We start from the raw sequence: 57,671 nt of genomic DNA, 5'->3' as shown, positions 1-57,671 counted from the left end.
TATAATCTAAAGGGTAAAATTAGTCAAGAAAAAAAGACTGATATGACATGCATATCAGTCTAAAGTATGAAATAAAATTTAAGCTTTGTTAGAAGTACCAAATTCTTTAATTTTACCGATTACTGTTGCTTTAATTGCTTCACGTGCTGGTCCTAAATATTTACGTGGATCATATACGTTTGCATCATTATTTAATGTATCACGAACAGCTTTAGCTGAAGCGATTTGGTTTTCAGTGTTTACGTTAATTTTAGCAGTACCTAAAGAAATTGAACGCTCGATATCTTTCGTTGGGATACCAGTACCACCGTGTAAAACTAATGGTAAACCAGTTGCTTTACCAATTTCTTCCATTTCTTTGAAACCTAAGTTTGGCTCACCCTTGTAAGGACCGTGTACTGAACCTAATGCAGGTGCTAAGCAGTCAATACCCGTTTTCTCAACTAATTCCTGACATTCTTTAGCATCAGCATATACAACACCGTCAGAAACTACATCGTCTTCTTGTCCGCCAACGCGTCCTAATTCTGCTTCAACTGAAACGCCTTTAGCGTGGGCATATTCAACTACTTTACTTGTGATTTCAACGTTTTCTTCGAATGAATGATGAGAAGCATCAATCATAACAGAAGTAAATCCAGCATCAATCGCAGCTTTACAGTTTTCAAAACTTGAACCGTGGTCTAAATGGATTGCTACAGGTACTGTAATTTCCATATCTTTCATTAAACCTTCAACCATTTTTACTACTGTGTAGAAACCACCCATATATTTAGCTGCACCTTCAGAAACACCTAAAATAACCGGTGCATTTTCTTCTTGAGAAGCACCTAAGATTGCTTGAGTGAATTCAAGGTTGTTAAGGTTGTATTGACCAACAGCATAACCACCTTCTTTTGCTTTGATTAACATTTCTTTCATAGAAACTAATGGCATGGATAAAATCCTCCTTGTTTGTGCTTAAGCACTATTTTTATAAGGTAAGTATAGCACTTCGTTATCTGATTTGCATGCGTTAAGGGTCGTTTCATGAAAACTTTTCAGCGATTTTCACAACTTCGTCAATTGTAAACGGCTTCATTAAGACACCTGTTGCGCCAGTCTGCTTAATTGACCGGATTTCTTCGTCTGTCTGGAAAGCTGAAATGAGATAAACAGGAACATCCGAGAATGCTCTCAGCTGACTTAGCGTTTCCTCACCCGACATGACCGGCATTTTTCTATCTAAAAATACGAGATCATAATCATTTGATTTGATTAATTCTAAGCCTATTTTTCCATTTTCGGCAATTTCAGTATCATACCCTTTCATTTTAAATATTTCCTGAAAAAGCAGTCTTATATTAGGTTCATCGTCAATTACTAATATTTTCATTTCATGTTTTCTCCATTTCATTTATGATATGATAAGTGTTAAGAATTTCAGAAAGAAGGTTTACCATGCTTAAAATATTTAATACGCAACTTAATGGTATCTTTAAAAAAATAGATATGCAAGAAGCTGAGCTGGATATAGCCGGAAGACTACTTGCACAAGCCGTTGTCGGAGAAGGTAAAATATACATTAAAGGATTTGGCGACTTAAAGTTTTTCGAGGAATTTGCTGCAAATAGCAAAGAAAATTTATTCGATGCTGCAGTCTACATTTCTGATGCGTTAGTTGATGGAACAGATCGCATTCTCGTAATGAGCGATGCGTATGATGAAAGTACCGCTGAGTTTGTTGATAGTCTGGAAGCGCGAGATATCGACTACGTATTAGTATGTAATAAACACAAAGATATTCGATCGATGAATTTTATCGATTTGAGTACACCACGTGCGCTGGTACCTACTGAAGATTTCAGTCGTATTATCACGCCGCATATGATGGCGATGAATTACATCTACTATGCGATCTACAACGTGATGCATGAGATGCTGGTGGAGGAATAGGAATAGCGTGATGAAACAAGTCTGATATATTGCGAATATCGGACTTGTTTTCTTATTGTGTGCTGCGATTTCGACGTGCGTCTTGTCCGATATACCACTTATATCGGACTTGTTTTCTTGATATACGCGATTTCGATGTACGTCTTGTCTGATATATCGCTTATATCGGACTTCTTGCTCTCACACATTACTACTCAAACCAATAAACTCTACCTTTATTCTTTCCTTTAAACTTACAGCTATTTAAAAGAGCTCTTTGGACTGTCTTAATTTCACAGTTACTCCATTCAGCTATTTCTTTAATTTGAAATGGTTCATTTTTAAGGACTGAAACTTGTCTAGCTGCTTCTGTAATATAATCTAGTTTGCTTAGTCTTCTACCACAACGACAAGCCACATATTTCTTTCTACTTACTACCTCCACACACCCAAATCGTTTACACTTTGGACAACGATAACCTTTCTTCATCTGCGTATAATCGTAATAAGCAAATCGGTGATTATCGACCACGTTCGCTGCAATCAACGCTTTAGCCAAACGGTAATCTTCATCAGTCGGTGGTCCAAGTTTTTTAAGATAATCTATAATACCAGGTATTTGGCCGGCAAACTTTACATATTGATCACCATTGAAGTTCCTCAGAATAAAATTCTCATTCACAAAGATGATACGGCTCATATGTTCGTATCGAAATCCATTGCGCATTAAAAATTGGGGTAAAATAAGGTCTGCGCGTTTCAACTGTGATATTATCGTTTGATCGACTCTACCGCGATTACTCTTAAATATTCCATCTATATAAGTGTATTCTCCCGAATAATTTTTTGTATCAAAATGAAAAATTTTACCATCACCAATAATCAAAAAATCAAACTGAGCTTTACTAGATTCTTTCAACGTAATATCCCAAAGCTTCAATCCCCCTTCGACAGCTTGCAGTTGTTCATAAAAATAGTTTTCTCCGGTAAATCCGACTTGGTATGCAAATAAAGTAGTACTGTCATCTTTTGTCAGGCTACACCTTCCATCAACATTCATTAAATAACTCATCTTATTATCAGGTTCATGAAGTTTTAGAAACATATTACACCTCCATCCCTTAATTTACAACGATAATATTAATATTTCAATAGTTAACTTTTGTTAACTTTCAACATACAAAAAAAGGCCCCCTCAAAAGGATGACCTTTAAAAAATCTTATTTATTAATTGCTGCTTCTACAAATCCACGGAATAAACTTTGTGGTTTCATTGGACGTGATAAGAATTCCGGATGGAACTGACATGCCACAAACCATTTATGGTCTGGAATTTCAACGATTTCCACTAAGCGACCATCTGGTGAAAGTCCAGAGAATACTAATCCTTTTTCTTCTAAACGTTCACGATACTCGTTGTTAAATTCATAGCGATGACGGTGACGTTCCTCCACATGGTTCACCCCATATGCTTCAAATGCTTTCGTACCTTCCTGCACTTCACATGGATATAAACCTAAACGTAATGTTCCGCCTAAATCTACAACATCTTTCTGATCAGGTAATAAAGCGATAACTGGATAAGGTGTATTTGGATCTAACTCTGCTGAGTGCGCACCTTTCAATCCAACAACGTTACGTGCAAATTCAACTGTCGCTAACTGCATACCTAAACAAATACCGAAGAACGGAATATTGTTCTCACGCGCATATTGTGTCGCTAAAATCTTACCTTCGATGCCACGCTCACCGAAACCACCAGGCACTAATATACCGTCAGCATCTTTAAGACGTTCTTTATAGTTATTCACATCTAAATGTTCTGAATTGATCCAGTCGATTTCGATATCTTTTCCGAAAGCATAACCTGCATGTTTTAATGCTTCAGCAACTGAAAGATATGCATCCTGTAATGCAACATATTTACCAACTAGCGCAATTTTCACTTTTCCTTCTAAGTTACGGACAGTATCTAACAGTTGATTCCATTCAGTAAGATCCGCTTCACCACTTGCTTCTAAACCTAAACGTTCAATTACAAGATCATCCATATCTTGTGCTTGTAATGCAACCGGAATTTGGTAAAGTGTATCCGCATCACGACATTCGATTACTGATTTTTTATCGATATCACAGAATAACGCAATTTTATCGCGTAAGTCTTCTGTCATTTCATATTCAGTACGTACAACAATCATATCTGGTTGAATACCTAATCCACGTAATTCTTTTACAGAATGTTGTGTCGGTTTCGTTTTCATTTCACCCGCAGCTTTAATGTACGGTAATAATGTACAATGAATGTACATTACATTCTCACGACCGAGATCACTTTTAATTTGGCGAATTGATTCGATAAAAGGAAGTGATTCGATATCCCCTGTCGTACCACCAATTTCAGTAATAACCACATCAGCTTTCGTTGATTCGCCAGCTAGAAGTAAACGTGATTTGATTTCATTAGTAATATGGGGAATAACCTGAACTGTTCCACCTAAGTAATCACCGCGGCGTTCTTTCTTCAATACATGAGAATAAACACGACCTGCTGTAACATTAGAATATTGATTTAAATTAATATCGATAAAACGTTCATAGTGCCCTAAATCTAAGTCTGTTTCTGCGCCATCATCAGTTACGAATACTTCACCGTGCTGATATGGACTCATCGTACCTGGATCGACGTTTAAATATGGATCAAACTTTTGAATTGTTACATTTAGACCACGATTTTTTAATAATCTTCCTAAACTTGCTGCAGTAATCCCTTTACCTAAAGAAGATACTACCCCACCTGTTACAAATATAAATTTTGTCATGATTTACCTCCTAAAAAAATAAAAAAGCACTCCATTTGCAAAAGCAAAGGGAGCGCATAAGTTTATACGTTCGTCCTAATTAAAGGAGCCCAAGTAAAATGATAATCATTTTTGAGCAAAATGTCAACTAAGATTATAATTCTTCTTGGTCCTCTTCATCTTCATCTTCGAATTCATCGTCTTCGTCATCGAATTCATCCGCTTCAACTACTAAACCTGCTTCTTCCAATTCATCTTCGACTTCTTCGTCTTCAGCGTCAACGTTTTCTTCATCATCTTCACTAACAACTAAGTCTAACTCATCTTCGACTTCATCTTCACCAAGTAAAGCGATTTTAGGTGCATCTTCATCGTCTTCATCAAGTACGTCAAATTTTTGTACTGTCGGCGCGATTTTTTCTTCGATATCATCTACTGAATACCAGTCGCGAAGACCCCACATATATTCACCTGTTGATAAAAAACGACCATCCGTATTTAAATCTGTGTAGAACTGAACAACACGTGTTTCAATTTCTTCACTTGAATACTCACCTATAGATTGGAATTCATCGATTAAATCATAAAGGTTAACTTCTTTACCTTTTTCAGTTAAATAAATATAAGCTAAATCGATAAAAGAGCTTTCATCTATCATTTCTTTTGTATATTCAGAGATTTTCATTTTCTTCGTCCTTTCAAACTATGCTAGTTTAAGTTCACACTACATCATATCAAGAAAACGACCTCTAAAGCAAGATTAATAACGAATTAATTTCGTTAAATGATTAGGATGTTCAGCATCCATCGGTACAAAGTTATTGTTTAAGTATACATCTCTTAAGTTTTCCGGAACCTCTACTTCTATCTTGATGACCTCATTAAAATGTTTACGCACAAAAGTTGCAATCTGGCGTAACACATTTTCACGGATAACATCCACATCTTCAGTAATATCCATCGCTTTCAATGTAGCGATATTTCCTTCAACTTCTAATTCGACAGTTCCTACTGCTTTATCATCTTTCAGCAATTTAATATTGTCACCATCTTGAACCAATCTTAATTTAGAAACATAGTTTGCATCTAAGTCTAAATAATAAAGACGCTCCTTACCAATTGGACCATTCGGGTTTGTCGCTAAATGCATAAAGCCAGCACGCTCATATAAATTCCACGCACCTTGATTCTCAGCATCGACCACTAAGAAAAGATGATCAAAATTTGGAAATACACTTTGTGCAAACTCAGGGATATTCATCATAATCTCAGTACCGTAACCTTGTCCCTGTAACTTATTATTGATTGATAGACTGCGTACATATACTGCATTAACCGGTGTATCATATCCTTCATGCTGATAATGTTGATGAAGCACAAAGAACCCGACAACCTGCTCGTCATGATTAAGCACGACACACGGTCTACGGTTCGGATCAAATAAACCTTCATCTAAAACTTCTAAAGGTAATGATGAATATACCTTTTGTCTATCTGTTAATTCAAACGCTTCTAATTGAGGTCTATATTCCTCTTTATATTGAACAATCTTAATTTGCGATCCTATAAATTCCATAATGTTGCCTCCGTCTTGGATGAATTTAATAATTTACTCAATATATATATACCCATTTCATCTCAAAATTATCACAAAATTTAAACAAAACAATGAATCCCCACAAACTACGTTTCAATATAGTATAATGACAAAAACAGATGATAAATGAGGTATTGATATGAAAATTGGTATTGACGCTGGTGGCACTTTAATTAAAATTGCTATTTTAGAAAACGACAAATTCACCTTCAGAAAACAGCTGAGCACTGAAATCGATGAAGTAGCTGAATGGTTAAAGACCGTACCAGATGCACAAGTTGCTTTAACGGGTGGGAAAGCGACGTATCTGCAAAGTTTAATCCCACAAAATGCTTTTCAATCGATTGAATTTGATGCAACATTCCGCGGCATCCAATCATTCCTAATAGAAATGAATCTTGATATTTCTAAGTTTGTGTTTAGTAACGTCGGTACAGGAACATCTATCCATTTTGTAGACAACGGCAAACAAATCCGTGCAGGCGGAACAGGCGCAGGTGGTGGTATGATGATGGGACTTTCATACTTACTGACTGGAAAAGAAGATTTCGATGAGATTGTTACGATAGCTAAAGAAGGAAATCGTGACATCATCGATTTAAAAGTAAAACATATCTATAAAGGAGATAAAACGCCGATACCAGGCGAACTGACTGCAGCCAATTTCGGTAATGTCCTCCATAACAAAGATACAGAAAACTTTAGTGATGCTGATAAAATTGCTTCAGTATTAGGTATCGTCGGGGAAACCGTAACAACAGTATCCATTCATGCAGCCCGTGAGTTTGGTGCTGAATATGTCGTCTATATCGGCTCAAGTTTCTTAAACAATACGTTACTGCGCGATATCGTGATGAACTATACAGTATTGCGCAACTTTAAACCGTACTTCATCGAAAACGGTGAATATTCAGGTGCGGTTGGAACGTTGAGATTGATGGATGAGCAATAAAAAAACGCTGCGTTACTCGTGTGAGTAACGCAGCGTTTCGCTTTGCAGATGACCTTATTTCTTCCCAATTACTTTAACCAAACTAAACAAAAATGGAATTAAAGTCGCACTAATAATTGTCGTTGCTACTGCAATACCAGTTGCATTATTTTTCTTACTCAAATGAATCACCCCTTAAGTCGAGCTTCAAAAGCTTTTACTCGAGATTCGATTACATCTTCATCTCCATGCCAGATACAGATAAAGCGCGACGGGAATCCATCTTTCTCTTTATAGTCTCCATTATAATATGCAAGCGGGAATAAGTATCCTGCTTTCACTTCATCCAATATGATATCGAAGAATTTCGCGTTATCTCCATCGCTATAATATGCAAGAAACTTCTTATAATCTCCAGCTAACACACTATCTAATAACAACAGCGAACTTGAACCGTTCTGTCTGAAGTTAAGGTCGATTGCGTATATCTCACCTTTGCTATCAACAAGTAAATCAAAGCCGGCAATGCCAACATATCCAGCTTCTACACCATTTTGCATAATTTCTAATCCTGCATCGATGACATCCTGCGGGATATTATGATCTATAATATTCCCACGATATTTACCGTACTTTTCAGTGATCTGCTGACTTGAACCAATAAACTTAATACCCAGTTCTTCGCTAAATGCATACTGTACACAATAATTATGTACCGGTTCAATAAACTGTTCAATAATCATCTGTGCTGTACCTTCTGCTTCTCGCACGCGTTTAATACTACGCTCAACATCTTCCTGCGTATAGCACAGCATTACGCCATATCCACCGGCAGTCGGATGTTCATCTCCTGGTTTAATCACGAAAGGCAGTGACCACTTACGAATAGTATCTTCAAAGTCTTCAATCGCCACAACATCACGTTTCGGCAAGAATTTACCCTTCGTCCATTTATCCAGTATCGATTTATTGTTAAGCGCTAAAAATTTATCACGCGGTACAACATATTTATCGCCTGGTACTAATTCCTCTTCATGGGCATACTGAAAGAATATCTTTTCTCCATCCAGAACCGCATCGCGTAACACCTGTTCATATGATTCACGTGTATTATACACTCTGAAACCATTCGGCATATCAAATCCAACTGCATTAAACAATGCTTCAGTTTTATCTGTCACGGTCGCTTCGTGTACAACGACCGGCATCTCGGCGATTAACAGTTCACGTGCGCTCAGTAAATTTGACTGATGTTCTTCTGGCTGTAGCCATGGATTAAAAGTATAGGATGGACGTGATGAATACATCACTTTCTCTCCATATAAATCTTTCATAACTAATGGTAAGTTGATTGGTTTAGTCCCCATAAATGTTCTCCTTTAATGTTTCATGTAAATGCTTAATGCGTTGTAGTTCTTCAGGTTTCTCGATTAACTCGATTGCCATCGTTGCCATTATTTTAGCACCTTGTAATAAGGCATGATCCCCGTGTGCGCTCTTCGCTGCCTCACGAAATTCTACCGTGTGTCCAACAAGCGTTGATGGTCCCATCTTAATATGTGGGTGAATCGTCGGTATGATGTGACTCACATTCCCCGTATCCGTTGAACCGAAACCAAAATCATCATGCAGAATTGGCTCATTATGCATAATAGCATGTTTCTCAAATAAATCATCTAAAAATGTATTTCTGATGAATTCATTAACACCATTTTGAATGTGATTGAGCTGATATTCTGCCCCTGCTGTAATCGCCGCACCTTGCGCTACACGATCGACTTTACCGGTTAATACATCTAAATCTTTTCTGCTAATTGCTCTGGTATAAAATCTCGCTTTCGTATAATCCGGAATAATATTTGCTGACTTACCACCATCTAAAATAACACCATGCACTTTATCCGTCTTCTTAATATGCTGACGCAATTGGCCGATTCCATTAAAGAAACTGATCATCGCATCAAGCGCATTAATACCATTATGCGCATTCTCAGAAGCATGCGCAGTCTTGCCAAAAAACTCCACTTCAAACACGTCTACTGCAAGTGTTGGCACGGTTCTAAACGATTCATGTCCCGGATGAATCATCAATGCTACATCACTATCATTAAATAATCCTGCTTTAACGTATGATGCTTTCGCACTACCGTTTACACCGCCTTCTTCAGCTGGTGTCCCAAATACCTGAATAACACCGCCTAAATCATCAATCACTTCTTTTAAAGCAATTGCTGATAATACACTAGATGTGCCGATAATGTTATGACCACATGCATGTCCTAGACCTGGCAATGCATCGTATTCTGCTAAATAAGCGATAGTAGGTCCTGCTTTCTCGCTTTCATACGTTGCGATAAATCCAGTTTCATGTCCCGCAATATCACGTTCTATACTAAATCCTGCATCTTTTAATGTCTTGCTCAGCAAATTAGACGCAAAGTATTCTTCATTACCTAATTCAGGTCGTGCGTGAATTTCATGACTAATGCGTATAAATTTATCTCTGTGTTCATCTATATATTGCAATACTTTGTTATTCATATTATTATCTCCTCCGTAATTATAAAAAAAGACATTCCCAGATAGGAATGTCTACACGTTCTTATCTGCCAGCTTACGCTGTAGGAATTAGCACCTTACATGACTGCAGGTTGCTGGATGTCATCGGGCCCTTCCCTCGATCCGTCTTGATAAGTTATTGAATTTAATACTAACTATATAGTTATCTATAAATTCTGTCAAATATCAAAATTAATATGTCAGTAAAGTAATTAAGAACTTCGTACCGGCCACTGAACTAACAACGTCTATCGTGCCATCATGCAGTTCAACGATTTCTTTTGCTACAGATAATCCCAAACCACTGCCATTATGATGTTCATTCGTTCTATTACCACGATAGAACTGTTCAAAGATATGCGTCAGATCTTCCTGCAGTATACCTTGTCCGTTATCCGAAATTTCTATGATTGCGTTACTTCCACTCGTGTACGTACTTATCCATACTTCAACATTAACGTTATGCGTAAAACTATTCGACACAATATTCGTCAGTACACGATCCATGCGTGACGTATCAATATGAATCGTCGCATCTTCTTTATGGACGTAGCTCAACCCTTTATTGCCATATTGAGAGACAAATGCATCAATATACGTTCGTAAACACGTTTCTTCTGTATGGAACTGAATGCCATCACTTTTCAGCTGATAAACCATATTCAAATCTTTCAGCAGCTGATCGATATATAATGCTTTATCTTCAATAATGCTTATAAACTTCTTCTGTTCGTCCGGTTCAAGCGGCATTCCACTGTTAAGTATTTTTGCATAACCATAAATTGAACTCAGTGGTGTTTTTAAATCATGTGTAATACCACGTACCCAGTTTTCACGCTGAATATTCATGTTACTTTGGTAATTTTTATCATCTGATAACTTTCCTGTAAGCTTCGCGATCGCCCCGTCTATCGGACTATACATACGATATTTACGACGCAATCGGCCATTTTTATATATCTTTTCATTATTTAATACGGAATAGTCACCCTTAGCTAGTTGCTCTACCCATGTAGAAAAATGTCTTAATGGTTGCGCTAAACGATTACCTAAAAAGATTGATAACAGTAAAATAGCGGCTAATACAACAAGATTCATCCATGCATACCAAATTAAAAAGTTTTTCATAACATTCATAAAATCTTTATCATAAATATAGCTGTTTTCTGCAAATATTGCTTTCGTATCTGCAGGATGTGGATTTTTCTGAACAACATAATAATTTTTATTATCTTTAAAATATGAAACAAAGAAATATTTTTGATAATTGTCGTTATTCTTATGCTTGAACAGCGTATTATTCACGACATCTTCATCAAAAGCTCCAGAAATTTTAGTTATCCCTTTGCGCTCAACGACAAATAATGCGAGATTGTGTTCGTCCAGATAACTTTGTGCGTCTTTTTCATTTCTCTCTAGTTTACGTCTTGCTTCATTTAATATCGTATTCTGCAGATAGATAACCTGCTGTCCTTTTGGCATCTCCCAAGTCGTAAATTCTTCAGCACGATATGTATTTAACGGGCGTAACTTAAATCCTTTTTCTGATGCGTAAATCACTTCATCATCTTTATTCTTTACTACAAGCACTCCATCATGTCGCTTAACATAATTAACCATCTCTTTAACGGGTTTAACTTTGTCACCGTCAAACTTAATATATTCACTAATAGAATATGAATCCACGCTTTGCATATCTTCCTCAAAGAAGCTTTGCTCACTCGTAAACAGGAAATAGACAAAGAAAGCACAAATAATGAATGTCACCGAAAAATAAAAGATCAGAAAATAGCGGATAAAGCGAATCATAAATTTTTTGCTGATGCTCATCTATCCTCACCTGATTTTAAAATATAGCCGATACCACGTGACGTTAATAATAATTTCGGTTTACTCGGCTCAACTTCGAGCTTTTCTCTTAACTTTCTGATATGCACCATTACGGTATTATCGTCTACAAATTGATTTTCCCACACCGCTTCATAAATCTGCTCTTTCGTACAGATTTCATCCTGATGTTCATATAAGTATTGCATCAATAAATATTGTTTTCCTGAAAGGAGATATTTCTTATCTCTTACAGTTAATTCTGCATTACGTTCATCAAATGAATATAACGCCTTTTCTTTTTTACCGGACTTCATATAACGCTCGACATTGACTTTTACTCTCACTGCAAGTTCCATTGGATTAAATGGCTTTGTAATATAATCATCTGCTCCATTTTGAAAGCCTTTAATCTTATCTCTATCCTGCGTATTTGCCGATACATAAAGAATCGGCGCATCGGTCATTTCTCGTATTTCATTGCCAAGATCATAACCTGACCCATCTCCAAGATTTATATCCAGTAGATACGTATCATAATGCGCACTAATCATCGACTTCGCCTGTGCAAATGTAGAAGCAATATCAACTTTTTCGAATCCTTCACGCACGAGAATAAACTTTATAAGTTCAGCAATCTCAAGTTCATCTTCTACGATTAATATTGACGGCATATTTTCGACTCCTTTAAAAGATGCATTTATTTAGTAATAATAACAAAATTTCCACTATTTTTGTATTATTCTTTAAAATGATAAAAAAATAAGACTGAAGTAATTACTTCAATCTTAGACTTAAATTATTGAAACATCTTCATGAGATGTTCTATCACTATACCAGTCCACTGCTTTTACCGTCATCACAGTTACAAAGATCAGTTTAGACTGTTCATAGGTCTGCACATCAAATGGATACATTTTAGCGAGTTCTCTTTTCACACTATTATAGCGTTCCATCTCGCTCGGATAATATTTTAAATAACTGGTAAAAGCAGTCATTTCAATAATCTTTTCGTGACCTACAGGAAAAATATAGAGTTGATGCGTTCTGTCACCTGAAATGCGCTTCACATATTGCAGACTATCTTTAAATTCCGGTGTGATGCTTTCATAACCTAAATTGATTAAAGCCATATGCTGCGTTTCAAAGAGCTGCAAACTTTTAGTGACGATCATCATATCAATAATTGGTTTAGCCGACATACCAGGAACTGCTGTTGAACCGATATGTAATATATTATCGGCGTGCTCTTTAATACTATTTTTTAATTTTCTGCTTTCATCTAAAAACAAATGCTGCCAAATACTATCATATGGTAAAACAACAATCCTCTTCATATGCCACCAACTTCCAAATTTTGTAATATTACTATTATAACTTATTGTGACTAGATTCACAAACTATTTCGTTGTTTTCTACTTTGTACCATGTTATTATTAATTCCGAGTTAACCGATAAGATTACTTAAAGTATAGGAGCGGAAAATAATAATGAGCTTACCTTTTATGGATATATTTAAAGACTGGGCATCAGAATACGATAATTTCGTAACTGGTCAGGATCCTGAATATAAAGATGTTTTTGTGAACTATGACTTTATGATTGCCCAAGCAGTGAAACATGCTAAAGGTGATGTTGTAGAATTTGGACCGGGTACCGGTAACTTAACTAATTACCTTTTACAGCAAGGTTTAAACGTACGTGCGATTGAACCGAGTGAAGAAATGGCTGCCATCGGAGAAAAGAAGACAGGGATTTCTTTTGAACGTGGTGACTTTTTAAACTTTAAACAGCAACCAGCTGACACATTTATTTCTTCATTTGCATTCCATCACTTAACGGATACAGAAAAAGATATCGCTATCGGTAAGTATGCGGAATTATTAAATGAAGGTGGCCGCGTCATCATTTTAGATACAATCTTCAATTCTGAAGAAGAGAAACAGTCGATGATAGAGCATTATACGTCACTTGGCTTTAATAATTTAGTAGAAGATTTAAACCGTGAATACTATCCATTAAAAGAGACAATGGAAAGCATCGCGAGTCGCAACGGCTTCGATTATCACGATACGCAACTTAACCGCTTTGCACACCTGCAAATTTTAGAAAAAAAAACAATAAAAAAACCATTTGATTTAATCGGTCACACACCAATGGTAGAAATTACAGCATTCCCATTAAATAAGGGAAATCGTATATTCGCAAAACTAGAGAACCATAATTTAGGTGGTTCGGTAAAAGATCGTCTAGGTCTAAATATTATTACGAAAGCGTTAGATCGCGGCGATATTAAAAACGGTCAAGTCGTAGAAGCAACAGCCGGAAATACTGGTATCGGGTTAGCTCTCGTATGCCAGAAGTATGATTTAAAATTACGTGTATACGTTCCAGAGAAGTTCAGTGTTGAAAAACAAAGCATCATGCGTGCTTTAGGCGCAGAAATTATCAATACACCAACAGAAAAAGGGATGCTATTTGCACGCGAGGAAGCTTTGAAATATGCACAGGAAACTGGCGCATTCTTCACAAATCAATTCGAATCACCTGATAATCCTTCTAGTTATGAAGGACTTGCCAATGAAATTATCGCGGATGTTGGACGCGTTGATATGATCGTAGCCGGCGCTGGCTCAGGTGGTACTTTTACAGGGCTAGCACACTACTTTAAAGATGCACATAAAGTAATCGTGGAGCCGGAAGGTTCAATATTAAATGGTGGAGCATCAGGCAGTCACAGAACTGAAGGTATCGGTGTTGAAAAATGGCCAGACTTCTTACCAAAAGATTTAATCGATGCTGTTGAAACGATTTCTGATATCGATGCTTTTACAAAAGTGTCAGAACTTGCTAAGCTTGAAGGGTTAATGCAAGGTAGTTCATCTGGTGCTGCATTACAGGCGGCTTTAAATCAGCAACAACACTTTACGAATCAAAATATCGTAGTCATCTTCCCGGATGCAAGTGACAGATATTTATCACAAGCAATATTTAATATTAAAGGAGAATAACAATGAAGAAAAAAACAATGATGATTCATGGTGGACAAACGACTGATGCTTTTACAGGATCAGTCAATGCACCAATTTATCAGACAAGTACATATAAACAAGATGGTATTGGTAACTTACGTCAAGGTTATGAGTATTCTCGTACGAAAAACCCAACGCGTACTGCCTTAGAAACATTAATCGCAGACCTTGAACATGGACACGAAGGTTTCGCATTCGGTTCAGGTATGGCAGCAGTATCAACAGTAGTGATGCTGTTAAATGCTGGTGACCATATCGTAGTAGGTAGCGACGTATACGGCGGAACATACCGCGTATTTACTAAAGTATTTGACCGTATCGGTATTAAATCAACGTTTGTAGATACAACAGATGTTGAAGCGGTAAAAGCGGCAATTACACCTGAAACTAAGATGTTATATATCGAAACACCGACAAATCCATTACTCAATGTTACTGACATTCGTGCAATGGTAGAAATCGCACAAGCAAACAACTTAATTTCTGTAGTAGATAATACATTTATGACACCATATTTCCAGAATCCAATCGATCTAGGTGTTGACATCGTATTACATTCAGCAACAAAATATATCGGTGGTCATAGTGATGTTGTAGCCGGATTACTTGTTTCTCGTACGCCTGAATTATCAGAACAAATCCACTTTATCCAGAACTCTGTTGGTGGCATTCTTGGGCCACAAGATAGTTTCTTACTTGTACGTGGCATTAAAACACTAGCATTACGTATGGAACAAACTGAAAAAACAACGATGAAAATTATCGAATTCCTACAATCACAAGATAAAGTAACAAATATCTTCCATCCATCATTATTAGATGCAGAACGTAAAGCAATTCATGAATCACAAGCAACTGGATTTGGTGGTATGATTTCTTTTGATGTCGGTTCTAAAGAAAATGCTGAATTACTTGTAAAATCTTTAAAATACTTTACATTAGCTGAATCATTAGGTGCAGTTGAAAGTTTAATCTCTGTACCAAGTCAAATGACACATGCATCTATTCCACGTGAACGTCGTTTAGAATTAGGCATCACTGATGGATTAGTACGTATTTCAGTGGGTATTGAAGATAGTGAAGATTTATTAGAAGACTTAAAAGAAGGATTTGCATTACTTAAATAATTAGGAGGCACATCATGACACAAAAAATGAACGTTGAAAGCTTTAACTTAGACCACACAATCGTAGACGCACCATTCGTACGTTTAGCAGGTATTAAAGAAGGTATCAATGGCGATGTTATTAACAAATACGATATCCGTTTCAAACAACCAAACAAAGAACATATGGAAATGCCTGCACTTCATTCATTAGAACATTTAATGGCTGAGAACATCCGTAACCATACAGATAAAGTTGTAGATTTATCACCAATGGGATGTCAGACAGGATTCTACCTATCACTAATTAATCATGATGACTATGAAGACGTGTTAGTTATCCTTGAAAAAACATTAAATGACGTTCTTGCTGCTACAGAAGTACCAGCATGTAACGAAGTACAATGCGGATGGGCTGCAAGCCACTCATTAGAAGGTGCGCAATCTATCGCTAAAGAAATGTTAAGTAAAAAAGAAGGCTGGAGAAATATTTATCAAGAAGGTAAATCACCAGTAGAATAATTAAAAATCCACCTCGGCTGAGGTGGATTTTTTTCTCAATCACAACAAATCATTGATTAAAATCTAATTAAATTAGTGGCTGCATAAACATCATCATATTCGTTCAATACTTTTAACTGTTCATCAACAATATCTAAATGATACGGCCCAGTCATCTCACCAATTTCATACATCTTTGCACGATCAATGTCATCATGCTTCTTAAAGTTAAACGTTACGCTGTAATCTGACTTTTCTCCGGTACCATATACAAGTTCACCTAAAACTTTAGCTGTACCATTACCTTCAAAATAAGACTTCAATTCAAGTGGTAATGTAAACCTGAAGCGATAATGTGGTGTATTATGCATTAAATAATTGTATAACACACGATCAATTCTATAATCTAAGCGGAAAGCAACACCATTATCGTTTGGCGTTACTACTAAATTCTTCACCATAAAGTGTGGCATATGAAACTCTTTACCTACAGCTTCAGGTGGTGTCGATTCCGGTTTTACAAGTTCAACATTGACGCTTTTTTTCTTCTCATCATTATGTTTCAAATTTTGTACCTCATCGTTTTGTTTTTGATTTTTCGTTAAGAAATAATATAGTGCTCCACTCGCTGCAACAAATACAATTGCACCGACCGTACCAGTCGTCTTTTTACAGTTACATTTCATAGTGACGTCCCCTTTATCTACGTTATTTTATTTCACTATACCCCATTCATCCTTCTTTTAAGCGAAACTATTAAAAAACTATAAAAATCTATAAAAATCTATAAAAAAAATAAAAAACATGTTATTGTAGTGTTTGTACTTTAAGAAACGAGGTTTTATTTATGCTTTTTACACGAACACCAGTAAATAAACTTTTACCGTTCGTATACACAACACTTTTCGTTATTTTTATATTACTTATATTTGAGCAGATACTACAAATGGTTATTGTTTTATTATTTCCGGACATATATAGTGTATTACCCTTTACTTTAGACTTTTTCTTTACCGAAAACATTAGTGAACTTACAAATATTCCTTCATGGATTATTATTCTGATTGTCATCATTCTACTTATCGCAATAACATTCTGGGTAGTAGAATTACTCGTAAAATATAACGAGCGACAGGAAGAACTATACATCGGTGATATCACAGACCATCATCTTTACTTAGCCATATTCACACGTCCAAATGTTAATATAACAGACCTACCAATCTATACCGGAGACTTTATGCGTGATAATAAAGGGACTTCAAGCACTTCAGAAACGAATAGTACACCAGGTGAACTCTATAAATTCATGCATGCAGCACTGTTTAGTAAACCACTTGATGAGGTCTTCTATATTCAGCATATTAAAGTTCAGAAAGAAACATGGCGAGGACTTAAATTTACAGGTGAAGCGATAACGAATAAACGTAATCTACTCGTACGTAAACAGAAGAAATTCTTCCTTTCCCGTTCAGTCAATGATTACGACAAAATGAAAACATTCATTAAAAGTATTGCTGAAAACTAATATTTACAGATAATTTACTTTAAATTCACTCCACCTCAATATTAAAGGGGTATGATGTCTACCATGGAGATGATAGACATGTTTACAGAAAAAGAACGTTTAAACTTAATTATGTCGTATGGTTTAGAAGAATCCATCGATCTTTATAATAAATATTATGATGAAATCCATTCTATAGATCTTAAAAAATTTAAATCAACAATGAGCATCCAGTATGATTTGCCACAAAAACTTGCTGATGCCATATACTTTATAGAATATCATTATAAAAATCGTGGCACCCACTTTGAAGAGATCATGGACTTCTTTAATACATTACGCGCGATTGAACGACAAGTGATATAAAAATGGCTCACTACAATATGTAGCGAGCCATTTTTATTTGTTTCTATTTCAATTCACTTAAATAACTCTCTCCGAACTCAGGTAATTTCACTTCAAAGTTATCTGCAATCGTAGCACCAATTGAAGCAAATGTGTCATGTCCTGAAAGTTCACCATTGCCGATTGATTTAGAATACATCAATAACGGTACATATTCTCTCGTATGATCTGTTCCAGGCATTGTTGGATCGTTACCATGATCTGCAGTAATGAACAATAAATCATCTTCACGAAGTTCATCTAATAATTCTCCTAAACGCTCATCAAATGCTTTAATCGCATTCATATAACCTTCTTTATCACGACGATGACCATATAATGCATCAAAATCTACTAAGTTTAAGAAGCTTAAACCTTTGAAATCACGTTTTACAACTTCTAATAACTTATCCATACCATCCATGTTATCTTTCGTACGGATTGACTCAGTGACACCTTCGCCGTCATAAATATCATTAATCTTGCCAATTGCGATTACATCTAATCCCGCATCTTTCATTTCATTCATTACTGTACGTCCGAAAGGTTTCAACGCATAATCATGACGGTTAGATGTTCTCGTAAAGTTTCCAGGTTCCCCTACATATGGTCTTGCAATAATACGACCAATCAAGTATTTAGGATCCTTTGTAAACTCACGCACTTTCTCACAGATTTCATATAGTTCATCTAACGGAATAATATCTTCATGTGCAGCAATTTGTAACACAGGGTCAGCTGAAGTATAGACGATTAAATCACCAGTCTTCATTTGATGTTCGCCCCACTCGTCAATGATTGCTGTACCTGATGCCGGTTTATTGGCAACAACTTTGCGTCCAGTCATTTCTTCGATTGCTTGTACGAGCTCCTCAGGGAATCCATCAGGATAAACTTTAAACGGTTTATCGATATTTAACCCCATAATCTCCCAGTGTCCAGTCATCGTATCTTTGCCAACTGATGCTTCAGACAATTTCGTATAATAGCCAACCGGTTCATCTACTTTATTTACTACTGGAAGATCAGCAATATTTCCTAAACCTAAACGTTCTAAGTTTGGTAACTGTCCTTCGTAACCTTCTAACGTATGTTTTAAAGTGTGACTACCAACATCGCCAAACTTGTCAGCATCCGGTGCTTCACCGATACCTACAGAGTCCATTACGATTAAATGAATTCTATTAAATTTCATAATTATCTCTCCTTTGCGTTGTACTAATTTCGGTGGATTTCAGTGGTGACTTGTCCAATATCTCGTGTTTATTGGACACATTGATCTGATTTGACCAGATTTTCCGCTCGACTTGTCCAATATCTCATGTTTATTGGACACGTTGATCTGATTTGACCAGATTTTCCGTTCGACTTGTCCAATATCTCATGTTTATTGGACACGTTGATCTGATTTGACCAGATTTTCCATTCGACTTGTCCAATATCTCATGTTTATTGGACACGTTGATCTGATTTGACCAGATTTTCCATTCGACTTGTCCAATATCTCATGTTTATTGGACACATCGCTCTCACATCCAATCCAATCGAAATCCAACTATTCAGTAATAACTTTATGAATCAATACTGGTGCTTCTGCACTGTCTGCAATTTCAATATTGTCGTAAATCTTATTCATAACGTCTTCTACATTATCTCGGTTTGCGTATATTGTTACAAGTGATTCGCCCGCTTCAACTTTGTCGCCGACTTTCTTACGTAGCATCAATCCTACTGCTAAATCAATAACGTCTTCTTTCGTAGCGCGTCCTGCCCCAAGTAACATCGAAGCCACTCCGATTTCATCTGCTACAATCTTGCTTACGACACCACTTGCTTTCGCTGGTACTTCAATAACATACTCTGCTTGCGGTAACTTAGATACATCATCTACGACTGATGCATCCCCACCTTGGTTTGCAAGGAATGTCTTAAATTTCTCTAACGCTTTACCATTATCAATTACTTCCTGCAATTTCGTACGTGCTTCATCTAATGATTCTGCTTTACCCGCTAACACGACCATTTGACTTCCTAAAGTAAGCACCAGTTCTGTTAAGTCTTCAGGTCCTTCACCGCGTAATGTTTCAATCGCTTCTTTCACTTCTAATGCATTTCCGATTGCAAATCCTAACGGTTGACTCATATCAGAGATAATCGCCATCGTGTTACGTCCAACGTTATTTCCGATTTTAACCATTGCATGTGCAAGCTGCTCTGCATCTTCTTCAGTCTTCATAAATGCTCCGGCACCTGTCTTAACATCTAATACGATCGCGTCTGCTCCTGCTGCAATCTTCTTACTCATAATACTTGAGGCGATTAGCGGGATACTGTTCACTGTTCCTGTAACATCACGTAATGCATATAATTTCTTATCTGCCGGTGTTAAATTGCCTGTTTGTCCGATAACCGCTAACTTATCTTCATTTACAATCTTAACGAAGTCTTCTTCTGAAATTTCAACATGGAATCCTTCTACCGCTTCTAATTTATCAATTGTCCCACCTGTATGTCCTAATCCACGGCCACTCATCTTCGCAACCGGAATATCAAGCGCTGCTACTAATGGTCCTAATACTAAAGTTGTCGTATCACCAACACCGCCAGTTGAATGCTTATCAACCTTCACACCTTCTATAGCGCTTAAGTCAATCTGATCGCCACTTTCAACCATCGCCATCGTTAAGTTAGCACGTTCTTCATCGTTCATATCCTGGAAGAATATCGCCATCGCTAAACTTGATGCCTGATAATCAGGGATTTCACCATTCGTATATCCTTTGATGAAAAACTCGATTTCTTCTTTCGATAATGCATGTCCGTCACGTTTCTTTGCAATAATGTCTACCATTCTCATAGTTAATGACCTCCATTTATTTTGTAAGCGTTTTCTTTTATACGAAAAGTGAAAGGGAATTAATAATCCCCTTTAGCTTCTTCACCTTTTAAAATTTGTACACCAGCTGATGCACCGATACGTGTAGCACCTGCATCAATCATCGCTTTAACGTCTTCATAAGAACGCACACCACCAGATGCTTTCACACCCATATCAGGTCCTACTGTTTCACGCATTAATTTCACATCTGCGACTGTTGCTCCACCAGTTGAGAATCCTGTAGAAGTCTTAACGAAATCCGCACCTACTTCTTTCGCAATTTCGCAAACTTTTACTTTCTCTTCATCAGTTAACAGACTTGTTTCGATAATTACTTTCGTCGTAACATCTCCTGCAGCATCGACTACCGCTTTAATATCTTCACGTACTAAATCAAAGTTGCCACTTTTAGCCGCACCAATATTAATCACCATATCAACTTCACCTGCACCATTCGCAATTGCATCTTTCGTTTCAAATGCTTTCACTGTTGGTGTGTTTGCTCCTAATGGGAATCCAATCACCGTACATACGAGTACATCAGTGCCTTCTAATAAAGCATGTGCATACTTTACATGTGTCGGGTTCACACAGACACTCATAAATCCGTATTCACGTGCTTCTTGCGCAAGCTGTTCGATTTGGGCAGTCGTCGTTTCTGGTTTCAAAGCAGTATGATCAATATATTTCGCTAAATTCATATTATTTATTCCTCCCTTATATTCAAATCCATTATAACAGATATTGAACAAAAGTAAAAACGATAAATGAAATTACGTTCAAGTTAAATTAATTGCTTAGCTGTAATGCTATCAGTTATAAGGACATTCGGGATACCACCAGCGAGAGCACCTCGAATAGCTTCTACTTTATGTTTACCACCTGCAACGAGTATGCTTGTTGGAATCTGCTTTAATGTATCCAGCGTCACACCCATCGTTCGATCATCGACCCAGACATCAGCAATTCTCCCATTCTTATTATAAAATCTTGAACAGATGTCACCCACCGCTTCATGCTTCAGACGCTTCACTTCATCGTCCGATAAAAAGCCAAGCTTAAACAACAGTGCTTCATCACGCACTGTACCGGTAGTATATATCGCAACATCACATTCACTTGCCATGTTTAATATCCCTTTAATATGGCGATCTTCACTCACTAATTGTTTCACCTGTTTGTTATCAAAAATAACAGGTACAGGTAAATCACGCGGTATGGAATTAAAGCTCTTTGCAAATAAAGCTAACGTTTCGTGCGAATTCGTCTTTATATTTGAGTATGAAATACCACCCTTTAACTGAATGGTAGACACGCCAGTTAAATTCGTCGGTTTCATTAAGTTAGCAGTTTCATACATCGTTTTTCCCCAGCTTATGCCGACAACGTCATTGTTCTTCACATTTTCATGAAGAAATTCTGCAGCTGCTTCTGCTATAGCACTGAGCACAATTTCGTATTTATCACTAGATACTTCTTTAATTAAGACATGCTTTAAATTATATTTTTCTTTCAGTAATTCTGCGAGTTCTTCACTTTTCTCATACGGGTCATGAATCGTTATATTAACAATCCCCATATCTTTAGCAAATTGAAGTTGTCTCGATACTGTCGGTCTGGAAATATTAAGTTCATCAGCAATAGCTTTTTGTCCTAAGTTTTCTTCGTAATACATTTTAGCGATTCTGATACACTGTTTGATTTTTTCTTCCATTATGCTCACCTCTACTTACATCCATTCTAAGGGAAAACAAAAAAAAATACACTTCAATTCCATTGAAGTGTATCAATTAATTTTTTAACTAATTTGATTTTAAATTATCCTAAGAAAGATTTTAACATCCAGTTATGTTTCTCTAAACTTGTAATCATACCTAAGAACATATCAGCAGTCATTTCATCATCTGCTTCTTCAGCTGTAGTTTTACCTTCTTCTAATTGTTTAATCACTTTATCAAAGTCTTTAGATAAATCTTTCACCATATCTTCTGCAAATAAATTTTTCTTCGCTTCTTTTACAACAGATAAATCTAAACTTTCTTTTAACGTTGCAATAGGATTTCCTTCAATCGCTAAAATACGCTCTGCTAATTCATCGATGTAAACATTAGCCTCATCATATAACTCTTCGAATTTAGTGTGTAAACTGAAGAAATGTGGTCCTTTTACATACCAGTGATAGTTGTGTAATTTCGTATAAAGCACCGTCCAGTTCGCCACTTGTTGGTTCAATGCTGCTACTACTTTGTTTTCTTTTGTTTTTTTAGCCATCAATAATCTCTCCTTTTAACTTCTTATTTATATTAATTATTATATTGTAATTATTCTAATTAATCAAATGATTTTGTCTGTCTCAATTTTAAATAATTGGGTATACTATTTAAAAAAGAGGAGGCCACCATGTTTAGAAAATACATATTACCTATTATTATCGCAATACTCGCTGCTACCATGCTGCTCACAATCGATTACTGGAAACTGCCGTTAACCGATATACTTACTTCTACCCCATATATCGTTGTGTTATGCATATTTGCTGTATTATTTGCTATTATTGCCTTTATTTACAGTAAACTTGCCTATAAAGTAGATAACGATCCTAGTTTAGAACATTATGAACAGGACAGAGCATCATTTAAGAAATTTTCTGAGATGAATATCGCTATCATTATTTCATTTTATTTTGCACTCGGATCAATTTTATTAATCAGTATTAATGATGCACCATTATATCTAGGAATTATCAGTATTATCGTGTTAATCATCGCAGTCCTGATGCGCTACTATGGATATAGCATGATCAACAAGTTGTATCCGGAACGTGACTTACCTGAGAACTTTGAAGCAGATTTCGATGATAAGCTTATCGATTCACTCTCTAAAGAAGAAATGTATACGATATTTACAGGTTTATATAATGCATTTAAAATCACGAATATTTTATTACCTGCAGCAATGATGCTGATTACAATCTATGGTTATGCTACTGGCGTACCGCAACACTTCGCACTGTCAGTTATCGCTGCAGTCGCAATCATCATCAATATCGTCTATCAAATTACTGTGAGAAAGATGATTTAGACCATCTCATATCACTACAATGCCGGATACTCAAAGTATCCGGCATTGTTGCGTTTATCTAAAAGCTCATATATAAAAAAGACACCCAATAATGAGTGTCTAAAAAATTATGCTTGTCGATGTTCTTCTAATAATGGCTCATCCGGTTTAACAAAGAACCATAGGATAATCGCAAGTGATGCCGGAATTAACATTAAATAGAACGTTGTATCCCAACCAAACTTCTGCACTAATACCCCACCTAAGAATGGACTTAAGAATGCACCCACGTTACCCCAAAGGTTCATCCATCCTGAAACCGTTCCTGAGAAGTTACGTCCAAGGTCAGCCGCTGATGCCCAGCTCATACCCATTGATAAACCAACACCACCTAAACATAGTGATAAGTAGATGATGTTCATCGTCATATCATTCGTTTGAACGGATAAGAATAACGAAATCGCGAATACGATAAATCCAAAGATTGCGATACTTGAACGTGCTTTAAATTTAGAATGACCACGTGCAACGATTGCATCTGAAATTGATCCACCAGCCATGATTAATACGAACATCATTAACCACGGTGCTGCCGCTAAGAATTTCATATCCGTTAAAATAACGTGATATTCTTCTTGCAGGTAAGTTGGTAACCAGATTAAGAATAATGTGATTACAAACTGTACTACGAAATATTGACCCGCAATTGCAAAGAAGCTGAAACGTGTGAAGAAACGTCCCCAAGGTGCAGTTTCTTTCGTAGCACCACCTACAGCATCACGGTTCTCCATGATATAAAGCTTTTCTGCTTCATTGACCATCTTATGTTGTTCAGGTAAATCTTTAGCAATAACAAGCCATAAAGCTGCAATAACAAAGCCGATTGCACCAAAGATATAGAATACAGCTTGCCAACCAAATGCTTGGTAAATGGCAATGGTTACGAATGGAGCGATAACTGGGCCGAAGTAACTACCAGCAAGTAACGCACTTGAAGCACGACCTTTTTCTGATTTGGCAAACCAGTATGTATTAAATACAGCGTTTGAAGGATACATAGGTCCTTCACCAATACCGAATAAGAAACGCATTGCATATAGTAAACCGTGATGTTTAACAACACCTGTTAGAATCGTAAATGCACTCCACCAAACTAATGCAAATGTTAATAACTTTTTAGGTCCAAATTTCTCAGCCATAATACCTGCTGGAACCTGCATTAAAGCATAACCTGCAGCAAATATTGACCCAAGCATCCCAAATTGTGCTTTCGACATGTTTAAGTCTTCCATCATTGGTCCCGCAATATATGAGATATTCGCTCTATCCATATAGGCAATAACCCCGATAACAAAGAACATCAATGCGAACATCCAACGCACATTAGACTTTCTTTCATTCATAATATATTCTCCCCCATAATCGTTTTCGACTCACTCAGTCATCCGATGACTATATTTTTTGACTCCTCAAAAATACCACAGGATAAAATCGTTTACAATACCTTTGTGAAAAAATAGTATATATTTTTTTAACCGCTTCAACACGATAATAACAAGCATTGAGGAACTTATTACAAACATTAAAGTTATTAATTTCACATAGTTGTTACAGTGTTATATTTAAGACCTATATAACAGTTCTAATAACTCATAACGCTATAATCCTTCTCTCTATTGATAATTCATATAAAGACGATTAAACCTACAAAAAATAAAGTAATATTTCTAATATATGTTATATAAAAATATTCTGAAAAATAAAACAGATAATTTGTAACACACGACACGAATTGGTATAATATAACTGTTATAAAAATTAAATTTCGTTAAGGAGTGGTTGTCAATGAAAGCAGCAGTATGGTATGGTCCTAAAGATATTCGCGTAGAAGAAAAAGAAATTCGTGATATGAAACCGAACGAAGTACGTGTGAAAGTTGGATACGCTGGTATTTGCGGCTCAGATTTACACGAATATCAGGAAGGACCTGTATTTATTCCGGTCGATAAAGATGATGAATTAACAGGCGGAAAAGCACCTTTGATTATGGGGCATGAATTCTCTGGTACAGTTGTTGAGGTCGGAAGCGAAGTAAAAGACTTTAAAGTTGGTGACCGTGTATCTGTTAACCCAACGATAACACATGGTAAAAGTATCGATGAACTAGATGTTTATGATGGCTTTAGCTTTATCGGATTACACACAGACGGTGGTTTCACTGACTTAGTAAACGTACCTGAAGTTAATGTCTATCACTTACCGGACTCAGTATCATTACGTGTCGCAGCAACAATTGAACCATTAGCAGTAGGCGTTCAGGCTGTAAAAGAAAGTGAAATTGAATTCGGTGATACCGTTGCAATCTTCGGTGCCGGTCCTATCGGATTATATACGACACTCGCAGCACGTGCAGCTGGCGCGAGAAAGATTATCGTATTAGACTTATCTAAAGAACGTTTAGAAAAAGCATTAGAATGTGGTGCTACAGACATCATCAATTCTGGTGAAGTAGATGCAGTTGAAGCGGTTAAGAAAATCGTACCAGGTGGCGTTGATCGTTCATTTGAAGTTGCAGGTGTTGCACCAACATTTAAACAGGCAATCGATGCTACACGCCCTCGTGGTAAAATGGTTATTGTATCAATATTTGCAGGAGACATCTCTTGGCCACCATTACAATTAACAAACACTGGTGTGCAAATCACATCTACAATCGCTTACTCTAGAGCAAGCTACCAACAAACAATCGACTTATTAGGCAGCGGACAAGTGGATACTGAAAATACGATTACAAAAGAAATCGAATTAGATGATATCGTAAATGAAGGTTTCGAAACTTTAACGAACGACAAAAACCAAGTGAAGATCTTAGTTAAATTAAACGGTGAAGGATAATATTTCCCCTTAACACTATCAGCCCCTAAACAAGTTACTCGTTTAGGGGCCTTTATATTAGTTTATCACTTCATTCAATTTCTTCTTAAAATCAAATTCAATACTTAGGAGGTTTCCTGCGCTTTTCAACCTCAATTCCAGTAAAATATCCGATAGCGCCACCAATAAGAATCATAAATATAATCATAACTATATTACTTTTCATAAACATTAACCCAAAGATCATTGCCATACAAAACGCCCAGAACCATCGCTGTTGCATACAATCACTCCATTTATAAGATTATTGAAACGCAAAGTAATAATAAATCATTGTGATTATATTATAATACACCTATTACATATTCATCCACTAAAATATAAACAAATTATTCTTAATGGATAAAATGACATCTTAATTTACACTAAAAAAGCCTGAGGATTTTCCTCAGGCTAAAACAATTAATTATTACTATATTCTCTTCTAAATTCTTCAGTAAACAACGCCAGTTCAAAATCATCAGGAACCTGTTCAGTTCGCACAACCAATACATCACACTTTGCATATCGTACTATCGCTTCTGATACACTTCCCATTACGAATCGTTCTAACGCATTAATACCGTTAGATCCACAAATAATTAGGTCGCAATTTGCTTTCGGTGCTATTTCTTTAGTAATAACCTGACGTGCTGCTCCGTGACCAATCTTTGTATCCACTGATTTCACGCCCTGTTCTAAAGCAATCGCTTTATAGCCATTCAACATCTTCTCAGTGTACTTGTCTGCATTCTCATGCAATGAACCACGTTCACTTTCAACATTTGCATATGTTCTGATATCTACGACATGCACTAATGTAATTGCTGCATTATTTCTTTTCGCGATGTCGACACCTTTTTGGAATGCATACTCACTCACTTTTGAACCATCTACCGGAATCAAGATATGTTGATACATCATTTGTAACAGCTCCTCTCTTATCTTCACCTTAAGTATATCACCAAAATGAAAACGCTTCATTCTTTAAGAGCTATAAATCTAAATTCTCCACATATAAATTGCGAACTTCTAATTTCTGATCTTCGTTTGGCAGGAAATACCATAATCCGTCTGCCATTATCGTACCTTCTCCGGTTAACTGATATTTCTTAACGTTATCCAGCGCCCCGCGATATGACAATCCTAATCCTTTCAAATCATCAAAAGACATGTCCGTAACAACATTACCGTCAATATTTTTCAGGATAGCATCCAGTTTCGTTACCGATTGAACATTCACGATTTTATTCGCTAAACCTTGAATGACAATTTGCTGACGTTCCTGACGACCAAAGTCTCCGCCAGCCCCGTCACCTTTACGTGCACGTATAAATGCTAATGCTTTATCGCCATCCAGATGTACTGTCTGACCGTTCACAAAGTCATAGCCATTCGCACTAAATGTCGCATTACTTTTGACATCAATACCGCCGACTTCTCCAATCAGCTTGTGCATGCCGTCCATATTCACTGTCGCATAATAGTCAATCGGCACATTCATCAACTTTTCAACAGACTGTACTGCCATCTTTGCACCGCCATAGGCATAAGCATGAGCAATTTTCTCCTGCGTATTCTTGCCGACCATTTCACTGTAAGTATCACGAGGAATGCTGATCATCACTGATTTGTTCTCCTTCGGATTGATACTCAGTAATATAATCGAGTCACTACGTCCTTTATCCCCTGCAGATAATCGTTCTTCGTTCGCATCAACTCCAAATAATGCAACACTGATTGCATCTTTATCCTGAATACTTACAGCTTTATCACGTAAATCAGATTTATCGCGACCTTCAATTTTATGCTGAATATTATTAGCTGTCTCCTGCACTTTAAAATAAACATTAGATATATACCAGCCAATACCTATTAATATTATTAAACAGAGCAGCACAACCCATTTCAGACAGCCGCCACCTCTTTTTTCACTTCTCTTCATTATATACACCTCTCATGAAACTAATATTACACTCAAAATCTAAGTTGCGCTATCATACATAAGTAGTAGTGTCAATTTTTCCGAAACGCAGTTTATCACCGTTCAAACCTACACCGCGATACCCTTCATCTAATAAACCATTGATTCTTTCAGTTTCTTGACGTTCAACTTCAACAACATCCAGCACATCATACTTTTGCGTTAAATCTTTCATAAAGATAAATCTCAATTTACCACCATAAAGTCTATCCATCGCAATAATATACATCCCTAAATGAAACTTGTCTTTAAGACTTGGTGTATTATCAGGATGAACCGTCGCCATAATGCGTTTATAATTTACCTCAACTTCATTAAATAACCACTCTCCAAGCTTACGCTGCAAAGATAATCCTCTGTAGTCCGGATCCACAATCGTAATATCAGAATAGATTAATCCAGCAGCTTCAGCATCATCAATACCAGCATATGGACCTAAGTAGTCATCCGTCGGGATATGCATCGTTCTGAAAGCACCAACAACACCATCTATTTCAGCAACAGCCATTAAACCTGCTTTTATCTCTCCTTTAAGTTCATCTATCGGCACAGGATCTAACGCTTCAGGATTAACAAGGACATCTAATGCGTGTTGCTGAATATGTTCAATAGCAACGATATCATTCAATTCTGCTTTTCTAATATTTATCTCAGTCATTTTATTATTTTCCTTTCAAGAATATCTTTTTAAGTTGTACTATTCATATTATAAATTATCATATTTTATAATACTTAAAGTAATCAAAATAAATCAGCAAAAATATGCTATTTAAAAACAAAATGTAAACTTATTATTAAGAATGTTATTGAATGATTGATTTTATTAATTTTCTAACAAAACTTATGCATATTATTAGTATATTTTATTTTATAGCTAAAAAACATATTATATCCCATGTAATTAAGTTTCAAAACAAGAAAAACAATATATATACATTTCGACCTATTATTATTTAAGAATAGTAATAGTCGATGAATTACACTTTTGAATAAACAATGAAGATAATCGCTTTTTCTTTATATTATCACTTAAATTAAAATTTTCAGTAAATAAATCACCTTAATTAATAAAAAAACAGTATAAATCACGAACAAAATATCATTTATTTATTTAAAAGTAGCATTTAATAGGTGCCTTTCATTTATTTTTATGATATACTATCTAGGTTGATGTCATGAAATATCTTACGTGTAAATAATGAAGTTTAGAGAAACTAAATTTTATTAACATTTCAGTTAACGCACGGTTTATTGTATGTTTTACACCAACCGCAAAATTATCAAAAGAAATGGGCGAATTTTATGATCGAATTAGAACAATCTTTATTTAAAACAGTCAGCATGATAGAAGGAAACCTCAATGAATCTTTAAATAAAGCATATGGTATTTCTTATACGGAATTCTTAATCCTACACAAACTTTACTTAGATAAAGAAAGTACGATTGCTGAGATACAGAAAGATATTTCATATAAGATGGACTCTGCAAGTACAAAGACAAAGAAATTACGTGCTATAGGACTTATCGCAAAAGAACGTCGTAAAGACGATGAACGAAAAGTGGCAACGAAATTAACAGATGAAGGTCATGCCTTAGTCGAGGAAATAAAGAACAAATATAACAAACATTTAGCTACGTCATCAACAAAGCTTAGTGAAAGAGATTTACAAACTTTAAAGTCATTAATTGATAGTTACAGAGACGACTTCCATGCAAATTTCAATATAAATGGTTAAGAAAAAATACGTTTGAGATTTAATCTCAAACGTATTTTTTAATTTAAGCGAGTTCTGCCGGTTGTAAATTCTGTTGCTCGAAATGTGCTCGTTCTTCTTTCGTCATCTTTACAATCTTAAAGCCAGTGTAGCCATAGATGATTGAAATAATAGGAACCATAAAGTTTAAGATTGCATAGGGTGCGTATTCAGCAACGCCTACACCGAGTGTTCCTGCAATAAATACACCACATGTATTCCAAGGTACGAACACACTCGTTAAAGTACCACTGTCTTCCAGACATCGTGACAAGTTCTTTGGATGTAAGTTCTTATCGATAAACGCACGTAAATACATACGGCTTGGTACGACGATACTGATATACTGCTCAGAACACGTTGCATTCGTAGCAAAACAGCTTACAATCGTCGCAGCAATCAAGCTGCCTGTAGACCTTGCCACCAATAAAATCTTAGAGATAATCGCATTTAACATACCACTGAACTCCAGAATACCACCAAACGTCATCGCTACGATCGTCATAGAAATCGTAAAGAACATCGATTCTAATCCACCTTTGTTAAATAACTCTGTGATCAGTTCATTTTTAGAATCAATTTTATAACCAGACTGTAGTGTATCCATTACTGCCTTCATACTATCACCTTGAACAAGCTGCTGTGCACCCGCTCCTAATATAATACCGACCACTAATGCAGGAACTGCCGGTACCTTCAAAGTAACTAATATAATAACGATTAACGGGATCAATAATAACCACGGTGAAATGACAAATTGCTCTTCCATACCATTGAGCAGCGTATCAATCTTCTTCGTATCCATATGACCACCTGCAAATTGGCGACCGATAAAGAAGTAAGCAATTAATGCAATAATAATACCAGGAATGGTCGTAAAGAACATATGTTTAATATGTACAAATAAATCTGTTCCTGTAAGCCCTGATGCTAAGTTCGTCGTATCACTTAAAGGGCTCATCTTATCTCCGAAATAACTACCTGAAATTACAGCGCCTGCAATCATACCTGCAGGAATATCCATACTTAAACCAATCCCCATACCAGCAACACCAACTGTCGCCATTGTTGACCAGCTGGATCCAATGGCTAAAGCTACGATACCACAAATAATACAGATCGTTACTAAGAACATACTTGGTGAAATCAACTTCAATCCGTAATAAATCATTGTAGCAACGACACCTCCACCAATCCAGGCACCGATCACTAAACCAACCAATATAATGATGACGATTGCGGGTAAAGCGAGTTTAATCCCCTTATACATCATCTCTTCAATCTCTTCCCATGTAAATCCATGCTGATGTGCAACAATTGCTGCAATCGCTGTACCGATCATCAACGGAATATGTGGTGCCTGCTCCAGGAATACGACGGTAAATATCATACTCGCAATCATGAAGACAAGCGGTACGAGTGCCCACCAGACATTTATTTCCTTCTTTTGTTTTAATTTATTATCCATACCCTTTAATATCCTCCCACCTCTTTGAAATCGTTTACATTAATAGTTTAATGGAATAAAGATTAAAAATCTACACTAATTTTCGAAATACTTAAATTATTTAAAAATTTAAAAAAGAGACATATCTACTAATATGTCTCTCAATAAATAATTTATTTAATTTAATACATATGATTTTTTACAAATCGACCCGTATAGCCATACAATGACTCTGCCCCACTGTATTCAACTTTACCAAGACGTGTATCATCTCCACCGTATAAATCATATCCATATGTGCGAAGTCCGTACACCCTTAATTTACTATCAAATAATGGAGAACCTGATGCCCCTGCTCTGAATTTATCTTTCAATACAAATTCAGTTTGATTTAATGTTCTCATAATAAATAACGCTCTATTATAATAACGTTTCTCATAATACTTACCATCAAACGGATACCCTACACTATACATGCGTTGTCCAAGTTTCAACCGCTTGATTTGATAATCCGTTGCAAGTTTCATCGGTTTCGCATAATCCGTAAGCTTCTCAGTAGTATGTAGTAATGCCACATCTGCGTATGGTACTTTAACAACTTCAGTAACTTCAAATTCATGCGGAATATCATCACCATTACGATTCATCTCAAATGTTAAATATTTAGCTTCTGTTGCTTTACCATGTTCATCATCAATAACGTGTGCATTCGTTAATATTGTATGATCATCAATAACAAATCCGGTCCCCATCGTTTCATATTCAGGACCTGCCCAACCGTTCTCATTTGAAATACGCCCGATAGCAGTATACTTTGAATAGCGATTTGGTATGGATTTCATAAATGTACTCGTATTCGGATATTGTTGAATAATTGGATAAGCGATCTTTGTATTCTCTGGTTTCATACCATCATAATAGTAGTCCGTTTCCATTGCGTTGCTCGTCGGCATTAAGAGTAAATTTAAAAATAGGATACATGTTAAAATTTTTTTCATTTTAATGTACTCACTTTCATATAATTTTGGTTCGCTCAGTGCTCTAGAAGAACCACTTTTAACTTATTTGGTTCATTCACCACTCTGGACGAACCACTTATACCTCATTTAAGATATAATGATCGTCAATCTTCTCAAAATATTTATCAAGTACGCGTTTCGTAATATGTCGGTTAGATCTACCAGTCCATTTATAAGCCTCCTTCGCTGTAAATGGACGATTTAATAACAACGCTAACTCAATTAGTGTATGCTGAATCCACTTTTCCTTCGTCTTTGCATTACCACATGCATCACACATGACCAAGCGCTTCGTTGTAACTCTTAAATCAATTGGCTTTGCACATATTTCACAAATAACGCCTCGTTGCACATCCATAATATTAAATAATGGTCGCAAATTATATTGTTCAATCGGACGGTGTAAACTAAATAAATGATTTTGTATGGCTCTTTCAAAATTTCCAGCTATTCTCTCTTGCTTTATTACTGAAAACAGCGGAGCAATATCTTTAAAGTACAGCATGTCTTCAGTTTTGCGATCAATATAAAAATGTTCATTAATAAATACCATCTTGCACTCTAAGCGATGGCTCAATTGATGATAATCTACATAAACTGAAAAACCATCTTTCATCATTCTAAATTGTGGCATCGGACTTTTAAAAGAATTAAATTTATTACTCCAATATTCTACCTCTTCTCTACAAGGAAGTGCATAATGCTTAACGTCAAATACGTAAATACTTTCTCCTGTAATAATTAAACGATCAACCTCGAACTGATATCCAGCAATGTCGATATTGATATTAAATAGCTCAAGATGATCATGACTTACCTTAAAAATATTACTGAACTTTAGCTCCCCTAAAAACCCGTGTTGAATGCGATAATACGTATCGCTGAAACGATAATCTTTCAATCGACGAAACAATATATTCTCAAGTTGTATCAACTTCGGTGGTTGTAGTGTAAAAATCGTGTTGTCCTCCTATAACAAAATAGATAACTTTATTATCTCAATTATTCTTTAAGATTATGATACGTATATGTAAATTATTAATAAAAAAACGACCCTATCCTATAAGAATAAGATCGCCATTTATTCACTTCATTGCATTCTCGACCGCCTCTTCAACATTAATGAAAGCAAGGTCATTTCTATTCCCATCCATATCATCACTGTATGTCAAATTCCCGTATAACTTATTAAAGTAAGATATCTTTCTTAACATAGGATACACAATACGAGGAACAGGTATTGCAAAACATGGTTTACCTTGATTTGCTCTTATCGTTCTAATGACATTATTTGTACTAAAATGTTGATGGTCTGATGGATAATAGATACCTTCCGCTTCACGATCAATCAAAGCTTTCACAAATAGCGTTAGATTACCGATATAAATCGCACTTCTCTCATTATGTATATCAAAATATATTGGAATAAACTTCGCATATTGCTTTAAACGTTTGAAGTTCCCAGGAGAATCTTCCCCGTAAATCATTGGTGGACGAACGATACTGACCTTAAACTTATCATCTGATAAATCCAATAAATACTCATCCGCTTTAAGCTTCGAGATACCATACTCAGTAACAGGCTTACACTCCGTATGCTTATTTACCACTTCAGGTCGGCCTACAGATCCTTCTAAACCAAACACAGCCATCGTACTAAAGAATATAAATTGCTTTACACCTTCAGCCTTTGATTTATCAGCTAACTGTTTCGTCAATTTATAGTTAACATCCATGAAGCGTTTCATATCTGCACCAGGTTCATTATTATGTACGAGTGCAGCTAAATGAATAACAACGTCATAATGAGCAAAATCTTTATCCATCCACTTATCATCACGCACGCTTATTTGATTAACCTTATATTGATTATTTTCCAGGAAATGAACTAAGTTCCTACCAACATAACCTGATGTCCCAGTAATCAATACTTTCTTCATCTCAACCATCTCCTGACTTATTAGTGCTTTACACCCTCAGACTTGAATATCTTTAATATTGTCATAAAGATAATCTTTAAATCAAAGAGAAAAGACTGATGTTTAACATAATACTCATCATACTTAACTTTCTCGTCATCGTTTAAATCATCACGACCCATAACTTGCGCGTAGCCTGTTAAGCCAGGTCTAATCTTATGAATACCACGTTCAGTACGTTTCTCAATCAATTCATATTGATTGAATAAAGCAGGACGAGGCCCAACAACAGACATATCACCTTTAATAATATTAATTAACTGAGGTAACTCATCAATAGAAGTCTTACGAATAACCTTCCCAACATTCGTAACGTAAATCTTGCCGCCTTCGAGTTTATCAGTAGAAACATTAGGTGTATCCACCTTCATGGATCTAAACTTATAAATATTGAACAGTTTATTATTTAAACCCGGACGCTTTTGTTTGAATAATATCGGTCCTGGAGAGTCGAGTTTAATTAATACAGATACAACAATAAAGATTGGAAAGAACAATATAAATACAATTGTTGATGTAGTAATATCAAATGCTCTTTTCATACTTTCACTTCCTATTTTAGTAATTTTATATATTTATCAGTTGAAATATTTCTAGTATAGTTTTTCTGATAAATTTCATAGGCATTTTGACCTTGCAATGCAAGTTCTTTATTAGAAATATCATTTATATATTGATATAACTTCTGAGCATCTCCATTACCAATATGGACTCCAGCATTATATTCTGTTATCTCATTAACGATGTCTGTGCTCTCATCTAAAATTGCTACAATAGGTTTACGCGCAGCTAAATAACCATATATCTTACTCGGCACACCCAATCCTTTTCCTTCTTTAACTAAAGAAACTAAACAAATATCGGCAACTGCTAATACATCTGAATAATCTGTACCTGTAAGAAAGTCATAAACAATTGCATTTTTAATATTATTATTTTTAATAAATTGCTTTACGTAATTTTGCTTTTTACCATGACCAGATAAAATTGTAAATATTTCATCACTATTTCTATTCAGCTTTAAAAATTCTAGTACAGTATCCATATCCTGTAATTGACCCATATTTCCACTATATACAAGAATTTTTTTATATTTTTCTCTTAAAGCTTTAAACTTTTCACTATATATTTTATTAGGTTTTAGATTTGCCTCATCATACCAATTCGAAATAACTCTGATAGATTCTGGATTAGTTGAAATCTTATTTTCTAAGATATATTCTTTCATCTCATTACCTAATACAATTACATTACTGGCATTTTTATAGACATGTTTATTTATATATTTCATTAGTCTATCGATTAGACTACCAGGTCTTGTAGCACCCGTCTTAATCGCATTATCTGGGGCAATATCATATACCACAAATGAATATTTCTTCTTTGTAACTCTATGAATAATATCCGGAATTAACGGTAATATAGGAGGATTTGAATAAACTAATATATGATCATACTTAAGCATTTTGGGAATATTCAATCCATAAGCAACAAATAGAGAAAAGAAATTAATTATCCTACCTATTTTTGATTTATTGTTAAACTCCGTATAATTCAATCTTCTAATATTAATACCGTTATAGTTTTCTTGTTTTACTATATCTTTTTCTTTCACATACTCTTTAGGCATACCACAAATCACATCAACACTAAAACCCTTCTTAATCATATCTTCTGCTAACTGTGTTGGTAATGTAGCTGATGATACATATTCAGGGTAGAAGTATTGGCATAAAAATAGGACTTTTTTTGTCATTTAATCCCCTCAACTTTGCTAAATTGATACATAATATATAAAATCACCGAATAAAAAATACTGTAAATTATAGAAATCAAAAATAAAAATTCAGTAATATTTAAACCTAATAAGTGAGTTATTAAATAGATTATCATTATTAAAATTAATAAAAGCACATGAAAAATTAACTCAGTTTTTTGTCGATTCTTTATAATAAATGTTGTTAGAAAAGAATCTGCAATTAACCTTACACAAAACATAGGAGACAACAATGTTATATAGAATCCTGCTTCTTTCCACTTTTCACCAAAAATAAATCCGAATGTATAAGGAGCAGCAATTGCAATAATTATTATCATTGGAACTACAGTTATCAAAAGTAATTTTAAGAAATTTACAAAGACTGATTGAAATTGACCTTTCTGTATAAATTCTTTACTTGCTTTTTCATAATATACTCTAGCTACATTTGCACTAATAATTGTAAAAGGTATTCCAAGTATTCTAAATCCGAGTGAATAGTATCCAAGTTCTCTTGTCGTATACTCATAAGTGATAAAAATTATAATACTTGAATAAATACCTGTTGTTAATAAAGCTGCAGGTGTTGAAAAAAGTGCCATATTTTTATGATTTATCAACTCTTTATACATATTATTTAAATTTATTTTAGATATATTTTTTATTTCTCTTCTAAATCTAGTTGACTGTTTATAAATACCATTAATTAAACTAATTATTTGGGATATAACTAAACCGTAGTTTGTAAATTTTAATAATCCAAAAATTAAACTTAAGATATTATTTGAAACTGCTCTGATTATTGATACATAACTAATTACATTATATTCTGAATACTTATTATTTATACTCATAAATATGTTATTCAATGATGTTAATTGTAAAATTAAAAAGATGATTACGAAAACTATAATGTAATTAGATTGATGACTATAAATTACAAATATGCTATAAAAAACTGATATGATTACACTTAAAATAAATCCTATACTCATTGACAGAAATGTAAGATTTATTTCTTCTTTATTATCTTGTGACTTAACGATTGCCATTTCATATTTTAAATTTATTATTGGCCCAAATAAAGTAATACTAGTTATTAATAGAGTGTAGAATCCAAAATCAGACGGTGCATATATTCTTGTTATTATTGGTGACATTAAGATTGTTATTAAATTTGCAATAATAGAACCTTTAAGAAGTGGTTTTAATGTAATGAATATATCATTTATTTTCATTTCTTTTCTTCCTCATTGAATCTTCAATTTGTAATGAGATCATTTTACTGTAATTTTGAGGAGAAATATTGATTATATAACTATTCACATTCTTTTTATAACGTGAATAGTTAAGATACATTTCTGTTATCATCTCTCTAAAATCACTTCCAGATAAACCAACATCTGTAGTTTCACAAAACTCTTTTAAAGGCGGATTGTCAGTGCATATTATTGGTAAACCTTCATTTAAATATTCATAAATTTTTCCAGATGAACAATATAGATTATTCAGATCTTTTTTGTGATAATTAACTACTCCCACATCACATTTTGATACTAAACCTTTCAATTCATACATCGGTACTTTATCTATCAAAGTTACTTTTTCTTCCAAGCTATTATCACTGATAAATTCATTCACCACTTTAATGTCATTGTTAGTCCCACCTCCAACAATATACATATGAAAATTATCATCTACTCCAATTACACCATTTAGAATATCTAAAATACCTCTTGAAACTGATAATCCACCTGTACTAATAATATTAAATTTGTTTTTATCAATTAAATGATCATAATTATTTTTATTATTAAGCGCTAGCGGTAAAAAACGAACATTTTCAAAGACAATTGGACTAGGTATATCATGATATATTTTTTTCATTATGGTTGCTCTAAATTTATTTGCAACTAAGATAATATCACTCTTCATCATCATTTTATACTCACTAAAAATAAATACTTTGCTCTTTAGTGTTTGTAAATCTGGAAACAAATATAACTCGCGGACATCTTGAATAAAAACTTTATTAGGATACAAGTTTTTTAAAATCATACCAATCGGTGAAACAAAGTAATTATCAAGTACAATTACATCAAAATCTTTTATGTTCTTTTTTAACATTACTTCCTTGTAAAAACTTAGAATTTTTTTAGGGTTTAAGTAGTCATTCTTATCTATTGAAAACATTTTATTACCAGTTAAAAAAGTTGTTGCATAAACTTCTGTATCTCCAATATTCTTAAAAACTTGCTCTAGTGATTGTAAACGACCATCTGATTCATAAATACCATAAGAAATTATTAGTATTTTCATATTAATATCCTTTCAGAGACTTTCTATTTTTAAAAATTGAAGAAAACATAACCACCAATCCTGTAGTGCCCAATAATATTGTACTGAATGTAATTAATGCTGGACTATTTACATAAAGATTAGTACAAAATCTAATTAACAGATATGTTAATATAAATTTCACTTCGATCTTGTCAGAATGTTTTGCCATTCGTTCAAGTAAAGTAGAAATAAATATATTAAAACATGCAAAAAATGAACTAAAATAAATACCAAAATATAAATATCCATATCCCACTGAAGATATTACATGTCCTGTTGTTTGTACACCTTTATAAATATATAAGTTATATATTTGCGAAGTTACGTAAGCTGATTTGTCTATTAAAAAATTTATTCCGAAAATACTTCGTAAGTTATCATAAAATAACTGTTTCATGTCAAGTTGATGTTTATCTGAAAATTCAATTACTGAAGCAATATTTTCTGGTCCAAAATAATAACTTTGAAATGTTCTTGCCCAAAATGAAATATCATTATTGGAATTCTGAATAGCTGTAATATATGATCCCGTTGCAAATGCACCAAAGAATTTATAAATACTCATAAACAATAAAATTACAAACGCTACACCACAGATTGTAAATATTATATTTTTTTTAAATTTAGGGTATAGTTGAATTAATATGTATATGGTAACTATTGCAATATATATTTGTGCCGTTCTTCGTTCTCCAACAATTATTGATACATTATATAATGCTGCAATAAGAGAAATATAATAGTAAATTCTTTTACCATTCTTTTTGTATAGCTCATACATATGCCAAGTTGTAATCATAAAGAATACAAATGCACCACTAGTTATTATATATTGAATCAACACATTACTAGTCTCTTTGTTATCTCCCACTCTACCATTTGTTCCATCAATGGCAATATAAAAAAATCTTACTACTCCTTCGGGTATTCCTTTAAATATCAGAATAAATATTGAAAATAAGACAAATACAAAATAAATATAATAGTTTCCTAATAATGATGTTGGTTGATTATCTTTTATTTTTCCATTTGATGATTTATTTAAAAAATACATAAATAAAATTGCAGCAAAAATATACGAAGCAAATAATTCAACTACCATCAAAAAAATAGATAGGTTTAAGCTGATAGCCGATGGATTGATGTAATTAAAACCTTCTTTACCATTAGATAGTGCTAAGAGGATAGGTAAAAGAACAAATCTAATCCATTGCATAAATACTATCCCTAATAAAGTAAAATTAAATCCTTTGTTAAAAAACATGTTCATAAGAATGGTTGTAGATATAGCATAAAAAGCTGGCAAAATAAACAAAGACTCATATCCGCTAGAAAGAGTTCCATGTTTAATAACAACTATGAATAAACTCAATAAAGAAGTTACAATAAAAAAAATATTAAATAACTGTTTGATATTTTCCACCATCTTCGAAAATTTTATTTAATTCATCGATAAATTCAATGTCTTCTTTAATTATTTCCTTTAACTTATTTTGATTATCTAGGTATAACTTTTCAAAATCTATTTTTAAATACCAATCATAAATCTTATCAGCTAATCCATTATAAATATTTACTTTATATCCTTGATTTTCATCGACTAGGGTACTCATATAAGTACCTTCCGATACTAGAATTGGTTTATTCAACAGTACTGAGTGATAATATCTTGTAGATATGGCAGTGTCCAATGAAATTATGCCGCTTCCATAAAGATTATTAATAATATCAGCATTTCTTAGGTATCTCATTGTTTCATCTACTGGAAATCCATCTTCTAAAATTACATTTTTTATTTTATTTTCTTTAATAAAATCTCTCAGTTTCTCAGAACCTGCTCCAATAAATGATAGTGTAAATCTTTCATCATTTTTAAATTCATTAATTAGATTTATATCTTGATCTATAAATCTTACATATCCAATAAATGAAATATTAATTGGCTTTGATGCTCTCATATTTTTCTCTATTTCATTTGGTAAAATTGTTTTATTATAACTATTAACAAAAATATATTTATTACTTCTAGGTAAAAATCTTAAAAAACCTTTTGATGAGATTGCAGTAAAAGTTGATTTATCTACTAATTTTTTTATTAAACTTTGTATTATCACATTTTTTTCAAAACAATAATCTCGTATATTTAATATAAACTTACTCTTTGAAAAATATAAGTATCTAAATAATAATAGTGCAGTTTCTGTGCGCCAAACAATAATTAACTTATAGTCATTTTCTTTTAAAATGTTCTTAGCAAATTTAGCGAATTCTATATACTTAATTACTTTTTGAATTTTTGATGTTGTATCTTTAAATTTTAATTCAAATTTATATATGTTTTTCGCATTATTTTTTTCCTCTATCCCATATTTATCTGCATAAATGATATCATATGAAATATTCTTATCTTCTAGATAATTAGTAAATAAACTAATTAAGGAGGAGTGTTTTAAATTCATTAAACTTACTATACATATATCACTCCTCATTTCTTCCACACATTTCTATTTACATAATCCGTATAAGAAATAATAATCTTCACTACTTTTTCTGAAACATTATCAATATCATAGTCAGCTACTATTCTTGATTCATTGCCTTTAGCGTCAATTTCAGCTAGCCCTTGTAAGATACGATCTTTCGATACACCTACCATCATTACACTTGCTTCTTCCATTGCTTCAGGTCTTTCATGTGCTTCACGAATATTTAATGATTTTAACCCTAAAATTGACGTTTCTTCACTAATCGTTCCACTGTCACTTAATACTGCTTTAGCTGATTTTTGTAATTTAATATAATCATTAAATCCAAGTGGTTTAAGTGTTTGGATTAAGTCATGGAACTTAATTCCTAGTGCATCAATTCTCTTTTGTGTTCTTGGATGCGTACTAATAATTACAGGTAAATTATATTTCTCAGCTACAGCATTTAACGCTTCTACTAATTCAACAAAGTTCTTATCTGAGTTAATATTCTCTTCTCTATGCGCTGATACTACAAAGTATTCATTTTCTTTTAAGTTCAAACGTGATAATACATCTGATTGCTCGATATCTTCTAACCTTGAGTTAATAACTTCTTTCATCGGACTGCCTGTCTTAATTACTCTATCTGCCGGCAATCCTTCACGTAATAAATATTCTCTCGCTATTGTGCTATATGTCAGATTAATATCTGATGTATGGTCAACAATCTTACGGTTCGTCTCTTCCGGCACACGTTGATCGAAACAACGATTCCCCGCTTCCATATGGAATATCGGTATCTGCTTACGTTTCGCTGCTATCGCACATAAACAGCTATTTGTATCTCCTAATACTAAGAACGCATCTGGTTTCACTTCATCTAGTATTGGATCAATCGCTATTAGTATATTTCCAATTGTCTCAACTGCTGTTCCCGTTGCTGCGTTTAAGAAGTAGTCTGGTTTACGTAACTTAAAGTCGTTAAAGAATACTTCATTTAGTTCATAATCATAATTTTGTCCAGTATGTACTAACACATGTTCAATTGCTTCCGATTGTTCTAATCGATTAATCACAGCAGATAAGCGGATAATCTCAGGTCTCGTCCCAACAACCGTCATTACTTTTAATTTTTTCATCTTTATACCTCCAAAAAGTACGTATCTGGATTTTCCGGATCAAACATTTCATTAACCCACATTACTGTAACCATATCCGTGTCCCCTAGATTCTCTATATTATGTGTATATCCTACTGGAATATCGACAACTTCTAACTTATCTCCTGATACAAAGTATTCATAAATCTCATCTTCATCCGGCTTTCTAAAGCGAATTACACCATTTCCAGCCACTACTAAGAATTTCTCGTTCTTCGTATGGTGCCAGTGATTCCCTTTCGTAATTCCAGGTTTAGAGATGTTAATTGATGTTTGGCCTCTATCCGATGTCTTGATAAATTCTGTAAACGACCCACGGTCGTCTTTATGCATGGTTAACGGATAGCTGAATTGATCAGTTGGTAAGAAACTTAAATATGTACTGTACAATGCTTTCTCGAATTCATCATCTAGTTTAGGTAACGTTCTATCGATACGGTCTTGTTTAAATTGTTTAATCGTATCTGCAATTCTTCCAAGAGTTACAGTATGTTCATTTGGTACAACACCAAATCCATCTTTTAATGTCGGTTGATCTTGCAACGCACGTTTAAATTCTTTCAATACATCATCGATGTAGTTCAATGTTAATTCCACATTTGGATCATTCACTTGAATTTCTTCATCACGTGCAATTTTGTGACAGAAAGTTGCAACGACTGTATTGTAATTAGGCTTTGACCATTTACCAAAAAGGTTATTTAATCGATAAATATACACTTGGTTTCCATTATTTTTTAAACTATCAAATAATGATTCAGCCTCTGCTTTACTGTTGCCATATGGATTATCGTTTTCAGCTTGTATTGACGAAGAGTATAGAACACTTGGTTTCTTTTCATTTAGTAGTGTATAATCAATAACTTTATTAGTAAAATCAACATTCCCAGTTTTAAACTCCGCTTCAGTTTCTGGTCGGTTGATACCCGCCAAATGAAATATAAAATCCGCCTCTAGTAAAGCAGCTTTTAAGAATTCTTCTGAACTGTCACGGGTAATTTTTATCACATTATATGTTTCATTTCTTGAAAGTTCTTCATACAAGTTCTTGCCTACAAATCCATTGGCACCGGTAATTACAATATTCATCGTTTAACCTCCTATATTGTTAAAGTTCTATAGACTTGCGTGCTTTAAATCTTTCTACTTCTCTACGTACATAAGGTAAGCTTAGAAGTGTTTCTTTAATTTCTTCTATACTTAGTTGTTTCGTATTCATCGAATTATATTCTTCATCAACCGAAAGCTCTTCTTTACCTTCTTCTGTATAATCTTCGTAATTTAAATCTCTTGCATCAGCAGGAACTCTAAAGTAATTTCCCATATCTTCACTTCTTGCATATTCTTCTCTTGTTAATAGCGTTTCATAATGTTTTTCACCATGTCGCGTACCGATGACTTTAATCTCACTATCTACTTCAAATAATTCAATTAAAGCTTGTGCTAAATCCCCTACAGTTGAAGCAGGTGATTTTTGAACCATTATGTCCCCTGTATTGGCATGTTCAAATGCATGCGTCACTAAATCTACTGCCTCTTCCAGATTCATTAGATAACGTGTCATAGTTGGATCAGTAATCGTAAGAGGTTCTCCCTTTTTAATTTGGTCAATGAATAATGGAATAACAGAACCTCTTGAAGCCATAACATTTCCGTAGCGTGTACCACAAATCACAGTATCCTCAGGATCAATCGTTCTAGATTTTGCGACAAACACTTTTTCCATCATTGCCTTAGAAATTCCCATTGCATTAATAGGATAAGCTGCTTTATCAGTTGAAAGACAAATAACTTTCTTAACATTATTTCTGATTGCAGTATTTAAGACGTTCTCTGTACCAATTATATTTGTCTTTACAGCTTCGAGTGGGAAAAATTCACAAGATGGTACTTGTTTCAATGCTGCTGCATGAAATACATAATCTACCTTATTCATTGCAATATTTAAACTACTCTCATCACGGATATTACCGATATAAAACTTCAACTTATTATTATTATATTTTTTACGCATATCATCTTGTTTCTTCTCATCACGAGAAAAAATTCGAATTTCTTTAATATCTGTTTCAAGAAACTTCTCCATAACAGCATTACCGAATGAACCCGTTCCGCCTGTAATTAAAAGTATTTTACCATCAAACAATTACTCCACCCTTTTCTCTAGCTTTCTGTTTTTTCTCCGTAGTAATAGTAATAATCCCCATCGTCTTTTTTATCTAAATCATTTAATACTATCCCTAATGTTTTTGAAGAACTTTTATCCAATTGATTCTTTGCATCAACTACTTTGTCTCGGTGTGTAAGTTTTGAATTCACTACAAGTAATGATCCATCAACTAAGTTTCCAAGGATTTGAGAGTCAGCCACCGCTAAGACTGGTGGTGTATCTAATAACACTAAGTCATACATTTCGCTAAGTTTTATCAACAAATCTTCCATCGCTAAAGAACCCAGTAGTTCTGCAGGATTTGGAGGAACTGGGCCTGATGTTAAAATATCTAAACCAGGTAACACATCTACTTTAATCGTATCTTCCATATCAACTTGTCCTGCTATTAAATTAGAGAGTCCCTTTACATTCATTTGTTCAAAGATTTTATGCTGTGTAGGCTTACGTAAATCGGCATCAATAAGTAATGTTCTATAACCAGCTTGCGCGAAAGATGTAGCTAGATTTGCGGAAATAGTAGACTTCCCTTCACCTTGTTCTGAAGAAGTTACAAGCATCTTTTTAATTTGTACATCTGCAGAAGTAAATAAGATATTCGTACGTAACGTTCTGATTTGTTCTGAAATAACCGACTTCGGTCGATTCACTATTTCTAATTGATTGATATTATTTCTTCTCTTTTTCTTAAACATAGCGCACCTACTTTTCTATCGTATAAATCTTACCAAGCGTTGGTAGACCGATATATTTATCAATTTTTTCTTCTGTATTCAAACGTGTATCTAGCATTGAACGCATGAAAGCAATTGCAGTACCAAGAATTAATCCTAATAATCCTGCTACAATAATATTCATTAATGGTTTCGGTTTAATAGGAGCTGTCTCTTCATTAACATCTGCTTTTGAGAATACTGATAAGTTATCAACGCCCATTACGCGTTTTACTTCTTTTTGAGCGATATCAGCTAAAGCATTTGCAATTTGAGCTGTCTCTTTTTTATCAGGACCAGCTACATTGATTTTCATAAGTTGAGATTCTGCTTCACTTGTCACAGATATCATTGGTTGCAATGACTTTTCAGTTACATCTAAATTCAATTGATCTACTACTTGCTTTCTGATTACTTTGGAATTAATCATCTGAGAATATGTATTAATTAATTGTAAGTTTGTTTGAACTTCTCCTGGATTGTTATAGACATCGGCATTTTTACCCTTCTGATTAACGATGACTTGCGATTCCGATTGATATGTTGGTTTAATTAAGAAAAATGATACGAGACCTGCAAGTAATGCAAATGTAATAGCTAATCCAAGAATTAGTTTTAAATTCTTCTTCAGTATTTCAATAATTTCTTTTAAATCAATGACTTCTTCCATGTTTCCTCCTAAGTAACTCTGATTTATTCTTTTCTTAACTTAATATACGTGTAATTTCATTCAAAGTGAATAGAACAAAATTCCATTTTTATGGTATAAATCTTATATTACAAATTTGTTACAAAATAAATGTATATTTATTCTTATATAATGAATATAGATGCTAAATAACATAAACTTGTGAATCAGTTAACATCTTAAACATTTTACTAATACCTTTATATTACTGATTATTTATTATTTTTCTTAATATTTCTTAACAAAAAGTTTAGTGAAAATGACTTTATTTATTTTATACAATTATCATTCAATGTTACATTTCTGTAAAATTTATAAAAATTTCTATTTCTAATTGTTAATTAGTAGTTTAACATCTAAAGTTTTTAGGGACTTATTTAAAATAGAAAGTTATATATTTTCAAGTAAAATTTGTGTATTTTATGTAAATATTAAAATATATAAAATAAAGTTAATTTGTAGAAGTGTAGAATGATATATTTGAGATAAATCAGTATAAATTGAAAAAATGAAAGTAATTAGCATAAATTTATTTCATGCTTAATCACTTTCATCTGATTTCGTTTTATCAATAATCATCGCCACTACGGTTAATGCACCGATGATCAGAGAAGATACAATTGCATTATTTGGACCTACGGCGAATAGGTTCAGTTGTGCTAATAACTGTTCCATACATTATCCGCTCCTTTTCATCGTGTAATATATAATCTATATTTAATATATTATATCTACCATTATCTGAAAATTCAAACATATAAATGTAACAGTTTGATTACAAAAAATCATAAAAAAAGTAACACACACTCATAGAGTGTGTGCTACTTAAATATATAAACTTAGTTATTGATTCAGACGTCTCCAAACCAATTGATAAGTTTCTTTTTATTTACGACGAGAACTGAATAATGCAGCGCCACCTAATAACGCTAATACTGAAGCAACTGCTCCACCGTTATCTTTTTCACCTGTATCAGGTAATACTGATTTACCAATTTCAGCTGGTTTAACAGTTTCAACCGGTGCTGGTGAAGTTGGTGCAGGCTCAGATGGTTTAGTTTCACTTGGGGGTGTTGTTTCTCCTGGAGGTGTTACTTCACCCGGAGGTGTTACTTCACCCGGAGGTGTTACTTCACCCGGAGGTGTTGTTTCACCTGGAGGTGTTACTTCTCCTGGAGGTGTTACTTCACCCGGAGGTGTTACTTCTCCTGGAGGTGTTGTTTCACCCGGAGGTGTTACTTCTCCACCGCCACCTGGAGGTGTTGTTTCGCCCGGAGGTGTCACTTCTCCACCACCACCTGGAGCTGGTGTGCCAACGCCATAGTAACCTTGGTCTACATTATAATTAGAAGCACCTTTTAAGTTAACGATAACATCAATTGGTCCATCTGAATCTACTTCATCATGTAAATCCGCTTCGATGTTAGCAATAACTGGCGACCAGTCTAATGGATTATGGAAGTTAACGATATATTGACCGTCTGATAAACCATGAAATGCATAGTTACCGTTTGCATCTGTAGTTGTTTCAGCAATAAAGTTTCCAGCATAGTCACGAATTGATACACGTAATCCTGCTACTGGATTTTCGCCTTGATCATACATATTATTGTAGTTTGCATCCCACCATACGTGGTCTCCGATTGATAAGTTACCTTTAGCTGGTGCTGGTGTTACTTCTCCACCATTACCTGATGCTGGAGCAGGTGTTGTTTCTCCACCTTGTACTGGAGCTGAACCTTGTCCATTCAAAGGAATGAATCCAGTATCTAAAGTAGTGATGTTAGCCCCATTAATATCAACTAATACGTCAATCGGTCCATCTGAATCTACATCTTCAGAACCGATATTTGCTACATCATTTGCGTATCCTGCTGGCACTTCGAAGTTAACAACATAAGTACCATTTTTTAAACCTGAGAATGAATAGTTACCATTAGCATCTGTTGTAGTTGTTGCAACGTGGTTACCAGCATAATCACGAATAGTAACTGTTAATCCTGCAAGACCAGTGTCCCCAGCATCTTGTACATAGTTACCATTGTTGTCTGAGTAAACACGATCCCCTAAAGAATACGTTGCTTCTGCAGCATCAGCTTGCTGACCTGCACCTAGGAACAATAATGAACCTACTACTACTGAAGCTGTTCCTACTGTGAACTTTCTAATTCCATACTTGTTCATAAAAATCCTCCTCTTAATATCTCTTACGGTATGATTGCCATAAAAGCTTATACTCCTGCTATTATGACTCTCTAATATTTTATACTATAATTTGTCACTTGTTATAGTTAAATGTAAAACGCATCTATTTCACTTATCCACAAAAATTTATATTTATTCATAAATAATGTATATTAAATTGTAAAAATAGATTTACAAAATTAACAAAGTTATCCTCTTTTACCTATTCTACAATTTTTAGAATATTAATATTTTTGTATTTAATCTGAAATTCAATATAATTTTATGCAAAAAGTGAATAAAGTTATCAACATGTCTAGACACAATCATAAATGTGACAATTTTGTGAACTAGCGTAATGAATTAGATATTTATAGATTTTCCACTGATTTTCTTAAGCTGAGGACGGTAATTTTTCATGAGATATCCTTTAAAAAGGCGACAAATATCACGTGAACTGTCGTCTTTTTATAACATTCAATAAATGATAAAATATTATAAAATTCAAATCCAATAAATTAGGAGTACTATTACTATGGAAGAAAAAAATCTTTAGAAGAAATCAACAAAGAAATTGAAGAACAATTAATATATGAAATGGAAAACAGAAGATTAGAAATCGCAATTGCTCTCGAAAAAAAGTTACAATCCTTAGCTCGAAAAAATCAAACAAAAAAATAGTTGCTGCTATTATTGAGCTAAGGAATGAATCTAATTACATGTTAAAAGAAATATTATCAGTAGCTAAGATAGCGAAAAGTGTATATCATTATTGGAAATTACGACTAAGTATTCCTGTTCAAAAAGACGTTAATTTAATTAGAAGATTAAAGAAATCATTGCCATTCATAAAAATAGAATAGGATACCGTACTGTTACTGATGAACTAAGAGACTTAGGTTTTGTTGTTAACCATAAAAAAGTTCTTAGAATAATGAGGGAAAACAATCTACTGTGCATAAAGTTTAAGCATAGAAATAGAACATATAAGTCTTACAAAGGGAAAGTTGGCAAAACTGCCAAGAATAAATTGAATCGCAGATTCATAACTGATCGACCATATCAAAAATTACTTATAGATGTCACACAATTCAATATTAATAATGGAAATAAGATATATCTATCAACAATTTTTGATGTATGTACAAAAGAAATTATTTCTTATTCAGTTAGTAAACGTCCAACATTGCAGTTCGTGATGGATTCCCTATTAAAAGCAATAGAAGTCATCCCTGATCTTCCTTATAGAACTACTATCCATTCTGATCAAGGTTGGCAATATCAACATAATACTTGGGTACAAACTTTGAAAAAGAATAGAATCATTCAAAGCATGTCTAGAAAAGGTAATTGTCTAGATAATTCTCCAATGGAGAATTTCTTTGGAATATTAAAACAGGAAATGTTTTATGGTGAATCATTTGATTCGTATGATGAATTAGTAGAGGAAATTAATGATTATATGGAATATTATAATTTCGTTAGAAAGAAGAGAAAATTAAAAAGCAAGACTCCTGTAGAATACAGAAATCTTGCTTTAATGAAAGTAGCTTAATAAAAAGTTCGACTTTTTGGGTTCACTACAGACTCTCATGCCGCTGTTTATCATTTTTTTATTTTTTCTTCTATATAATAGTGCTCGACCTAAACCTGCTAATAGTGCCGCTAATGCTCCACCATTATTGTTTTCACCTGTGTCTGGTGAAGAAGTTAAATCTTCTTTATTCGGTGTACCTTGAGAAGTCTTATGTGTCTCAGGTGTGCCCGGTTCAATCGGTGTGCCTGGCTCACTTGGCGTGCCCGGTTCTGTTGAATCTCCACCTTCCGATGTATAGAATCCTGAATCGATTGTGTAGTTGTTATCTGTTAGATGTACTGTTACGACTGATCCGTCTGAATCTAACGTGTCATTCCCTACATTTAATCCTGTTGGAATCATGCCAGCCGGTGTATTGAAGTAAACTGTGTAGTCGCCTTCCGTTAAACCTGTGAATAGGTATTTGCCATCTTTATTTGTATCGAACCATACTTTATCGCCTAATTCTAAGTTACCTTTCACCGGTGGTGTTGTTGGCGTTTCTGTCGTTGGTGCTTCTGTTGTTGTTTCTTCTGTTGTTGTCTCTTCTGTCGTCGGTGCTTCTGTTGTAACTGTTTCTGTTGTTGGTTGCTCTGTTGTAGGAGTTTCTGTTGACGCAGCTGTTGTTTCTGTAGATGGGGTTTCTGTGATTGTCGTAGATGTAGGGTCTGTTCAGTTATTCGTAGTACTTATCTGTTCAGTTGAAGTCGTACTTTCGGCGGCTTGAGCATCTTGACCAAGGAATAATAATGATCCGATTAAGATTGATGCAGTACCTACCGTGAATTTTCTTATAGAATATTTATTCAATTTATTTGGAATAAAGTCGTATCGTTTACCACTTGTGGTTTTCTTCATATTAATATATTAGCCTCCATAAATTGTTAAATTTTAACATACTTATTTGATTTAACTTTTGTGTGTTGTACTAATATAATCTAAATCATTAAACACAAAAAGGGACATTTTCTGAAAAAATGTCCTTTTTTTGCATGTAATTTATTTCATAATAATATTAAGTTATTTTAAGTTAATTATTTATTAATTTAACAAACTCTTATTATATTCCTTTATTCCTTTACCACAGCACTACCATAATCAATATAGCCATAATCGTCAACATCAATATACTCAATATATGACGGGTAAAAATAGTACTTATATTTTTTATAAACATTTATGCAATAATAATTTTTATCTAACTCTTGCATAAAACTATTTGTAGAATTTTTTAATGTATTTTTATTATTCAAGTCAAATGTTTTTAGAAAATTTTTACAATAAATATTTTTTTCATACCACTCTTTAAACTTACAATGTGTCAGTAAATCATAAAGCTGGTAGGGTTGTTCTTCTTTATACGCTTCCATCATCCATACATAATCTATATCAAATTGATTAATATTATTATTTAAGTAATCGATATGTTTGATCGGTACGATGGTTACATCAATATTATTCTGAGCTTTCATTTTAATAAAGATTTTTTCGAATGCATGGTGATTATATTCATCTACCAGGAATTTAATAGGCTTGGTAAATTCATATGTTGTATTATTAAACGCCGAAGTATGCGTTAGCCATTTGAAGTCCTGCTTCTCTTCTTCCATCAATTGTTTGAAATGATAAAATAGGATATTTGAGAATATCGATCTTTCTTCCAGTGTGAGCTCTGTTTCTGGGTTACACATAAGCAGTGCATTGGATACACAGAATTTCTTATAACGTCTTCCTTCTATTGACGGAAAGGCTTTGTCATAGCGTGTCTTACTTTTAACGATATATACCTGCTTCACTTGTGGTTGACGCTTTGGATAAGGATTTGCTCTTAATATAATCTGGTTATTGTCTTTACTATGAATATAATATTTACCTGTGCCGCGCATGTGCCCATCTTCCAGACGAATAATCGCTGTGAAAGGTTCAGCAAGTAATAGTTTGATGTGATCAGTTGTCTGCTTACAGTGAATCATAATTTCAAATGCGTTCGCCACTTCAACTTGTTCTATACTTTCAAAGTGATTCTCAAAATTCCCGCAAGAAATAATATTATCTAATGATGCTTTTACATGTTCAGCAGTCATCAGAACACCATCATCAAAGTAAATATCTTTATGCAAATAAATATGTAATGTTGAGTCATTCCATTCATCATACTTCACAAGTTTTCTTTCTATTGAATGATTACGATATTGATACAGATAGTCTCCTATCTGTCCTATCACCTGAAAGCTTACTGCATCAATTGATGCACAAGGCGATATAACTTCTGGTATCGTGTATACGTAATCAAGTAATGCATTTCCTTTTTGTACTTTACTATCAAACTCTTCCATAATGGATGTCACAATGATGGCATTGGTTTCTGTATTCCACGGCAGATTAATATATGACTGTAGTTCTTCTAAGGTCATCTGATGCGCATGTTCGATTGCATAAGAGAAGACTTCTTTCACTACATCTACAAGCAAGGTGATATCTGCTTTATGGCCACGTCCTAATCCAGCATTAAACTGAATATGTCCTTCATCCTGCCATTGATTTAACAGTCGGGAGAGTTGGCGATTGGATATATTCATATATTCATGTAATTCCATATGTAATGATTCTGATAGATAGTTCTGTAGATATACGAGTCTCTTATCTATCACGTGATTCACTCCACTACGATTATTTTATTGTATATCATAATACCGTCATTATTGAAATAGACATTTTTATAGCCAATAGGTATTACTTTATTTTTGAATAAAGATTTAATTGGATTAAACCAGTAAATTGATTCAAGATGTTCTTTATATAATTGTTCAGTTTTAAGCCAGTCTTTGCGTTGATTCATCGCAAAGTTTGAATGTTCAATTCCTTCACAAAAATATGGATGCAATTTCTTAATATTGGTCATTGTCAGAAGTGGAACATAATACAATTGCCTAATATTCGTATGTGAAATGAAACAAAAGTCACATGGCAGCGTAGTTAATTCGTCTGATAGCAATTTATCGAATCTCATACACTCATACTTTACATTAAAGCCTGTTTGATTTAAGAACTGAACAAGTTGCAGCTGTGCTTTATCTTTTAAGCTGAATAAACCCAGGATAACTTCCTCATAAATCACCGGTCCATCGTAGTCACATATTGCTTCTTTTTTGGCATTGCAATTGAAGAAATAACGCACTGCATCCGCAATAATCTGGCGCTTTTTAATATTCAACTTAGTAGAATAAGGAAGAAACATTAAATAACCTTTTTGAAGGACTTGGTGTTGTTCCAAATTTTTTGTTTCAACATGCTCATAATTATTGAGGTATTGCTGATAATTCTTCACTAAATATATTTGCTTAATATCTCCGACCTCATGGTGGTATGAATTGCGTTGTTCCAGTTGAACAAAACTCTCTTTTATTTGATGCAGAACATATGCCCCAGATCCTATATAACGACAATCATGCACTTTATACAAACTTGCAGCACTTTGAGCAAGTATGAATTTGATGTAATCTGTGCTATACGGTTCATTAAGTATGAAAGTTACAGTAAACAAGCCTTGCGCCGTAATGCTCTGAACCCCTTTTAATTTACTTTCGTGATCTGGATTGTTCTGAATCTCTCCAGACAATCTACAACTTGCTGTGCACTTAGTAGTGTTCCATCAGAGAATACAATATCGTGATGAAGATACATCGTAAATTTATTATCATGCAGGGTTTCGTGACTTACAATATTACTCGTAAAATGTAAGTCATGATTGACTTCATAGAGTCTATCCATAATATTATAGATAATCGTATCTTTAGACATATCGGAATGAAGTAACGGATCTAAATCATCTGGAATTCGATATATATAATCGACATAGTTGGCTCCTTCTTCAGCTTCACCTACATCATTATGAACAACTAACTGTGCATTAAACACTGAAATTATAAGCTCTTTTGACACTTGATGTAATGGCATAGATAATATCCCGATGATTTCCTCGAAAGTATATTCCTTTATATGATTCACTACATAAGCAACAAATAAATGTTCAATATTCTTTACAAATTTTATTTCAGATAATACACCTCTCCCAACACCAACTTGATAATGAAGCAAACCTTCCCGTTCCCACTGCTTCAATAATCGACTTAACTGACGTGGCGTTATTGCTAATAAAGATGCTACATCATCACGTATAAATTCATGCTCCTGTAAGTGTTTATACAATCTTAATACCTTTTCATCGACTTTTTGCATTACTTCACCCCTTGCAGACAGTCTTGCAGATATTATTTTAACATAATTATTATTAAGTACTATTTTAGTTAATTAGATAATGAGATAATTTTATAATTAACAGATTCATTCAATTTTTAAAAAAAAAATATCCAAAAAATCTTGCACATGGTATAATTACTATTATTTTTTTACATTACACATTTTAAAGGAGTCTATTATGACTAAAAAATTCATTACACCATTACTTGCTTCACTTGTTGCATCAACTACTTTTATGACACCTGTTTCACATGCTGCAGAAGACACCAACGTTAAAGTTACTACGCCGGCGCAAGCTATAGAAAGTCTAAAAACTTTACCGAACGGTAAAAAAGCAAAGAAATTTGCGAAATATTATAATGTAACAGACGTAACGAAAGATGCGTTAGGTTACACACACTACACACTTCAACCAAAAGTTCATGGCAAACTGACAAACGCACTTGCGATCAAAGTGCATACAGATGCGAAAGGTAAGGTTGTCCTAATCAATGGTGATACTAATACAGCATTACCAGCACCTGTTAATACAGTGACATTATCAAAAGCTCAAGCTATCGATAATGCTTTCACTGCTATTCAGACAACACAAGCAGAAGCGAAAAATATGACAGGTGATGTTGTTAAATCAGTAGAACTTACTATTGATACTAAAAAGAACATTTATGTTTATAATGTTGAATTAATTACTACTACACCAGCAATCAATAACGTGGTGGTATCGATTAATGCTGAAAATGGTCATATCGAGAACGTAACAAACAAAATGGAAAACATCGCAACAACTGGATTAGGATTAGGGGTTGTAGGAAGTTATAAATCAATTAATATCACAAATGAAAATAACGCTTATCTTTTAGTAGATACAACACATACAGGTCAAATCAGTACGTATGCATTTAACAATACAACAAAAATGGCTGACATCATTACTGATACAGATAAAACATTCAATGCAGCAGATCAACGTGCAGCAGTAGATGCACACTATTATGCAGGTCGTGTATACAATTACTATAAGAATGTCCATAATAGAGATTCATATAATAATTTAGGATCTGCAATCCCTTCAATCGTTCACGTTAACTCAATTAATACAACAAACGATTATCGTAACAATGCTGGATGGGCTGGAGATAAAATGATTTATGGTGACGGAGACGGCACAACATTCCGTGCAACGTCCGGGGCATTAGATGTGGTCGCACATGAAATTACACACGGTGTGACTGCAAGCAGTGCTAAACTTGCATACTCTGGTCAGTCAGGGGCATTAAACGAAAGTATTTCAGATACATTCGGGTACTTTAACGATCCAACTGATTGGTGGATTGGAGAAGATATCTATACACCAGCAATCGCTAATGACGGTGTGAGAAGTATCTCAAACCCTGAATTAAATGGCATGCCAACAAACATGAGCCAGTATGTTGATACAACATCAGACAATGGTGGTATCCATACAAATATGGGTATTCCAAACAAAGCAGCATACTATACAATCTCTGCAATTGGTAAAGATAAAGCAGAAAAAGTATATTACCGTGCACTTACTACGTACTTAACAAGTAACGCAACATTTGCTGATGCTAAACAAGCATTGACACAAGCAGCTCAAGACTTATACGGTGCTACAGTTGCAGCTCAAGTAACTGATGCATGGAATAAAGTAGGCGTATAATGTGAAAACTCACTCTCAAATGATGGGAGTGAGTTTTTTTGTCTAAATTTACAAAAATACGATATATACTTTCTCAAGCCAAAATTAAAAAGTAACGAAGTACATCTACCTAGGTAGATGACTTCGCTACTTAATATACTAATTTAACTACTATTTTTCTTCTGACTCAATATCTTCTTTTCTTTTTTTACGTCCAGCTAATAATGTTAAACCACCAAGAAGTAATGCGCCTGCAGCTAAACCGCTATTATCTTTCTCGCCTGTGTCAGGTAAAGATACTTGACTAGTTTCAGTAGTTTTACCACTCACATTTCCTAATTCATTTTCAGGAGCTGTTCCATCAGTTGGAACGTCTTCTGTTTCTTTAATTGGAGCAGTATTTTCAGATGGGTCTTCAGCTGGAGTTGTTCCACCTGGATTGCGATCAGTGTCGCCACCGTTATCTGTTCCACCTGGGTTGCTGACTGTGCCGTCACCGTTATCTGTTCCACCTGGGTTGCTGCCTGTGCCGCCACCGTTGTCTGTTCCACCTGGGGTGCTTCCTGTGCCGCCACCATTTGCAAAGTAGAATCCTGAATCAATTGTCATGTTGTCTTCAGTTAATTGAATTGTAATAACTGATCCATCTGAATCGATTGCATCATGTCCGTTAAAGTCAACATTAACTAATGTAGAAATCGCATTTGCTGGTGTATTGAAGTATACAGTATATGTTCCAGCTGGAAGTCCTGTAAATGCATAGTGACCATTTTTATCAGTAGTTGTTGTGATGATTGTACCATCAGGTTTAACCAATGCTACTGTCACGCCTTCAAGACCTACTTCACCTTGATCTTGAAGACCGTTAGCATTCGCATCATTCCATACACGATTTCCAATTGTTAAGTTTCCTTTAGTGACTGGTGGTACTACGACAGTACCGCCGTTATTACCTGGATTTTCTCCTGGTGTCGTATTTCCATCTGTGTTAGTTCCGTTATCTGTTCCGCCAGTGTTGCTACCAGTGTTTCCACCGTTTGCGAAATAGAAACCTGAATCGATTGTCATGTTGTCTTCAGTTAATTGAATTGTAATAACTGAACCATCTGAATCGATTGCATCATGTCCGTTAAAGTCAACATTAACTAATGTAGAAATCGCATTTACTGGTGTATTGAAGTATACAGTATATGTTCCAGCTGGAAGTCCTGTAAATGCATAGTGACCATTTTTATCAGTAGTTGTTGTGATGATTGTACCATCAGGTTTAACCAATGCTACTGTCACGCCTTCAAGACCTACTTCACCTTGATCTTGAAGACCGTTAGCATTCGCATCATTCCATACACGATCTCCAATTGTTAAGCCTGTAGCTGGTACAGTCTTAACGATTACAGGAACATTCACTGTCTCTTTTGATCCGTCTGGATATGTTACTTCCACGACACCCGTGTATGTGCCTGGTTTGCTTGTATCCACTACGCCCGCTGGTGTTACATCTTTC

56 protein-coding genes, 4 pseudogenes and 1 riboswitch are annotated in these 57,671 nt (G+C 34.4%); of the genes and pseudogenes, 14 read left to right on the top strand and 46 right to left on the bottom strand.

Annotated features, from left to right (window positions below; all coding sequences use genetic code 11):
* Positions 1-78: 78 nt before the first annotated feature.
* Positions 79-936, bottom strand: coding sequence for a class IIb fructose-bisphosphate aldolase FdaB (fdaB, locus tag BHU61_RS10265; protein ID WP_096077997.1), 858 nt, complete (start codon positions 934-936; stop codon positions 79-81).
* A gap of 91 nt (positions 937-1,027) precedes the next feature.
* Positions 1,028-1,375 carry a response regulator gene (locus BHU61_RS10260; protein WP_111716665.1) on the bottom strand — a complete coding sequence of 116 codons (348 nt, stop codon included), beginning with the start codon at positions 1,373-1,375 and terminating at the stop codon, positions 1,028-1,030.
* A 65-nt stretch (positions 1,376-1,440) separates the two neighbouring features.
* Here BHU61_RS10260 and BHU61_RS10255 point away from each other — a divergent pair, with 65 nt between their 5' ends.
* The gene (locus BHU61_RS10255) at positions 1,441-1,935 is read left to right on the top strand and encodes a DUF2529 family protein (protein ID WP_111716663.1); all 495 of its coding nucleotides are present in this window, start codon (positions 1,441-1,443) and stop codon (positions 1,933-1,935) included.
* Between the two features lie 190 nt (positions 1,936-2,125).
* On the opposite strand, the gene BHU61_RS10250 is transcribed toward BHU61_RS10255, so the two are convergent.
* The 4 genes from BHU61_RS10250 to BHU61_RS10235 form a co-directional block, all read right to left on the bottom strand.
* Positions 2,126-3,019, bottom strand: a complete 894-nt coding sequence (locus BHU61_RS10250; protein WP_111716661.1) for a nuclease-related domain-containing protein — start codon at positions 3,017-3,019, stop codon at positions 2,126-2,128.
* Positions 3,020-3,134: 115 nt separating this feature from the next.
* On the bottom strand, positions 3,135-4,733 hold the full coding sequence (locus BHU61_RS10245) for a CTP synthase (RefSeq protein WP_111716659.1): 1,599 nt from the start codon (positions 4,731-4,733) through the stop codon (positions 3,135-3,137).
* A 133-nt stretch (positions 4,734-4,866) separates the two neighbouring features.
* The gene (gene rpoE / locus BHU61_RS10240; protein ID WP_111716658.1) at positions 4,867-5,397 is read right to left on the bottom strand and encodes a DNA-directed RNA polymerase subunit delta; all 531 of its coding nucleotides are present in this window, start codon (positions 5,395-5,397) and stop codon (positions 4,867-4,869) included.
* 75 nt (positions 5,398-5,472) lie between these two features.
* Positions 5,473-6,288 carry a GNAT family N-acetyltransferase gene (locus BHU61_RS10235; protein ID WP_111716656.1) on the bottom strand — a complete coding sequence of 272 codons (816 nt, stop codon included), beginning with the start codon at positions 6,286-6,288 and terminating at the stop codon, positions 5,473-5,475.
* A gap of 160 nt (positions 6,289-6,448) precedes the next feature.
* Between BHU61_RS10235 and coaW the strand changes: the two genes are divergently transcribed.
* On the top strand, positions 6,449-7,261 hold the full coding sequence (gene coaW / locus BHU61_RS10230; protein WP_111716654.1) for a type II pantothenate kinase: 813 nt from the start codon (positions 6,449-6,451) through the stop codon (positions 7,259-7,261).
* A 167-nt stretch (positions 7,262-7,428) separates the two neighbouring features.
* Here coaW and ldmS read toward each other — a convergent pair whose 3' ends face one another.
* The 5 genes from ldmS to BHU61_RS10205 all read right to left on the bottom strand — a co-directional run bounded on the left by ldmS (position 7,429) and on the right by BHU61_RS10205 (position 12,963).
* The gene (ldmS, locus tag BHU61_RS10225; RefSeq protein ID WP_111716653.1) at positions 7,429-8,607 is read right to left on the bottom strand and encodes an L-aspartate--L-methionine ligase LdmS; all 1,179 of its coding nucleotides are present in this window, start codon (positions 8,605-8,607) and stop codon (positions 7,429-7,431) included.
* Entirely contained in the window at positions 8,597-9,781 is a 1,185-nt protein-coding gene (locus BHU61_RS10220) for a M20 family metallopeptidase (RefSeq protein WP_111716651.1), read from the bottom strand. Before BHU61_RS10220 ends, ldmS begins: the two co-directional genes overlap by 11 nt.
* 58 nt (positions 9,782-9,839) lie before the next feature.
* A riboswitch (SAM riboswitch) is annotated at positions 9,840-9,937 on the bottom strand.
* 54 nt (positions 9,938-9,991) lie between these two features.
* On the bottom strand, positions 9,992-11,629 hold the full coding sequence (locus BHU61_RS10215; RefSeq protein WP_111716650.1) for a sensor histidine kinase: 1,638 nt from the start codon (positions 11,627-11,629) through the stop codon (positions 9,992-9,994).
* Positions 11,626-12,300 (bottom strand): response regulator transcription factor, encoded by a 675-nt coding sequence (locus BHU61_RS10210; protein ID WP_111716648.1) that lies wholly within the window; start codon positions 12,298-12,300, stop codon positions 11,626-11,628. Before BHU61_RS10210 ends, BHU61_RS10215 begins: the two co-directional genes overlap by 4 nt.
* 120 nt (positions 12,301-12,420) lie before the next feature.
* Positions 12,421-12,963, bottom strand: a complete 543-nt coding sequence (locus tag BHU61_RS10205) for a GrpB family protein (RefSeq protein ID WP_111716646.1) — start codon at positions 12,961-12,963, stop codon at positions 12,421-12,423.
* Positions 12,964-13,116: 153 nt separating this feature from the next.
* Between BHU61_RS10205 and BHU61_RS13595 the strand changes: the two are divergent.
* The 4 genes and pseudogenes from BHU61_RS13595 to BHU61_RS10190 all read left to right on the top strand — a co-directional run.
* A pseudogene (locus BHU61_RS13595) lies at positions 13,117-13,680 on the top strand (class I SAM-dependent methyltransferase); the annotation flags it as partial.
* Between the two features lie 66 nt (positions 13,681-13,746).
* Complete coding sequence (locus tag BHU61_RS13590) at positions 13,747-14,637, top strand: PLP-dependent cysteine synthase family protein (RefSeq protein ID WP_275542457.1); 891 nt, start codon at positions 13,747-13,749, stop codon at positions 14,635-14,637.
* Between the two features lie 2 nt (positions 14,638-14,639).
* Positions 14,640-15,785: a bifunctional cystathionine gamma-lyase/homocysteine desulfhydrase gene (locus BHU61_RS10195; protein ID WP_111716644.1), complete on the top strand. Its 1,146-nt coding sequence runs from the start codon at positions 14,640-14,642 to the stop codon at positions 15,783-15,785.
* Between the two features lie 14 nt (positions 15,786-15,799).
* On the top strand, positions 15,800-16,285 hold the full coding sequence (locus BHU61_RS10190) for an S-ribosylhomocysteine lyase (RefSeq protein WP_111716643.1): 486 nt from the start codon (positions 15,800-15,802) through the stop codon (positions 16,283-16,285).
* A gap of 56 nt (positions 16,286-16,341) precedes the next feature.
* Here the strand turns inward: BHU61_RS10190 and BHU61_RS10185 are convergent, their stop codons facing one another.
* The gene (locus BHU61_RS10185) at positions 16,342-16,950 is read right to left on the bottom strand and encodes a hypothetical protein (RefSeq protein ID WP_111716641.1); all 609 of its coding nucleotides are present in this window, start codon (positions 16,948-16,950) and stop codon (positions 16,342-16,344) included.
* Between the two features lie 161 nt (positions 16,951-17,111).
* On the opposite strand from BHU61_RS10185, the gene BHU61_RS10180 reads away from it, so the two are divergent.
* Complete coding sequence (locus BHU61_RS10180) at positions 17,112-17,792, top strand: hypothetical protein (RefSeq protein WP_111716640.1); 681 nt, start codon at positions 17,112-17,114, stop codon at positions 17,790-17,792.
* A 78-nt stretch (positions 17,793-17,870) separates the two neighbouring features.
* On the top strand, positions 17,871-18,137 hold the full coding sequence (locus BHU61_RS10175; protein ID WP_099581507.1) for a hypothetical protein: 267 nt from the start codon (positions 17,871-17,873) through the stop codon (positions 18,135-18,137).
* Between the two features lie 43 nt (positions 18,138-18,180).
* On the opposite strand, the gene deoB is transcribed toward BHU61_RS10175, so the two are convergent.
* The 5 genes from deoB to BHU61_RS10150 form a co-directional block, all read right to left on the bottom strand.
* Positions 18,181-19,356 (bottom strand): phosphopentomutase, encoded by a 1,176-nt coding sequence (deoB, locus tag BHU61_RS10170; RefSeq protein WP_111716638.1) that lies wholly within the window; start codon positions 19,354-19,356, stop codon positions 18,181-18,183.
* Between the two features lie 354 nt (positions 19,357-19,710).
* A complete protein-coding gene (locus BHU61_RS10165) occupies positions 19,711-21,012 on the bottom strand; it encodes a pyrimidine-nucleoside phosphorylase (RefSeq protein WP_111716636.1) in 1,302 nt (433 codons plus the stop codon).
* 59 nt (positions 21,013-21,071) lie between these two features.
* Entirely contained in the window at positions 21,072-21,734 is a 663-nt protein-coding gene (deoC, locus tag BHU61_RS10160; protein ID WP_111716634.1) for a deoxyribose-phosphate aldolase, read from the bottom strand.
* Between the two features lie 83 nt (positions 21,735-21,817).
* Entirely contained in the window at positions 21,818-22,747 is a 930-nt protein-coding gene (locus tag BHU61_RS10155; protein WP_199798225.1) for a sugar-binding transcriptional regulator, read from the bottom strand.
* Between the two features lie 104 nt (positions 22,748-22,851).
* Positions 22,852-23,304 (bottom strand): Dps family protein, encoded by a 453-nt coding sequence (locus tag BHU61_RS10150; RefSeq protein WP_111716633.1) that lies wholly within the window; start codon positions 23,302-23,304, stop codon positions 22,852-22,854.
* A 129-nt stretch (positions 23,305-23,433) separates the two neighbouring features.
* On the opposite strand from BHU61_RS10150, the gene BHU61_RS10145 reads away from it, so the two are divergent.
* On the top strand, positions 23,434-24,114 hold the full coding sequence (locus BHU61_RS10145) for a hypothetical protein (RefSeq protein WP_111716631.1): 681 nt from the start codon (positions 23,434-23,436) through the stop codon (positions 24,112-24,114).
* 107 nt (positions 24,115-24,221) lie between these two features.
* Here the strand turns inward: BHU61_RS10145 and BHU61_RS10140 are convergent, their stop codons facing one another.
* Positions 24,222-25,496, bottom strand: coding sequence for a pyruvate MFS transporter (locus BHU61_RS10140; protein WP_111716629.1), 1,275 nt, complete (start codon positions 25,494-25,496; stop codon positions 24,222-24,224).
* 442 nt (positions 25,497-25,938) lie between these two features.
* Between BHU61_RS10140 and BHU61_RS10135 the strand changes: the two genes are divergently transcribed.
* Entirely contained in the window at positions 25,939-26,988 is a 1,050-nt protein-coding gene (locus tag BHU61_RS10135; protein WP_111716628.1) for a 2,3-butanediol dehydrogenase, read from the top strand.
* A gap of 97 nt (positions 26,989-27,085) precedes the next feature.
* On the opposite strand, the gene BHU61_RS13460 is transcribed toward BHU61_RS10135, so the two are convergent.
* The 4 genes from BHU61_RS13460 to BHU61_RS10120 all read right to left on the bottom strand — a co-directional run bounded on the left by BHU61_RS13460 (position 27,086) and on the right by BHU61_RS10120 (position 29,648).
* Complete coding sequence (locus BHU61_RS13460; protein ID WP_170122533.1) at positions 27,086-27,250, bottom strand: DUF445 domain-containing protein; 165 nt, start codon at positions 27,248-27,250, stop codon at positions 27,086-27,088.
* 179 nt (positions 27,251-27,429) lie between these two features.
* On the bottom strand, positions 27,430-27,930 hold the full coding sequence (locus tag BHU61_RS10130; protein WP_111716626.1) for a universal stress protein: 501 nt from the start codon (positions 27,928-27,930) through the stop codon (positions 27,430-27,432).
* Positions 27,931-28,000: 70 nt separating this feature from the next.
* A complete protein-coding gene (locus tag BHU61_RS10125; protein WP_170122532.1) occupies positions 28,001-28,951 on the bottom strand; it encodes an LCP family glycopolymer transferase in 951 nt (316 codons plus the stop codon).
* Between the two features lie 52 nt (positions 28,952-29,003).
* Entirely contained in the window at positions 29,004-29,648 is a 645-nt protein-coding gene (locus BHU61_RS10120; protein WP_111716623.1) for a GNAT family N-acetyltransferase, read from the bottom strand.
* Between the two features lie 644 nt (positions 29,649-30,292).
* On the opposite strand from BHU61_RS10120, the gene BHU61_RS10115 reads away from it, so the two are divergent.
* Positions 30,293-30,727 (top strand): MarR family winged helix-turn-helix transcriptional regulator, encoded by a 435-nt coding sequence (locus BHU61_RS10115; protein WP_111716621.1) that lies wholly within the window; start codon positions 30,293-30,295, stop codon positions 30,725-30,727.
* A gap of 43 nt (positions 30,728-30,770) precedes the next feature.
* Here the strand turns inward: BHU61_RS10115 and nhaC are convergent, their stop codons facing one another.
* The 18 genes and pseudogenes from nhaC to BHU61_RS13760 all read right to left on the bottom strand — a co-directional run.
* Positions 30,771-32,213, bottom strand: a complete 1,443-nt coding sequence (nhaC, locus tag BHU61_RS10110) for a Na+/H+ antiporter NhaC (protein ID WP_111716619.1) — start codon at positions 32,211-32,213, stop codon at positions 30,771-30,773.
* A gap of 161 nt (positions 32,214-32,374) precedes the next feature.
* A complete protein-coding gene (locus tag BHU61_RS10105) occupies positions 32,375-33,190 on the bottom strand; it encodes a trypsin-like serine peptidase (protein WP_111716617.1) in 816 nt (271 codons plus the stop codon).
* A 97-nt stretch (positions 33,191-33,287) separates the two neighbouring features.
* Entirely contained in the window at positions 33,288-34,124 is an 837-nt protein-coding gene (locus BHU61_RS10100; RefSeq protein WP_170122531.1) for a nuclease-related domain-containing protein, read from the bottom strand.
* 172 nt (positions 34,125-34,296) lie between these two features.
* Positions 34,297-35,151, bottom strand: a complete 855-nt coding sequence (locus tag BHU61_RS10095) for an NAD-dependent epimerase/dehydratase family protein (protein ID WP_170122530.1) — start codon at positions 35,149-35,151, stop codon at positions 34,297-34,299.
* A 20-nt stretch (positions 35,152-35,171) separates the two neighbouring features.
* The gene (locus BHU61_RS10090) at positions 35,172-35,732 is read right to left on the bottom strand and encodes a sugar transferase (RefSeq protein ID WP_111716612.1); all 561 of its coding nucleotides are present in this window, start codon (positions 35,730-35,732) and stop codon (positions 35,172-35,174) included.
* Positions 35,733-35,743: 11 nt separating this feature from the next.
* Entirely contained in the window at positions 35,744-36,946 is a 1,203-nt protein-coding gene (locus tag BHU61_RS10085; protein WP_111716611.1) for a glycosyltransferase family 4 protein, read from the bottom strand.
* Positions 36,943-38,187, bottom strand: a complete 1,245-nt coding sequence (locus BHU61_RS10080; protein WP_111716609.1) for a lipopolysaccharide biosynthesis protein — start codon at positions 38,185-38,187, stop codon at positions 36,943-36,945. Before BHU61_RS10080 ends, BHU61_RS10085 begins: the two co-directional genes overlap by 4 nt.
* On the bottom strand, positions 38,174-39,268 hold the full coding sequence (locus BHU61_RS10075) for a glycosyltransferase family protein (protein WP_111716608.1): 1,095 nt from the start codon (positions 39,266-39,268) through the stop codon (positions 38,174-38,176). The genes BHU61_RS10080 and BHU61_RS10075 overlap by 14 nt, the downstream gene beginning before the upstream one ends.
* 1 nt (position 39,269) lies before the next feature.
* Positions 39,270-40,712, bottom strand: a complete 1,443-nt coding sequence (locus tag BHU61_RS10070) for an oligosaccharide repeat unit polymerase (RefSeq protein ID WP_146608871.1) — start codon at positions 40,710-40,712, stop codon at positions 39,270-39,272.
* Complete coding sequence (locus BHU61_RS10065; RefSeq protein WP_111716604.1) at positions 40,687-41,748, bottom strand: glycosyltransferase family protein; 1,062 nt, start codon at positions 41,746-41,748, stop codon at positions 40,687-40,689. The genes BHU61_RS10070 and BHU61_RS10065 overlap by 26 nt, the downstream gene beginning before the upstream one ends.
* A 26-nt stretch (positions 41,749-41,774) precedes the next feature.
* Positions 41,775-42,896 (bottom strand): non-hydrolyzing UDP-N-acetylglucosamine 2-epimerase, encoded by a 1,122-nt coding sequence (wecB, locus tag BHU61_RS10060; RefSeq protein ID WP_111716603.1) that lies wholly within the window; start codon positions 42,894-42,896, stop codon positions 41,775-41,777.
* Positions 42,897-42,898: 2 nt separating this feature from the next.
* Positions 42,899-44,005, bottom strand: coding sequence for a polysaccharide biosynthesis C-terminal domain-containing protein (locus tag BHU61_RS10055; RefSeq protein WP_111716601.1), 1,107 nt, complete (start codon positions 44,003-44,005; stop codon positions 42,899-42,901).
* A gap of 19 nt (positions 44,006-44,024) precedes the next feature.
* Positions 44,025-45,062 (bottom strand): polysaccharide biosynthesis protein, encoded by a 1,038-nt coding sequence (locus BHU61_RS10050; protein ID WP_111716599.1) that lies wholly within the window; start codon positions 45,060-45,062, stop codon positions 44,025-44,027.
* A 17-nt stretch (positions 45,063-45,079) separates the two neighbouring features.
* Positions 45,080-45,781 carry a CpsD/CapB family tyrosine-protein kinase gene (locus BHU61_RS10045; protein WP_111716597.1) on the bottom strand — a complete coding sequence of 234 codons (702 nt, stop codon included), beginning with the start codon at positions 45,779-45,781 and terminating at the stop codon, positions 45,080-45,082.
* A 7-nt stretch (positions 45,782-45,788) separates the two neighbouring features.
* On the bottom strand, positions 45,789-46,469 hold the full coding sequence (locus BHU61_RS10040; protein ID WP_111716596.1) for a YveK family protein: 681 nt from the start codon (positions 46,467-46,469) through the stop codon (positions 45,789-45,791).
* A gap of 558 nt (positions 46,470-47,027) precedes the next feature.
* The gene (locus tag BHU61_RS13695) at positions 47,028-47,162 is read right to left on the bottom strand and encodes a hypothetical protein (RefSeq protein WP_275542455.1); all 135 of its coding nucleotides are present in this window, start codon (positions 47,160-47,162) and stop codon (positions 47,028-47,030) included.
* Between the two features lie 210 nt (positions 47,163-47,372).
* A pseudogene (locus BHU61_RS10035) lies at positions 47,373-48,548 on the bottom strand (SdrD B-like domain-containing protein); the annotation flags it as partial.
* 21 nt (positions 48,549-48,569) lie between these two features.
* Positions 48,570-48,671: pseudogene (locus BHU61_RS13760) on the bottom strand (YSIRK-type signal peptide-containing protein); the annotation flags it as partial.
* A gap of 826 nt (positions 48,672-49,497) precedes the next feature.
* Between BHU61_RS13760 and BHU61_RS10030 the strand changes: the two are divergent.
* Positions 49,498-50,226: an IS3 family transposase gene (locus tag BHU61_RS10030; RefSeq protein ID WP_111716592.1), complete on the top strand. Its 729-nt coding sequence runs from the start codon at positions 49,498-49,500 to the stop codon at positions 50,224-50,226.
* On the opposite strand, the gene BHU61_RS10025 is transcribed toward BHU61_RS10030, so the two are convergent.
* Positions 50,209-50,730: an SdrD B-like domain-containing protein gene (locus tag BHU61_RS10025; protein WP_111716590.1), complete on the bottom strand. Its 522-nt coding sequence runs from the start codon at positions 50,728-50,730 to the stop codon at positions 50,209-50,211. The two genes, BHU61_RS10030 and BHU61_RS10025, sit on opposite strands and share 18 nt — an antisense overlap.
* Here BHU61_RS10025 and BHU61_RS13455 point away from each other — a divergent pair.
* Positions 50,660-50,974: a hypothetical protein gene (locus BHU61_RS13455; RefSeq protein ID WP_170122529.1), complete on the top strand. Its 315-nt coding sequence runs from the start codon at positions 50,660-50,662 to the stop codon at positions 50,972-50,974. The two genes, BHU61_RS10025 and BHU61_RS13455, sit on opposite strands and share 71 nt — an antisense overlap.
* A gap of 7 nt (positions 50,975-50,981) precedes the next feature.
* Here the strand turns inward: BHU61_RS13455 and BHU61_RS10020 are convergent.
* The 4 genes and pseudogenes from BHU61_RS10020 to BHU61_RS10005 all read right to left on the bottom strand — a co-directional run.
* A pseudogene (locus BHU61_RS10020) lies at positions 50,982-51,105 on the bottom strand (YSIRK-type signal peptide-containing protein); the annotation flags it as partial.
* Between the two features lie 212 nt (positions 51,106-51,317).
* On the bottom strand, positions 51,318-52,898 hold the full coding sequence (locus BHU61_RS10015; protein ID WP_111716587.1) for an ABC transporter substrate-binding protein: 1,581 nt from the start codon (positions 52,896-52,898) through the stop codon (positions 51,318-51,320).
* Positions 52,899-52,903: 5 nt separating this feature from the next.
* The gene (locus BHU61_RS10010) at positions 52,904-53,866 is read right to left on the bottom strand and encodes a hypothetical protein (RefSeq protein ID WP_111716585.1); all 963 of its coding nucleotides are present in this window, start codon (positions 53,864-53,866) and stop codon (positions 52,904-52,906) included.
* On the bottom strand, positions 53,821-54,486 hold the full coding sequence (locus BHU61_RS10005; protein ID WP_111716583.1) for an SgrR family transcriptional regulator: 666 nt from the start codon (positions 54,484-54,486) through the stop codon (positions 53,821-53,823). Before BHU61_RS10005 ends, BHU61_RS10010 begins: the two co-directional genes overlap by 46 nt.
* A 199-nt stretch (positions 54,487-54,685) precedes the next feature.
* On the opposite strand from BHU61_RS10005, the gene BHU61_RS10000 reads away from it, so the two are divergent.
* Entirely contained in the window at positions 54,686-56,188 is a 1,503-nt protein-coding gene (locus BHU61_RS10000; RefSeq protein ID WP_111716581.1) for a M4 family metallopeptidase, read from the top strand.
* A 150-nt stretch (positions 56,189-56,338) separates the two neighbouring features.
* Here the strand turns inward: BHU61_RS10000 and BHU61_RS09995 are convergent.
* Positions 56,339-57,671 (bottom strand): SdrD B-like domain-containing protein (locus tag BHU61_RS09995; RefSeq protein ID WP_146608870.1); only part of this gene is annotated, 1,333 nt, incomplete at its 5' end.

Source organism: Macrococcus epidermidis (assembly GCF_003259695.1).
GTDB classification, from domain to species: Bacteria; Bacillota; Bacilli; order Staphylococcales; family Staphylococcaceae; genus Macrococcoides; species Macrococcoides epidermidis.
Note: the sequence above shows the minus strand (reverse complement) of the source record. Positions and strands in the feature narration are given on the sequence as shown.

Coding starts and splice junctions, on each gene's coding strand:
- BHU61_RS10245 (WP_111716659.1), bottom strand. CDS start 4,733: ATGACAAAATTTATATTTGTAACAGGTGGGGTAGTATCTTCTTTAGGT.
- BHU61_RS10040 (WP_111716596.1), bottom strand. CDS start 46,469: ATGGAAGAAGTCATTGATTTAAAAGAAATTATTGAAATACTGAAGAAG.
- BHU61_RS10220 (WP_111716651.1), bottom strand. CDS start 9,781: ATGAATAACAAAGTATTGCAATATATAGATGAACACAGAGATAAATTT.
- wecB (WP_111716603.1), bottom strand. CDS start 42,896: ATGAAAAAATTAAAAGTAATGACGGTTGTTGGGACGAGACCTGAGATT.
- BHU61_RS10180 (WP_111716640.1), top strand. CDS start 17,112: ATGCTTTTTACACGAACACCAGTAAATAAACTTTTACCGTTCGTATAC.
- BHU61_RS10175 (WP_099581507.1), top strand. CDS start 17,871: ATGTTTACAGAAAAAGAACGTTTAAACTTAATTATGTCGTATGGTTTA.
- BHU61_RS10145 (WP_111716631.1), top strand. CDS start 23,434: ATGTTTAGAAAATACATATTACCTATTATTATCGCAATACTCGCTGCT.
- BHU61_RS10095 (WP_170122530.1), bottom strand. CDS start 35,151: ATGAAGAAAGTATTGATTACTGGGACATCAGGTTATGTTGGTAGGAAC.
- rpoE (WP_111716658.1), bottom strand. CDS start 5,397: ATGAAAATCTCTGAATATACAAAAGAAATGATAGATGAAAGCTCTTTT.
- BHU61_RS10085 (WP_111716611.1), bottom strand. CDS start 36,946: ATGACAAAAAAAGTCCTATTTTTATGCCAATACTTCTACCCTGAATAT.
- BHU61_RS10155 (WP_199798225.1), bottom strand. CDS start 22,747: ATGGAAGAAAAAATCAAACAGTGTATCAGAATCGCTAAAATGTATTAC.
- BHU61_RS10140 (WP_111716629.1), bottom strand. CDS start 25,496: ATGAATGAAAGAAAGTCTAATGTGCGTTGGATGTTCGCATTGATGTTC.
- BHU61_RS10005 (WP_111716583.1), bottom strand. CDS start 54,486: ATGCAAAAAGTCGATGAAAAGGTATTAAGATTGTATAAACACTTACAG.
- BHU61_RS10190 (WP_111716643.1), top strand. CDS start 15,800: ATGACACAAAAAATGAACGTTGAAAGCTTTAACTTAGACCACACAATC.
- BHU61_RS10080 (WP_111716609.1), bottom strand. CDS start 38,187: ATGAAAATAAATGATATATTCATTACATTAAAACCACTTCTTAAAGGT.
- deoC (WP_111716634.1), bottom strand. CDS start 21,734: ATGAATTTAGCGAAATATATTGATCATACTGCTTTGAAACCAGAAACG.
- BHU61_RS10000 (WP_111716581.1), top strand. CDS start 54,686: ATGACTAAAAAATTCATTACACCATTACTTGCTTCACTTGTTGCATCA.
- BHU61_RS10150 (WP_111716633.1), bottom strand. CDS start 23,304: ATGGCTAAAAAAACAAAAGAAAACAAAGTAGTAGCAGCATTGAACCAA.
- BHU61_RS10165 (WP_111716636.1), bottom strand. CDS start 21,012: ATGAGAATGGTAGACATTATTGCAAAGAAACGTGACGGACATGCATTA.
- BHU61_RS10205 (WP_111716646.1), bottom strand. CDS start 12,963: ATGAAGAGGATTGTTGTTTTACCATATGATAGTATTTGGCAGCATTTG.
- fdaB (WP_096077997.1), bottom strand. CDS start 936: ATGCCATTAGTTTCTATGAAAGAAATGTTAATCAAAGCAAAAGAAGGT.
- BHU61_RS10215 (WP_111716650.1), bottom strand. CDS start 11,629: ATGAGCATCAGCAAAAAATTTATGATTCGCTTTATCCGCTATTTTCTG.
- BHU61_RS10195 (WP_111716644.1), top strand. CDS start 14,640: ATGAAGAAAAAAACAATGATGATTCATGGTGGACAAACGACTGATGCT.
- BHU61_RS13460 (WP_170122533.1), bottom strand. CDS start 27,250: ATGCAACAGCGATGGTTCTGGGCGTTTTGTATGGCAATGATCTTTGGG.
- BHU61_RS10250 (WP_111716661.1), bottom strand. CDS start 3,019: ATGTTTCTAAAACTTCATGAACCTGATAATAAGATGAGTTATTTAATG.
- BHU61_RS10120 (WP_111716623.1), bottom strand. CDS start 29,648: ATGACTGAGATAAATATTAGAAAAGCAGAATTGAATGATATCGTTGCT.
- coaW (WP_111716654.1), top strand. CDS start 6,449: ATGAAAATTGGTATTGACGCTGGTGGCACTTTAATTAAAATTGCTATT.
- BHU61_RS10210 (WP_111716648.1), bottom strand. CDS start 12,300: ATGCCGTCAATATTAATCGTAGAAGATGAACTTGAGATTGCTGAACTT.
- BHU61_RS10255 (WP_111716663.1), top strand. CDS start 1,441: ATGCTTAAAATATTTAATACGCAACTTAATGGTATCTTTAAAAAAATA.
- BHU61_RS10260 (WP_111716665.1), bottom strand. CDS start 1,375: ATGAAAATATTAGTAATTGACGATGAACCTAATATAAGACTGCTTTTT.
- BHU61_RS10235 (WP_111716656.1), bottom strand. CDS start 6,288: ATGGAATTTATAGGATCGCAAATTAAGATTGTTCAATATAAAGAGGAA.
- BHU61_RS10090 (WP_111716612.1), bottom strand. CDS start 35,732: ATGAAAAGAGCATTTGATATTACTACATCAACAATTGTATTTATATTG.
- BHU61_RS10105 (WP_111716617.1), bottom strand. CDS start 33,190: ATGAAAAAAATTTTAACATGTATCCTATTTTTAAATTTACTCTTAATG.
- BHU61_RS10185 (WP_111716641.1), bottom strand. CDS start 16,950: ATGAAATGTAACTGTAAAAAGACGACTGGTACGGTCGGTGCAATTGTA.
- nhaC (WP_111716619.1), bottom strand. CDS start 32,213: ATGGATAATAAATTAAAACAAAAGAAGGAAATAAATGTCTGGTGGGCA.
- ldmS (WP_111716653.1), bottom strand. CDS start 8,607: ATGGGGACTAAACCAATCAACTTACCATTAGTTATGAAAGATTTATAT.
- BHU61_RS10115 (WP_111716621.1), top strand. CDS start 30,293: ATGATCGAATTAGAACAATCTTTATTTAAAACAGTCAGCATGATAGAA.
- BHU61_RS10130 (WP_111716626.1), bottom strand. CDS start 27,930: ATGATGTATCAACATATCTTGATTCCGGTAGATGGTTCAAAAGTGAGT.
- BHU61_RS10045 (WP_111716597.1), bottom strand. CDS start 45,781: ATGTTTAAGAAAAAGAGAAGAAATAATATCAATCAATTAGAAATAGTG.
- BHU61_RS13695 (WP_275542455.1), bottom strand. CDS start 47,162: ATGGAACAGTTATTAGCACAACTGAACCTATTCGCCGTAGGTCCAAAT.
- BHU61_RS10055 (WP_111716601.1), bottom strand. CDS start 44,005: ATGAATATTGTAATTACCGGTGCCAATGGATTTGTAGGCAAGAACTTG.
- BHU61_RS10125 (WP_170122532.1), bottom strand. CDS start 28,951: ATGAAGAGAAGTGAAAAAAGAGGTGGCGGCTGTCTGAAATGGGTTGTG.
- BHU61_RS10075 (WP_111716608.1), bottom strand. CDS start 39,268: ATGAAAATACTAATAATTTCTTATGGTATTTATGAATCAGATGGTCGT.
- BHU61_RS10135 (WP_111716628.1), top strand. CDS start 25,939: ATGAAAGCAGCAGTATGGTATGGTCCTAAAGATATTCGCGTAGAAGAA.
- BHU61_RS10065 (WP_111716604.1), bottom strand. CDS start 41,748: ATGAATTTAAAACACTCCTCCTTAATTAGTTTATTTACTAATTATCTA.